This is a genomic window from Acinetobacter haemolyticus CIP 64.3 = MTCC 9819 (assembly GCF_000369065.1).
In the GTDB taxonomy this organism is placed as follows: Bacteria; Pseudomonadota; Gammaproteobacteria; order Pseudomonadales; family Moraxellaceae; genus Acinetobacter; species Acinetobacter haemolyticus.
The window spans coordinates 1-54,965 of sequence record NZ_KB849808.1 but is presented as its reverse complement, the minus strand read 5'-3'; the positions used below and the strand labels follow the sequence as shown (position 1 = coordinate 54,965).

Below are 54,965 nucleotides of genomic sequence, written 5' to 3'. Positions count from 1 at the left end.
CCGTAGGACGTATGCGGTATTAGCATTCCTTTCGGAATGTTGTCCCCCACTAATAGGCAGATTCCTAAGCATTACTCACCCGTCCGCCGCTAGGTTAGGTAGCAAGCTACCCTTCCCCGCTCGACTTGCATGTGTTAAGCCTGCCGCCAGCGTTCAATCTGAGCCATGATCAAACTCTTCAGTTTAAAATCATTAGTAGCTTATGGCTACAAATCTTGGCTCATCAATTTTCTGACATTAATTTCTCAAATAAACTTCGAGTAATTTCTACCATTCAATCAATGAAATATTTTCGATCGATTAACCAGTAAAAATCCACACAAGTTGTTCTTCTATTCTCTTAATGATTAATTTCTTACTTCGTCAGCAAGAAATTAACGCAAAACACTACCTACCACCTTAACCCTGTAAGCTAAGATATTTTCGTGTATCGCGTCGGGATGAGGTGCATTATAGGAGTTTTTTAAAGGCATGCAAGCTTTTTTAAACCCTTGTTTTATTGAGTGTTCTTTTTTTGTGCACAAAATCAATTCAAACTATTTAAAAACGATAGCAAGTACATGAAATAAAAGCAGAAATACTTTATTTATATTTCTGCTTCACTTTTCTATTTTTTGCTCTTTATTTGAACGCTAATGATTTTAACAGGTTGTTTAGGTACATTTTGATGCAATCCCTGATTACCCGTAGGCACACTCACGATTTTATCAACGACCTCCATACCTTTGGTCACTTTACCGAAAACAGCATAACCTGCATCCATTGCAGATCGGTTTAGAAAACTATTATCTACAACATTAATGAAAAATTGGCTTGTAGCAGAGTTTGGATCTCGCGTACGCGCCATTGCTAAAGTACCACGTGTATTTTTCAAACCATTGCTTGCTTCGTTTACGATTGGTGCTTTGGTTGTCTTTTCTACCATATTGGCATCTAAGCCACCGCCCTGAACCATAAAACCAGGAATCACACGATGGAAAATCGTCCCTGCGTAAAAATTGCTTTTTACATAACTTTCAAAGTTTTTTGCCGAAACTGGTGCTTTATCATCAAAAAGCTCAATTTCGATATTCCCCATACTCGTTTTCATTTCAACCATGGTATTTGCAAATAAATGGCTGCTTGCGAGTAATAAACTAGCCGTAATAAATAACTTTTTCATCTTTATATTCTCAGTCTAAGAATAGAATTAACCGTGAAGCCTAATTTTAGTTTTACATATCGGTCTTTACTATTTTTATTTGTTAAGTGCCATGTTCCACGTGAAACATAGCACTACAGTACGTGGCGGCTTAACTGTGTTTGTCCCAGAACTTTCTAAAGTTCCGTGCAATTTCGACGGTATTGCGTCTTGCTTTGGTTGAAATAGGCGTTAAGTTGATAAAGCCATGTGTTTGGTCTGGATAATCAATATATTTCACTTTAACGCCATTTTGTCTAAGTTTATGACTATAAATTTCACCTTCATCATGAAGTAAATCATGCCCTGCTGTGATCACATAAGCAGGTGCAAGTTTTCTTAAACCACCATAGGTTGGAGAAATTAATGGGTTATCCAAAGCAACATTATGTTGGGTGGCATAATACGCTGTCACATAATCCACATCTTTACTGGTCAAGACTAAACCTTCACCATAAGCATAAAATGATGGGTGTCTACTTTTAAAATCAACCACAGGATAGATTAGTAACTGTGCTTGAGGCGCATAGGCCTTACCCACTGAATGCTGTGCAACAACTGTACTAATATTTCCGCCAGCACTATCCCCCGCGACCGCAATACGATTTTTATAGATCTTTAACTGACGGCGATTTTGATATACCCATGCTAAAGCATCTTCACATGATTGAATAAGCAGTTTAGGTGAAACTTCTGGAGCAAGCGGATAATCAATACTCATGACCTGAACTTTCGCATATTTGGCAATGAGGCGACATGCTTCATCATGCGTATCCAAACCACCGACAACAAAACCACCACCATGATAGAACACGATCATCGGTAGTTTCTTATTGGGTGCTGGATGATAATGTCTTGCGAAAACTGTACCGCTTTGTAAAGGTAAACGAATATCTTCAACAGATTCAATAAATGTCGATTTATTAAGTATCGCGAGCATCTGCGCATCAAATTGGCGTCGAGATTCAATCGGATCATCACCAATAAAACCAATGCGCCCTTGTTTAATTTGAACAGCCATCAAACATTTGGTAAATGCATCCAAATCAGGATATTGGTGTGGGTAACCTAAAATTTTAGCTAAAGACTCTTGTACAAATGTAGGTAACTTATCGAGTGCTCGTGCAGCAGGACCTTGTCCATGATCTAAAATGGTTTGTATTTTTTGAGGTAATGCCGTCACTTTTTGTCCCCTTCTTACGCTATCCATCGTTCTTTTCCTCTCGACTATATGCTTATCCAAAGCGATAGATCAAGAATTTAAAAATATTTTGTACGCTATATTGTTGGTTTTCAAAAGTCATTAACCATTATGCTTATCCATGATCATTATTTAGGCCAATTGATTAATCTATGACATATTTGAAACAAAACTCAAAAGTGAATATTCAATACTTTTGAGTTTTTATAAACACAATTTTATTTTCGACCTGCTGCAGCTGAACCTGAAATATTAACACCAACTTGTCCAGGTTGAACCTGCGCTTTGACGCCCCCTCCTGTTTGAACACCATGAGAACCAACTCCAACATTGGTTGAACCTGTTGCTTCAACAGAAACACAGCCAATCATGCTGATGACCATTAGACTTAACACAGAGACTAGAGCAAATTGCTTCATATTTTTTCCTTTACTATTTTCTATGTGCACTTTTGTTGCACATCCTCATCATTACGATTTTAAGTATGAGTGTATAGACCGGATTGGATTTATTTATTGTCAGTTTGGCAAATTTCGCAGTTTGATAAAACGCTAAATCACCACAACAAAAAACTAGAATCAAGCCAATGATTCTAGTTTTTTCAATTTACTCAGCACCTCTAACACAGCATATATAGCAGTATATGATTCGATCGATCTATTGGCATCAATGTGATGATCTATTGTGTTTAAAGGTCATGATAAATTACTGCGCTGAAGCCTCAGCATCTACTGCACCAGATACATCCGCCGATGCACCGCTATGATCAACGCCCATAGATGTATCCGCTTGAATACCAACGCCACCTTGAACACCCGTTGGACTTGCACTTGTTTGCGCTGAACCTGATGCTTCTAGACCACCTTGAGTTGAGCAACCTACTGCCGTTAATGCAACACCAGATACCACCATAGAAATCAATGCTAACTTTTTCATTACGTATTTCCTTTCATTATGACAAAAAGCAAAGTTGTCTTTGCGTTGCCTATGATTCACAATTTTTTTCTCGAACGTGATGAGGATTAGTTGCAGTTTGTTATTTATGCAGGATGTTTTTGCAATTTTTATTAAATCAGTTCACTTTATTATTCACGCTCTAATACTTTTAAATGTTCACCACAAATCACCAATAATTTAATTACTTAATCAATTTGGGTGCATTTTGAATAACCCAATAATATGATCAGCTTCTTTGTACACGACAAAAAAAGATAACTCATTGAAATAATGGCATAATACTTGTTTTCTGACGACGAATATGATGACACATTTCAATGAGTTACATCTCATCTTAAACAAATATCTAAAGTGGAACAAGTCACATGCAAAATGTTTTACACTGATTATGCTTGCATTAATTGTAAAACAGACATGTAATCTTTCTTCTGCATCTAAAGCCTTACCCATCAAGTGCTTACCACAATCATTTTATCGACGTATACAACGCTTCTTTGCAGATCAGTATTTCGATTATCGTCAAATTTCTCAGTTAATTTTCAATATATTTTCATTCGATAAAGTCCAATTAACTTTGGATAGAACTAATTGGAAATGGGGAAAACGAGATATTAATATCTTGATGTTAGCCATCGTCTATCGTGGAATAGCGATACCTATTGTTTGGACATTGCTCAATAAACGTGGAAATTCAGATACAAAAGAGCGTATTGCTTTGATTCAACGCTTTATCTCCATTTTTGGTAAAGATCGTATTGTGAATGTGTTTGCAGACAGAGAATTTATCGGTGAGAAATGGTTTACATGGTTAATTGAAAATGACATTAACTTCTGTATACGTGTTAAAAAAACTTTATTGTGACCAATCACTTAGCCAAGAATCATAAAATTAGTGATTTATTTCGTCATCTTCAAGTTGGTCAAACTGAATGTCGTAAACGACGTATTTGGGTTGGTCGAGTGAAACTGTATATTAGTGCGCTACGATTAGAAGATGGAGAGCTTTTACTTGTTGTTTCTCCTATGTTTAATGCTTCTGCTATTCGTGATTATGCATTACGCTGGGAAATCGAAACGTTATTTAGTTGTCTCAAAGGACGTGGATTCAATCTTGAAAATACTCGTTTAACAGACCCTAGACGAGTCAAGAAATTGATAGCAGTGCTAGCTATCGGTTTCTGTTGGTGCTATTTAACAGGTGAATGGCAACATGATCGGAAAAAAGCGATAAAAATAAAGAAGCATGGACGACTTTCAGTAAGTTTATTTCGCTACGGTTTGGACTATGTTCAAATGGCTATTCTACGTTTGATTGGTTTTGGAAAAAAAGAAGAATTTAAGAAAGTGCTAGCAATTTTAAGAAAGAAAAAGCCTGATAGGACAAGGATCCTATGAAATTTGTCGTGTACAGAGGATCAGCTTATGTTTTTATAATTCATAGAAACACCGCACAATCCTCTCATAAGCTTACAATTGCGTAATTCTGATTAAAAATAAATGTAGCGCAAATAAAAAAAGCCGTGGAAAACCACGACTTTTTTGATCTTGAGCACTAGATTAAGGCCACTGCATTTCACCTTTAACTACTTTAGCTCCTAACTCAAGGCTACTTGACTCACCTAAAGCTGGATATTGTTTTTGCATCATTTGAATTAACTCAGCCGAATTTTTGCTGGCTTTCACTGCTTTTTCATATTGCTTTAGATAATCGATTGAAAAATTAACTGCGTCTAAACCTTCAGCAGCACCCGCTTTCATATGTGCAGGCACAACCACTTGAGGATTTAATGCCTTAATATTTTCTAAAGTTTGTACGACTTCATTACGATCTTTCGTATTGGGTGTATCCGCCATCCATAAATGAATACCTGACGAGACAGGAATCCCACCAACAACAGCTTTAGCACTTGGAATCCACAAATAAGTCAGTTCTTTTTTACCCTTAATTTCGATATTTTCATTTTCGAATTTTAAAGTTTTAGCCGTATAAGGCTGCGGAACAATAATTTTGCTCGGCGCATTGGCTCCCATCTTTGGTCCCCAATACGCTACTTTTAGTGCTTGTGTATCTTGAATATGCTTTACCGTTTCTGGTGTCGCAACAATCTGAACATTTGGAAAATATTGCTTAAAGACATCTAAACCAAAGTAAAAATCTGGATCACCATAACTCACGAAAATCGTTTTTAAGGTTTTACCGCTATCCAGAATGTCTGCAGCAATTCGTAAAGCTTCTGATTTAGAAAATTGCGCATTGACCAATAACACTTCTTTATCACCTTCGATCAAGGTTGAAGTCACGCCAAAGTGTTCAGGTTTTGCTAAGAAATTTTGGATTTTTAAGTCTTGCGCAAAGCTTGTTGAAGTTACAGCAAATGCTGTCAATGCCAATGCATAAGGTTTAAGGTTCATTTATATGTCTCCTATCTGATAAGACACACTTTACGTTGCAATTATTGCCAAATAAACACCCTAAATTAAGATAAAATGTTGCATATCTTGCAACAATGATCATTAATATGGATACATTAAAAGCCATCCAAGTGTTTGTCTGTATTGCTCATCAAGGTAATCTCAGCAAAGCGGCGCAACATTTAAATTATTCTAAAGCCATGGTGTCTCGCTATTTAGAGCATCTTGAAGCCACATTTTCAACGCGACTATTTCAACGCAATACGCGTAAAGTTTCACTGACCCCTGCGGGCGAAAAAGCGCTGCTTTATTGTGAAAATATCCTACAGCAACAACAGTTACTTGAAGGTTTGGCTGCACCCGAACAGCATAGTGGCACGATTCGTTTTACTTGTGGTCTATTTCTATTTCAGCTCGGTGTGAATGAATGCATTAAACAGTTTAAAAAACGCTACCCCCATATTCATTTTGATGTATATCTTACTGAAAATACAATTGATCTGATGGATGCTCAAGTTGACCTTGCTTTGCGAATTACCCAAAAAGTGGCAGAGGGTTTAATTGCTCGTCCCGTCTGTCAAATTGAGTCTATCTTTTGTGCGCACCCGCATTATTTACAAGATCACACTCCCCTGTCACACCCAAGCCAATTGATTCAACATGACTGTATTGCTCATCATACTCATAATCAATACTGGACTCTGTTTGATACAGATCAGCAACCGCAGAACTATCCTTTAAATGTTACGTTTAAAAGCAATGATGTGATTGCACTCTATCAAATGTGTCTCAAAGCAGAAGGAATTGCCATGCTTCCGACCTTGCTTGTACGCCAAGATATTGCTCAACAACGCTTGCAACAGGTATTTACAGATTTTTCTGCACCCGATCTCACCTTGTCGTTAGTCTATGCATCAAGACAACATTTGCCCAAAATCACCCAAGAATTTATTGCATTTGTGATCGAAAACTTAAATTTTTACTTAAATCAGCAAAATTAAAAGATTTAAATTCACCTGAACGCTTGAATTTTGTCGCCTTGCCCATACCTCATCCGTATCAATGAATGACCAAGATGTGGCAGTTCAGGTTTAACCCGATGAGCATTCACGCCAAAAGGACTGTACATGTTTGAGAACTTTTTTAAACGGAGATCATCAATGGCTAATGAGCACAATGAGCAAGCTCAAGACATTCAAAATGAGCAACAAGCTGAACAAACTCAAGCTGAAGGTGTAGAGCAAGCTAACGAGCTTAGCGTTGAAGATTTACAAGCGCACATCACCCAACTTGAAGAAAGCTTGAAACTCGAAAAAGCACGTACGGCCAATGCGGTTTACGAGGCACAAAAGAGTGTTGAACGTATTCAACGTGAATCTGAAAAGCACAAAGATACTGTGCTGGAAAAGTTCGCCAAAGAATTATTGGATTCTGTCGATAATCTCGAACGTGCAATTCAAGCCGCTGGCGCAGAAGAAACACCTGTGCTTGAAGGTGTCAAACTAACGTTGAAATCACTCCTCATTACACTTGAAAAATTTGGGGTAGTCGAAGCAGATACACAAAATGGTTTTAATGCGGATCTACACCAAGCTGTAGGTATCGATCCAAATGCCAAAGCAAATGAAATCGGTACAGTGTTACAGAAAGGTTATACCTTAAATGGTCGCCTACTTCGCCCAGCAATGGTGATGGTGGGTCAATAACCCTCTGGAGCAAAGCCTTTATTTGCTCAAAAATGCAAAAAATTGAGAGTTTTTTGATTTTTTTTCACAAAAATGCTTGAAAAAAACCGATTAACTCTCATATCGAATAACAAGAAAATCCCCTTTTGAATCTCCCCTTTATTACTGGAGAAATCGGGGATTCACAAAATTTTAGAGGAACATCCCAAATGGCAAAAATTATTGGTATTGACTTAGGTACTACCAACTCATGTGTTGCTGTACTCGAAGGCGATAAAGTAAAAGTAATCGAAAACGCTGAAGGTGCACGTACCACTCCATCGATCATTGCATATAAAGATGGTGAAATCTTAGTTGGTCAAAGTGCAAAACGTCAGGCTGTAACCAACCCGAAAAACACATTATTCGCAATCAAGCGTTTAATCGGTCGTCGTTACGAAGATCAAGCAGTACAAAAAGATATCGGTCTTGTACCTTACAAAATCATCAAAGCAGACAATGGCGATGCTTGGGTTGAAGTAAACGACAAAAAATTAGCGCCTCAACAGATCTCTGCGGAAATCTTGAAAAAGATGAAGAAAACTGCAGAAGACTATTTAGGTGAAACAGTTACTGAAGCAGTTATTACAGTTCCTGCTTACTTTAACGATGCTCAACGTCAAGCAACTAAAGATGCGGGTAAAATTGCAGGTCTTGATGTTAAACGTATCATTAACGAACCAACTGCTGCGGCACTTGCGTTCGGTATGGACAAAAAAGAAGGCGACCGTAAAGTTGCAGTTTACGACTTAGGTGGTGGTACATTCGACGTATCAATCATTGAAATCGCAGACCTTGATGGCGACCAACAAATCGAAGTGTTATCAACTAATGGTGATACTTTCCTTGGTGGTGAAGACTTTGATAACGCGTTAATTGAATTCTTGGTTGAAGAATTTAAGAAAGAACAAAGTGTGAACTTGAAAAATGATCCACTTGCGTTACAACGTTTGAAAGAAGCTGCTGAAAAAGCAAAAATCGAGCTTTCTTCATCAAATGCAACTGAAATCAACCTTCCATACATCACGGCTGATGCAACTGGTCCTAAACACTTAGTGATCAATGTAACGCGTGCAAAACTTGAAGGTTTAGTTGCTGATTTAGTTGCTCGTACAATCGAACCTTGTAAAATCGCGCTTAAAGATGCTGGTCTTTCGACTTCTGACATCTCTGACGTGATTTTGGTGGGCGGTCAGTCTCGTATGCCAATGGTTCAGCAAAAAGTACAAGAATTCTTCGGTAAAGAGCCACGTAAAGACGTGAACCCTGACGAAGCAGTTGCGATTGGTGCAGCGATTCAAGGTGCGGTATTGTCTGGTGACAAAACTGACGTACTTTTATTAGACGTAACACCGTTAACTTTAGGTATCGAAACAATGGGCGGCGTATTAACTCCGATCATTGAGAAGAACACCACGATTCCTGCGAAGAAATCACAAGTGTTCTCTACTGCTGCTGACAACCAGCCTGCTGTAGATATTTCTGTTTACCAAGGTGAACGTAAAATGGCTCAACAAAACAAATTGTTGGGTAACTTCCAATTAGGCGATATCCCACCTGCTCCACGTGGCGTACCGCAAATTGAAGTATCGTTCGACATCAACGCTGACGGTATCTTAAAAGTATCGGCTAAAGATAAGAGCACTGGTAAAGAGCAATCAATCCAGATCAAAGCAAACTCAGGTTTGTCTGATGCTGAAATCGAAGCAATGATTAAAGATGCTGAAGCGAATGCTGAAGAAGACCGTAAATTTGAAGAGTTAGCGAAAGCACGTAACGAAGCGGATGCTTTAGTATCTAGCTCTAACAAAGCAGTTAAAGATCTAGGTGACAAAGTGACTGAAGATGAAAAAACTGCAATCGCTACTGCGGTTTCTGAGCTTGAAGCAGCAACTAAAGAAAATGATGTTGAAGACATCAAAGCGAAAACTGAAGCTTTACAAAACATCTTGATGCCAATCACTCAACGTGCTTATGAACAAGCACAAGGTGCTGGCGGCGCAGAAGGTTTTGATCCAAATGCATTCCAAGGTGGTGATGCTGGTCAACAACAAAAAGCGGACGATGGCGTTGTAGATGCTGAGTTCACAGAAGTTAAAGATGACAAAAAATAATTTGTCAGATTGAAAAAAACCGCGCTTATGCGCGGTTTTTTATTGATATTTAAGACGAATTATTTAAAATCATATAAACAGTCTAAAAAAAGTAAAACAATGAATTATGAAGATATACTAAATCCAAATAATGATTCTGAATTATTTATTGCATTTGTTGGCGCAATTGGAATTGATTTAGATAATATATATAAAATCTTAGAAAGTCGTTTAAAAGCTTTTAGATACTCTACGGAGCATATTAAAGTATCTAAAGATATTATAGCTGACCTATTCGATCCGCCACCTGATTTTAATAATGAATATGATCGAATTTCATATCTAATGGATCGAGGTAATGATCTTAGAAAAGAATTCAACGGTGCTACTTCACTAGGTATCTCGGCTACAATTTCTAGAAAGAGAGCCTCTAGAGATAAACCAGAAAAAAGAATTGCATACATCATTAATTCATTAAAACATCCAGAAGAAGTACAGATGCTAAGAAAAATCTATTCTCATGGCTTTTTCTTAATTAGTGTATTTTCTAGCGAGGAACGAAGACTTTCATATCTAGAAGAAACCAAACTAATTCCTAATTCTGACGCAATAAAACTAATCCAAAGAGATGCAGATGAAACCATTAAAAATGGCCAACATACTGCTGATACCTTCCATTTATCTGATTTTTTTATAAATGTAGATGGTGATTCAGATAAATTAAATAATGATATTTGGAGAATATTGGACTTAATTTTTGGTAATCCCTACATAACTCCTACATTTGATGAATATGCAATGTATATGGCTTTTTCTGCATCTTTAAGATCAGCAGATTTATCTAGACAAGTAGGTGCCGTTGTTACACAGAACTCAAATATACTTTCTACGGGTGCCAATGATATTCCAAAAGCAGGAGGTGGTTTATATTGGCCCGTCTATAATAATGATAAGAAAAAAGTAGAAGATTTAGAAAATGGGAGAGACTATAAAATAGGGGTAGACTCTAATGTCAAAGAAAAGAAAGAAATTATTTCAGATATACTTACAAACCTACCTATATCCATCACTAACAAGCTAAATCCAGATGAGCTAAATGAGTTAAAAGATCATTTAGCTAAAAGCAAAATAAAAGATATTACCGAATATGGCCGAGTAGTCCATGCCGAAATGGAAGCTTTACTTGCTTGCGCTAGAAACAATATACCGACGCTTAATACAACACTATTCTGCACCACATTTCCTTGTCATAATTGTGCAAAACATATCATAGCTTCTGGTGTTCAAAAAGTTATATATATTGAACCTTATCCGAAAAGTAAGGCAATTAAATTTCATTGTGATTCAATTTCACTAGAAATAGTGCAACAAAATAAAGTGAACTTTGAGGCATTTGTCGGAGTAGGTCCTCGTAGTTTTTTTAATCTTTTTTCTACAAATCTCGGTAGCGGATATGCTATAACAAGAAAAGATAAGGAAGGAGATATTGTAACTTGGAGAATGCAGGATGCTTCTGTTAGAATGCCTCTCCTCGCTGTTTCTTATCTAGAAAGAGAAATCTCCATGGTAACTGATCTTAAAACTCTAATTACAAAAGCAAGAAAAGAAGGAAACTAACTATGTCAGTATTACTAGATTACCTAGATAAAGTAGAAGAAGAAGTAAAAAAATGGCCAGCATGGAAACATGAAAGTCTGAAAAATGCTTTTCAAATTCCAGCAGATAAATTAGCCACGCCGTCTATTCAATATACAAAAAATACCTACCCTTTGGTATGTATAAAATAAACAAAACCGCGCGCAAGCGCGGTTTTTTATGCCTTAAGTTTTTACATATTGATCAAAATACAGTTCACCCAAAATCGGTATAAACAAAGGTACTACTCCACAAGCCTTAATTTCGCCTAAAAACTCAGGGATATTCACATCAGGTAATAACTGGGGTGGTTGATCAATTGGCGTTACCATCGTATCCCAATGGCATGGAATAATATATTTTGGCTTGAGGAGTCTTACGACATCCTGAACATAGTTTGGACGATATTTACGCCCAATGGCACATAAGCAAACAATATCTGCCTGCCTACCCTGCAATTCTTGTTCAATAAAGTCAGCTGAATCAATGTGTACAACGCGAAGATGCCCCGTATTAATCCACCAATTAAATACCTGCCCATGCCGTAGGTGATGAAATTTCGGTGGATACGGTGGCGGTGTGGTCATATCACCTGGTAATGGCACCCGACCAAACAATGCTTTGCCATGAATCGAAGGCAACCCAACAACTTGCCATTTACCACATTCAACAATTTCCCGCCCTTTTGTTTCAAGCATTTGCTGTTCAGACAAACCTGCCGATCGCCCATACATTAAACTCGCTTGAGAACCAATTAATCGTGCCCCTGTTTGTTTACATACTTCAGGCGCATCCAAAATATGATCATAATGGGCATGTCCTATCAGTACATCATCTGCGTGAGGAATATATTGCTGAACCAATATTGGATCGCTGAGCAAAGGTTGAGTCAGTGTATGCCATAGAGTGGGACGACTAATAAAAGGATCAAGTACGACTGTACGATTTCGATCCGAAAGGATAAAACCCGCTGTACCTAAATATTTAATGGTTAAATTCTCAGTATTTGCTAAGGCCGGTGACGTCGCAGACCATGCTATGTCAGGAGTTTTGAGTAAATATTTCAGCATTTTTATTCCTTAATCTTTTTATTTATCTATCTTATATAAGGCATTAAAACAAAATCTGCCGTTTAATCATATCATTTCCCGATACTCGCTATTTTTGTTATAGTCTGATCTGCAAGCACGATTAATAAACTCAATTGAGCGCCGTATTTCAGAAGAAACTAAAATGATTCGTCTGTTGATTTTTTCAGGATTACTCTTCCTTATCTTATGGTCTGGTTATCAAAGCCATCAGCACCCGCAGCTTAAATTTAATTCTCTGCTTGATCGCATAACACATCCTTTTGATACGCGTCTTCGTTATCGTATCGCTGAAGTTGATCCTCGTTTTAAACTTAGCCTAGAACAAGTACAAGAAATCAGCCATCAAGCAGCTCAAATTTGGAAAGATGGAACAGGTAAAGATTACTTTGTATATGATCCAAATGCGCAACTGGCCATTCATTTAATTTATGATCAACGACAAATTGAAAGCGAACAACGACGTGCCCATTTAAGCCAATTAGAATTTAATCAACAACAGTGGCGTGATAAAAAACAGCAATTGGATCATATTGAACAAGAACTAGTTGAGACGAAACAATCTTTAAGCTTAAAACGTCAACAACTAGATCAGCAAATCCAACAATATAATCAAGAGAAAAAAAATGCACATCTCAACCCAATGACTGGTGCCTATCAACAACATCTACAGCAAAAACAACAAAACTTACAATACAACGTCGATGCATTAAAACAAGAAACCACCAACTTTAATCAAAAAATCAATAACTTAAATCAAAAAGTAGATGAACTAAATGCGCTTGACCAGCAATTACATGATGTTGTGAAAGAATATAAACAACGCTTTCAGCCTCATTTATTTCATAAAGGTTTATTTAATGGTAAGCAAATTATTATCTATGAATTTGAGTCCAAAGATGATTTACGTTTAACGCTAGCCCATGAATTCGGTCATGCTTTAGGATTACAGCATACTGATGATCCCAAAGCATTGATGCATCCGATTTTGAAAGAACAGAACTTTACTGACTTTCACCTAACCCAGACAGATCGTGATCTATTGATGGCTCGGTAGACAGCATAAAATCTCGGACTTAACACTGTCGTAAAACTTCAGCTGCTTTTGAAGCATTAATATAAGCAAATAAGTAACTCACAGCTAAAACAGCCAGCGACCTTTAATGTCATAAATCAACAATTTTGCAGTTAAAAGGCAAAATATTTTCAGTTTATAATTTTTTTTACAAAAGATAACAAATGAGCATTTTTTAGCTACTTTGCGCTTAAAATTCTGCTCTTTAACATTAATGGACTGATATTTATAAATTTATGTGCAAATAGAAAGCCAAATTCTTGATTTTATATTTTGCCTATTATTCGATCAATTATTATATTTACTCAAATAAAATCACATTTTTTGTTTTATTTATTAATTAGATAGCTTTTTGACCTATTTACAAAATTATCCAAAAATAAGTTTTATTTGGGGATAAAGGTCATGCGAAATTTAACTGCCGCATTGAATATCATTGCATGTTTATGCATGGGGATTCCGCACCTTAGCCATGCCCAAAATACGTCACATAGCACCCATAAACATGACCATAAAGCTATTCAAACGCCCATATTTTATCGTATCGCAGAGGTTGATCCCCGCTTTAATTTGAGCATGCAGCAAGTGATTCAACTTACCCAACAAGCTGCGGATATTTGGCACCAAGAAACAGGTAAACAGCATTTTATTTATGACCCTGAAGCGAGTTTCAGCATTCATTTGATTTATGATGAGCGACAACAACAAAGTAGTCATCGTCTGCAAAGCCTCGATCAAATTCATCAACAGCAGCAACGATGGGAGCATCAAAATCAACAGTTGCAACAAGCTAGAGCAGAGCTTGAAAAAAATAATGCATTGCTGGCCATCAAACAGAATCAACTACAAGCCCAATTTCAGCAATATAATGCAGATGTAAAACACTTCAACCAACAGCGCTCTTCATCTAAATCCTTAGCCGATCAATTGGCACAACGTCAGCAAGCATTACATCAACAGTCCAAAGCTTTACAACAAGAGGTGAATCTACACAATCTAAAAGCTCAACAACTCAACCAAGAAATCAAAAAATTAAATGATAATAATCAGCTACTTGTATCATCAGCACAGCGATTCAATCAGGTATTCAAACCGCGTCTATTCCATAAAGGAAATTTTAATGGCAAACAAATCACGATTTACGAGTTTAGTTCAACCGATGATCTCCGTTTAACATTGGCACATGAATTTGGGCATGCCTTAGGCTTGCCACATACCGATGATCCGACTTCACTCATGTATCCTGTCATTCAACAACAGAATTTACAACGCTTTGCACTAACACAAAGTGATAAAGCCCTAGTTAAAGCCATGTACTAATCTCAAATAAACCGTAAAGTTACAGTTGTTTTTGATTATTTTTTGAGCAAACAGTTTTTTATATTAAATGAAATAGGAAATAATTTTTAGAAATTGACTGGCATAGCACGATCTAAAATTTTAACGATTTTATCCCTATTTAAATCTCAGATCATAAAAAATAAATCTCTGTTATCGTGCTATTTTTGATTAATCTATCACCAAAATTGACTATAAATTATATTTAATAGATTAATTTTTATACATTTGTATCTTTATTTATTTTCAATGATTTTTTATTAAATCAATCAATTTAAATACCTTTCCCCAAATTGACTAATCATGAAAGCTGATTAAAATACATCCTTTTTCTTGTTTTATTTCTCCTGTTATGCGTTTGCTCCCTCTCCTATTGGCAACATGTATGTTCATGTTTGGCCATACAGCCTCTTTTGCTCAAATTTCCTCGGTACAGAATTCTACGCCCATAAAATATGGTACTGGTCATCCACTCCGTTATCGTATTGCTGATTTTGATCCTCGCTTGAATATCACGCAACAGCAAATGATTGAAATCAGCAAACAAGCAGCCGCGATTTGGGAAAAAGATACGGGTCAAAACTATTTCGTTTATGATCCAAATGCTGAATTTTCGATTCATTTGGTGATGGATCAACGCCAGATTCGCAGCATGAAACGTTCGGAAAATTTACATCAACTGGAACAGCAACAACAGATTTGGTTAAATGAAAACCAACAACTACAAGAACTTAAAAGACAAATTGCTATTTCGACGGCACATCTTGAATCACTAAAACATGAACATCAAATAGAAACGCCAATCTATCAACAAAGCGTAGAACAACATCAACGACTCACCCAACAGTTTGATCTGCAAACTCAAAAGTCGAAACAACTTTATCAGCAACTGACGCAAGCCATCGAGCAATTCAATCAAACGTTTGCCCCACAAGTTTTACACAAGGGACAGTTTCAAGGAAAACAAATCTTTATTTATGAGTTTTCTTCAATTGATGACCTACGCCTCACCTTGGCACATGAATTCGGACATGCTTTAGGTCTGAAACATACTCAAGATCCACAATCTTTGATGTATCCGAGAATCAAAGTACAAGATGCAAAAGACTTTAGGTTAACTGACACAGATTTAGCGCTATTAGGCTTGTCTCACTGAAGATAAATCGATTAAGCTGATGTTTTTATGAGATAACAAGAATGGGTCGATTGTTTTGATTTATTCATGTTATTGTGGTGTGAAAGCATCATTTTAATCTAAATGGAGATCAGCATGAGTTATTATCATATCCTCATTGAAGTGAACGACCACATCAGTACGATTGAGCAGACTCGTGATATCGAAATCCTAAATATTGAAGATATTAGCCCCTTTCTTCATTCGATTTTGATTCCTTATTTCAACGAACAAATTGTTGAATTAGAAGATGAAAATGTGCCTTATGACGAGATTTTACATTTGGAAGTGAAACAAACCTTGCTTCCAATTGAACATTTAATCGAAGAAGAACAAAAACAACTGCCAAGTGATACTGATGTCACAATTACGGCTTATGAAATTTTTAATGATCGGGATCTAAGCCAAGATGTTACGGCGGTTATTTTTGATATTTTAGAAGCCGTCAAATTAGACGCTGCGCCATAAAAAAAGGTCTGCACTTGGCAGACCTTTTCACATGATTAGCTTATTGCATCATTTTACGCGCTTGCTCTTGGCGGAAAGCACGTAAAATTTGCTGCCCTGCGCGTCCTGTTGGATTTAATCCCAAACGAGTTTGCTCTTGACGAATGGCTTGGCGACTTTTATCACCAATCAAACCATCCACTGCACCAATGTCATGACCACGCTGAATCAAAAATTGTTGAATTTCACGGCGTTCTGCTCTTGATGTTCCCGCATCATCTGTAGGCCATGCCGTTAAAAATGGTGTTCCACCACGCAGACGATCAGACAAATGTGCGATTGCCAAACCATAGCTTTCAGCAGCGTTATAGCTATATATCGCATCAAAATTTCTAAACACTAAAAATAAAGGACCATTCGCACCTGCAGGTGAAATCAAACCTGCTTGAGTACTGCCTGTCAAATTGCCTTGGATCAAAGCTGTTCCATCTGCACGTGTTACACCCTGTGCGATCCAATTATTAAGTGATTTTTTATTGCGGCGACTTTCGCCAGAAATTGACATACCTTGTGGAATTTTCACTTCAAAACCCCAAGGCATACCTGTTTGCCATCCAGCACGTTTTAAAAAGTTTGCTGTCGAAGCCAAAGCATCTGGGATACTCGATACGAGATCACGGCGACCATCACCGTCAAAATCTACGGCTAAACGTTCATAAGTAGATGGCATAAATTGCGTGTGACCAAATGCTCCTGCCCAAGAACCATAAAGTTGATCTTGAGTCACATCACCTCGTTGCAAAATACGCATAGTGGCAAAAAATTCACCACGGAAATAACTTTGACGACGACCTTCACAGCTCAATGTACCTAATGCCTGTAATAAAGGATATCGACCAGAAATATCACCATAATTACTTTCGACACCCCAAACTGCAACCACCGTTTCAGCAGGCACGCCGTAAGCTTGTTCTACACGTCTAAGCACATCACGATGTTGCGCAAGTTTTTGTTGTCCTGCTTGTACACGCTCATTATCAACCAAGCCTGATAAATAATCCCAAATCGGTGTAGAAAACTCTGGCTGATAATTCAGACGATCAATCACTGAATAATCCGCACTTAGATTTTGGGTATAACGATCAAAACTTGCAGCCGAAACACCAGATGCAATTGCTTGAGATCGTAAACCGGCTATACAGCTTTGAAAATCACGTGTTGGACTAAATGTACTGGTATTGCTTACTGCAGGCGTCGTCGTCGTGGTTGAAACTTTTGCGCCATTGATAATCAACTCAGCATGAGCGTTATAAGATAAGGTCAATAAGGCAGTGCCTAGAAAAAGAGGAAAACGGTGCATGATGTCTAAACCATATTTTTGAATTTAAATTTCAGGATTAACATAACACGATCATTGACGTTACAACGTTTGAAATCGTAATTTTTGAATTCAAAATTGAGTTTTAAATTTAAAACATAAGATTTAAATTCAAAAGCATCATTTCTTTTAAATTTAAAAATAGATAACTCCTATGTTTTGAATTCAAAAATAGCAATCACTTATAAATTCATTTCACACCATACATTTATAAAAAATAAAGAAATAAACTTAAACTCTATTGTTTCAGATCAAATAGATACCCACAAACCACAACTTTAAATGGCTTTGTTGCACAAACCTATCTGTAAAAGCTTTTTCAGCGATATAATTTTCAAATGAAGAAGCCTACACACAAAATCTACCGCACAACCAATTGGCCCGCATATAACCGAGCACTCATGAGTCGCGGAAATATTGCCATTTGGTTTGATCCTGCTACGCAATGGTATGCTCCATCAAAAGGCAAACAAGGGCGAAATCAAACCTACTCCGACGCAGCTATCCAATGCTGCTTAATGATTAAATCCTTATTCCGTCTATCTTTACGTATGGTCACTGGCTTTGTGCAAAGTCTGATTAAACTTTGTGGATTAAATTGGACCGCACCAGATTACAGTACGCTTTGTAGAAGACAAAAGCATATTGATATTGCAATCAGCTACCAAAAAAGTAGCGATGGGCTGCATCTACTCATAGACTCTACAGGCATGAAGTTTCTAGGTGAGGGCGAATGGAAACGCAAGAAACATGGACCTGAATATCGTCGCCAATGGCGTAAACTACATATTGGTATAGATGCTGAAACCCTTCAAATACGCGCTATTCAACTCACTACAAATAATGTCAGTGATTCACAAGTGCTTGGTGATTTACTCGATCAGATTCCACAAGATGAGCAGATTGACTCTGTTTATACCGATGGAGCTTATGACACCAAGCAATGCCGTCAGGTCATTGCAGATCGGCAAGCGCATGCGGTGATTCCACCTAGAAAAAATGCGAAACCATGGAAAGATACAAAGATCAGCTCGCTAGAACGAAATGAATTACTTCGAACAGTTAAACGTTTAGGCAGGAGACTATGGAAAAAATGGTCAGGCTATCATCGACGAAGTTTGGTGGAAACCAAGATGCATTGCATTAAATTATTAGGCGATAAATTAATGGCAAGAAGCTTTCCTAGTCAGGTGAATGAAATTCATGCACGTGTAGCAGTCCTCAACAGGTTTACGGAATTAGGTCGACCACTTACCCAAGTTACGCCTTAAATTTGGCTCAATTAGGGGCGCTTTGCATTTCAAATCTTTGTGCAACAAAACCACTTTAAATTCAAAACTCAACCTCCTTCAAACTTTTAAATTTAAAACGCTTTGATTTTTTGAATTTAAAATAACACACACCCAAATCAAAGTTTTAAATTCAAAATAAAGAGACAATATTTAAATTCAAAGTTTAAAGAAAAGTTATCCACAACCTCTTTTTACTATATCTTTTATTTTATGAATTTAAAGTGATAAAAAAAGCGATCCGAAGATCGCTTTTGATGTTCTGTGGATAAGTTAGATGGTCATCTCATCTGTTAATGCCAATGGCACAGGTAAAATTTGAGCAAGTTGACGACACAATGACGTTAACTCATCACGATTATTCGGCATCAATGTAATATGCCCTAACTTACGACCTTCACGTTCAGATTTATTATATAGATGCAAATGTGCACCTTTGAGTGCTAAAACATCCTCCGATTTTGGATGTTGCCCAATAATATTTACCATGACTGTCGGACGCACCACATCAGTTGCACCGAGTGGCAAGCCTGCAACTGCACGAATATGGTTTTCAAATTGCGAGCAAATTGCACCTTCAATCGACCAGTGACCAGAGTTGTGGACACGACATGCCATTTCATTGGCATATAAACCTTGTTCTGTCACAAACAATTCAAGCGTCAATACACCTACATAATTGAGATGATTCAACAAACGTGTGATGTAGTCTTGTGCAACAGGTTGTAAATCGGTGCTATTTGGCGCAGGAACAATCGAGTGCGACAAAATACCATTGTGATGGTGGTTTTCTGCCAATGCCCATGTTTTGACATCACCATCTTGACCACGTACCGCAATAATGGATACTTCACGACTGAATTTCACAAAACTTTCAGCGATTAAGCTTTTCGCAGGTCCAAGCTCAGCCCAAGCGGTATCAATCTGATCTTCTGAACGTAGAACAAATTGACCTTTACCATCGTAGCCACCAGTTACGGTTTTTAAAACGATTGGCAAACCTAGATCAGTTACTGCTTGTTTTAAGCTGTCTAAGCTATCTACTGCACGATACGGCGCAACAGGAATACCTAATTCATCAAATAAGGATTTTTCAGCCAAACGATTCTGCGCTGTTGCTAAAGCAAGGCGAGGAGGGTGTAAAGTTTTGGTTTGTGTCAAGACGTCCACATCCGCAACAGGCGTATTTTCAAATTCAAGGCTAAATACATCTGCACTGGCAATAAAATCCTGCAAGGCATGCTCATTTTTACTTGAAAAGACTGGACCTAAAATCGCCGCTGGGCAATCCGTTTCTGCTTCAAAAAAGCTACATTGAATATTCAGTGGCAGAGCTGCTTGCGCCATCATGCGTCCAAGTTGTCCGCCACCAAAAATACCGATGGTTTTATTCATTTATATGACTCTACTTGCTCAGACAAAGTCTTCGCCTTGCATTCGGGCAAAGCGTTGCTTTGCTTATCCTCATTCATGACCAGGGATATTTTTGCTCGACACTTTCTCAGTTTGCGCAGTACGGAAATCCGCAACATTTTTTGCGATCTCAGGACGTGTTAAACCCAGAATTTGCGCTGCCATGATGGCTGCATTGGTTGCACCCGCTTGACCAATCGCCAATGTACCTACTGCAATACCTGCAGGCATTTGTACAATCGAAAGTAATGAATCTACACCATTTAAAATCGAAGATTTAACAGGTACACCCAGCACAGGCAAATCAGTTTTTGCTGCACACATTCCTGGTAAATGTGCCGCACCACCAGCACCTGCAATAATCACTTGGATACCACGATCACGTGCTGTTTCAGCATATTCAAATAAACGATCTGGTGTACGGTGCGCAGAAACCACTTCAGCTTCAAAAGGCACACCCAATTGTTTGAGCATGTTAGCGGTATGTTCAAGTGTTGCCCAATCTGATTGAGAACCCATGATAATCCCGACTAAAGGTTGGCTATCTGTTGCGACCGCATTCATTGGCTTTTCCAAAACTTGATAAAAAAAGAGGGCAGTGTCTCGACTTACGCCAAACACAAAGGAATAAATTGGCAGATATTATAGCGGTTTTTTCAAGCATCCCCAACTACAGAACGCTTGAACTGATCGCAGAAAAATTAGCTGTGATTGCGGAAAACAAAATAGACGCAGCCCAATAAACAGAGCATCGCCCAAACATAATCTAACTTAAAAGGCTGTTTAAACATAAATAGTAAAAATGGGACAAACACCAGCAAGGTCACCACTTCCTGAGTAATTTTCATTTGCCCCAGACCCCAGCCATGTTGACTCAATAGTTTGGTCGCTGGAATCATAAAACTGTATTCGAGTAGGGCAATACACCAACTCAATAAAATTGCTTGCCAAATCGGAGCATCATGTAAATATTTCAAATGACCATACCATGCCAAGGTCATAAAACAATTGGAAATAACCAATAAACACAGCGCTAAAAGAGTAGGGCTCAATTGTATTTACTCTAAAAATTTTGCAATAATTTTATATTAAAATCAGTTTTTGGATAGAGTTTGAAAAAATTAAGAATGCTATGAAACAATTATTTTTAACGACTATTTTGTGCTTCTCAATCAGTATAAGTCATTCAGTAGAATTAGATCTCGACAATCAAAATGAGGCGCTATCAGATTTAGCAGACATGTTTTATAGTGAAAAAAATGACCCTGTATATCAGTTTGAGACTTTAAACCCTAAAAAACTAGACTATTCTATTGAAAGCTTAAAACTGATTGATACTTATTTATCTGATTTAAGAAAGACCAATTTAGATCAAACCTCAGATGATCAAAGATTTAAGACGATTTTACGCACAGGAGCTTATGTCGGGGAAGTAATAAGAAAAAATGATAAAAATAGAAAGTGGTATTGGGTCGACTATGAGACAGCAAAAGAAATAAATCCTGATTTTTTTTAAAGAAAAAGCCCATTCAATTGAACTTGCCGCTGTACTTACGGATGGTGAAAGTTTTATATTCCCATTGAATAAAGTTGTTAAATTTATGCAAAACGGTGAAGAGGATAGTGTCTATTTTTTTGCAACGGTAACGCTGAAATCTTAACATTTCTGGCTTTAATTTTAAGTAAACAACAACGAATTTTGACTATCTTTTCCATAACAGCCTTGCTATCTTTTCAAGCAAATTTTTAATTGCATTACACACGTTTATTACGTGATTGAATAAGAGAGAAGCACGATGCATCTGCATATTTTGGGTATTTGTGGCACTTTTATGGGGTCTTTGGCTCTATTAGCACGAGATTTAGGACATAAAGTCACAGGTTCAGATGCCAATGTTTATCCACCGATGTCGACGCAACTCGAAAATGCAGGTATTGAGTTGATGCAAGGCTATGACCGTAGCCATTTACAACCACATCCTGATCTTGTCATCGTTGGCAACGCCATGAAACGTGGCATTGATGCGATTGAATATATGCTGAATGAAGGTCTTCCTTATATTTCTGGTCCACAATTCTTAGCTGATCATGTATTACAAGGCAAACATGTATTAGGTGTTGCAGGTACACATGGTAAAACCACTACTACGACTATGCTGGCTTGGGTATTGGATCAAGCAGGTTTAAACCCTGGCTTCTTGATCGGTGGCGTACCACTTGGTTTTAGCGAAAGCGCACGTTTAGGTGGTGGCAAATATTTCTGTGTGGAAGCTGATGAATATGATTCTGCTTTCTTCGATAAGCGTTCTAAGTTCGTCCATTACCATCCAAAGACCGCGATTTTAAATAATCTTGAATTTGATCATGCCGACATTTTTGATGACCTTGCTGCGATTCAAAAACAGTTCCATCATTTAGTGCGTACCATTCCAAGTGAAGGTCGTATTATTGCTCCAATTACTGAGACCAATATTGATGAAGTCTTAGAACAAGGCTGCTGGACACCTGTGGTTCGTACCAGTCTTGAGCCAAATGACCAAGCCGCTTTATCTGCTGAACTGATCAGTGCCGATGGCAGCCATTTTAAAGTTCTTGAAAATGGCAAAGTGATCGGGGAAGTGAAATGGAGCATGACTGGACAGCATAGCGTTGCCAATGCTTTGGCAACCATTGCTGCTGCACAACATGTCGGTGTCAGCATTGAACAAGCCTGTGAAGCATTATCTAACTTCGGTGGTGTGAAACGCCGTATGGAGCTTTTAGGTACAGTCCGTGGCATCGAAGTCTATGATGACTTCGCCCATCATCCAACGGCGATTGAAACGACTTTGGATGGTGCACGTAAACGTTTAGGCGAACGTAAATTATGGGCAATCATTGAACCACGCTCAAATACCATGCGTATGGGCAGCCATAAAGATGGTTTGGCACATTCTGCGCGTTTGGCCGATGAAGTGATTTGGTATCAACCAGAAGGTTTAGATTGGGATTTACAACCTGTGATTGCAGCTTCATCAAACAAAGCTGAAGTGAGTCGTTCTTTGGATGAGATCATTGCCCGTGTGGTCAATGAAGCAGGTGAGGGCGATGCAGTGGTGATCATGTCCAATGGTGGTTTTGGTGGTTTACACCAAAAATTGATTACGGCTTTGTCGTAATTTAGCCAATAGCCTATTTTAATCATCTAATTTTGTCACGGTATTCACTATCGTGAAAGGCGGCATGGATGCCGCCCGTTGGACTGTGGTATAGGGATATACCATCAGTCCAACAAAGGATTTTTGTTACTTTTCATCCCTGAAAAGTAAGGAAACGCCTATATCCAAACAGGTCAATGATTCAGCCTATATGAGGCTATCAAACTTTCCAAATAGAGATATCTCCGATCTATTTTGAATAGTAATTAACTCAATTTATTCACCAATTTTAACGGCAAAATCTTCATTGCTATGCCCATTGGCAACCACGGCCACTGCGGTACATATGCCTTCACAGGCTCTTTCTCAATCGCTTTCACCAACGCTTGACTACCCGTTTTCTCATCCACTTCAAATGGCAACTTCTTCGCACCCTCATTCAATTCAGTGCGAATATAACCAGGGAAAATCGTCGAGACCTTAATTGGCGTATCCAACAACTCCGCTCGAATCCCCTCAGCCAAATGTGCCACTGCTGCTTTACTCGCTGCATAAGTTGATAAATGCTTCGGTAAGCCCCGCATCGCACTCATCGAAGAAATCACCACCAAATGCCCTTTATTTTGCGCCCTAAAAATTTCTACTGCTGCTTCACATTGCGCTAATGCTGAAATGAAATTGGTTTCTGCCGTGGCACGGTTCACCTCAAAATGCCCTTTTCCAATACGGCGACCTTCGCCCACACCTGCATTGACAATAATTCGATCAATACAGCCAAACTCTTGCTGAAAAGCTTTAAAAACCGTAAAGACATCATTGTAATGAGTCACATCAAGGGTTTTGATTTTGACCTGAATTGCAAACTGGCTTTGCAATTCTTGTTGTAAGGCTTCCAAACGTTCTAAACGACGTGCACACAGTGCTAGATTGTAGCCTTTCGCCGCAAATTCGCGTGCCATCCCAGCGCCTAAACCTGAACTTGCACCTGTAATTAAAATCGTCTTTGTCATTTCCTTCACCTATTCTTATTTAAATCCATGTTAAAAGTTCTGCATCGTGTGCTTTTAAATAATGATGCTCATTAAAACTCAGTAACTGTAAACGTCCATCAGTCCAACGTAGCGTGGTGATACTGGCATTGGCGATTGACCAATTCAGGGCAAAAATCTGTTTGGCATCCAAGCCTAATACCTTGCCAACCGCTACAGAAATCACACCACCCGAACTAAACACCACCGCCTGACGTTGTTGTGTAACATCAATGTGCTGACATAACGTCTGTAAGGCACCTTCAACACGTGATTGAAAGCCTAACCATGTTTCATGGTATTCGTGGTCATACTGTTCTCCAATCCAACGATCTATCGCACCATCAAAGATATTGGCCAGATAAGCGCGTGGATTCGCTACTTGAGCAATATCCTGCTTTAATAATTCAGGTTGTTTAAAGCGCGCATCGTATTTGGCAAACACTTGTTGATGGTCAAACTCATTCCAAGCTGACTCGGTTTGAATTGGTGCATCATCAAAACTTTGAGCCAAGGCCAATTGTGCTGTTTGTTGATGGCGTTGCATTGACCCAGCCACCACTAAGGGTGAAGTTTTCAAAGTTTTATTCAGAAATTCACCCGCCGCTTGTGCTTGTTGCTCACCTTTTGCAGAGAGTAGGTCATAACTGGCCGCCCCAAAAGACGCCTGCCCATGTCGCACCAAATAAATTGTGCTCATCCTTTTAAAATATCCTTTAGCTTTGCGCCATATTTGGGAATTAACTGCTGTGCTTCAGCATTGTTCAGTGCAATTAATTTGAGTGCCCGAATATGTAAGGCATGAATCATGATCCAAAAATCCTTAAAGGCTGGGTTATCCGTTTGTTGATGGTAATAGCGATAATAGATCTGCTGGGCAATCACGGCTAAACGGAACAAACCGAACACTTCATAAAAGGCCCAATTGTCAGGTTTCAGCCCAGTTTTCTCTAAGTAGTAGTCCACGACTTGTTGACGTGTCAGCATGCCTTTTAGATTGGTTGGTTGACGGCGGCTAGATTTCATCAAAGCATCGTCATCTTCTTGAATCCAATAGGCGAGGGCGCTACCCAAATCCATCAGTGGATCACCCAATGTCGCCATTTCCCAGTCAAGTACGCCAATCACTGTAGTTGGTTGTTGTGGATCTAAAATCACATTGTCAAAACGCCAATCATTGTGAATTACGCAGGTCTTCGTATCCGTTGGAATATGTTGCTTTAGCCATTCCCGCACAAAGCTAAAATCAGGTACATTCGGTGTAAGCGCCTTGCTATAACGGCCATCCCAACCTTCCACTTGACGACGACAATAGCCTTCACCTTTGCCCAGTTTTTCAAGTTCTGTGCCTTGATACGGCACTTGATGCAGTTCGATCAACTTATCGAGTACATTTAAACAAAGTTGCCGAACTTGTTGCTCATCGAGTTGTAATTCTTTGGGTAGATTAGCTCTTGGAATGATGCCCTCAATCCGCTGCATCACATAGAAATCACAGCCAATCACACTGTCATCCTGACACAATGCAACCATTTCAGGCAGGACAGGGTAGAACGGTGCAAGATGCTTCTGCACATTGTATTCACGCGCCATATCATGTGCTGACTTAGCTTTAGTTCCCTTTGGCGGACGACGTAAAATTAAATCGGTATTTTCATATTGAATACGATACGTCCAATTTGATGCTCCCCCTGAATATTGGGTCACTTGTGCTTGACCTTCGAGCACGATACCTTGTTTTTTTAACCATGTTTCAACAGCGGAAATATCGAGTTCTTCGCCATGACGAACCTGACCACCCACATCAATTACTGTCATTTTTATATCCTTATCCGCGACCATAACCACGTTTTTTCAATTCTAATTTAGCAATCATGCCCTTATGCACTTCATCAGGTCCATCGGCTAAACGTAAACTTCGTGCCTGATTGAAAAATGCAGTCAATGGCGTATCACGAGATACTCCTTCACCACCATGAATTTGAATCGCCATATCGACTACGTTCTGCAATACGGTTGGTGCGACGACCTTGATTGCAGAAATTTCAGTGAGGGCTGCCATATTGCCTAAGGTATCCATCTTATAAGCGGCATAAAGGGTTAATAAACGGGCTTGATCAATTTGCACACGTGCTTCAGCAACACGTTCTAAATTTCCACCGAGTTTAAGAATTTCTTTACCAAAGGCTTTACGCGACATGCCACGATCAATCATCAACTCTAGGGCTTTTTCCGCTGCGCCGATACAACGCATACAGTGGTGAATCCGCCCCGGCCCTAAACGTCCTTGAGCAATCTCAAAGCCTTGTCCAGCACCACCAATGAAGTTGCTGACAGGGACACGCACATTGTCAAAACTGACCTGCCCATGACCATGCGGCGCATCATAATCGCCAAAGACAGGCAACATCCGTTCAATAGTCACACCTTGGGTATCAATCGGCACCAGAACCATCGAATGCTGATGGTGACGGTCTTTGCTTGAATCAGGGGTATATGCCATAAAAATGATCACTTTAGCATTCGGATCACCCAAGCCAGATGACCACCATTTACGCCCATTCAGAACAATTTCATCGCCATCAATCACCGCCGTGGCTTGCATATTGGTCGCATCGCTCGACGCAACCGCAGGTTCAGTCATGCAGAATACAGAACGTATTTCCCCAGCAAGTAAGGGCTGCAACCATTGTTGCTTTTGTAGCTCACTACCATAGCGCCATAGCAGCTCCATATTGCCACTATCAGGTGCATTACAGTTAAATACCGTTGGTGCAAGGAGGCTACGTCCTGTCAACTCAGCAATATGCGCATATTCTTGAACCGATAAACCTGCACCGAGTTCCGCATCTGGCAAGAACATATTCCACAAGCCTGCTGCTTTGGCCTTGCTTTTTAATTGTTCGAGTTGGGCTGGCCATTGCCATTTGGTCCAGTCGCCATCGACATTGAGATGATGGACCTCATCCCAAAAGGCTTTTTCAATCGGTTCTATTTCTTGTTGAATAAAGGTTTGCGTTCGTGCAATAAAATCCTGTGCGCGTTCAGATAATGTAAACATCATCATTTCCCTCAAGGTAAATATTTAGCAAAATTGGATTCGCTGCTTTACATCACCTTAAGCGAAAACTTATTATGAATGAAATGATTTTATTTTATTTAAAACTATGAACCAGATTCATAATACAAATCCGCTCGAAGTCGGGCAATTCCACCGAATCGATATTAATTTATACCCACTTTTTATTGCGATCTTTGAACAAAAAAGCATTTCTAAAGCGGCTCAATTACTCTGTATTAGCCAATCTGCCGTTAGTCATGCCTTACAACGTTTACGTACACAGTTAAATGACGAATTATTTGTACGAAGTGGACAAAAGATGCTTCCAACGCCTTATGCAGAGCAAATTTATCATCCAATCCAAGAGGCGTTATTGACGATTCAACAGATTGCTGTGCCACAGCAAGAGTTTGTTCCGAGCATGTTGCAAAGCATTAAGATTGCGATTCACGATGAAATTGAGCCGATTATTTTTCCTCGACTGGTACATCACTTTGCACAGTTAAATCTCGATATTCAGTTTTTAAGTTCCAAATTGGACCGAAAAAAAATGCTGGCAGACTTATCTGCCCAACAGATCGATTTTGTGATTGATCTAGTACAACCTCATCAAGCACATCTACAGTTTGAACAACTCATCCAAGATCATTTTGTGGTGTGTACCCAACAAAGTAAAATGGATCTAGCAACCTACTTATCCTCTCCACATATTGGGGTATCTTCTCGTCGCACTGGGGTTTTATTGGAAGATATTTATTTGAATCGCCAACAATTATCTCGACAAGTTTTTCTGCGTTGCCAGCATTACGCAACAGCACTACAAGTCTTGGCACAATACCCCAATGCGATATTAACCATTCCACAAAGTATTCTGAATCATCTGCATTATGCGGAAACATTACAGATTCATGCCTTACCTATCGAATTACCAAAAATCACGATGGGGATGTATTGGCATGACCACGTCAAACAAAACCCTCGCCATCAATTTTTACGGCATGAAATTCTAAACATTTTTAATGCGAAACCATGAAGCATCCATTTGCAGATTTACTCAAATTATGTAATGCTACGCGCAGATTTGGATGGCATCATCCATACCGTATTTGTTGACAAGGGGAGTAGCCTCCTCCAAACCTGAGTGTTGAAATTAAAACTCAGGTGTCAGAGCTCCGTCATTACACTTTGCAAAAAGTCGGACTCTGAGCATCATCTCTCATGGTGATGTAGGCAAGACCTTGATCATGTTGAAACAGATGTTTTTTTTTAATTCATCTGGCAACTGGTCAAGGTTTTTTTATGTCCATTTGCCAGATAGGGAGTAGTGATGGAAACTATCGGCAATTTATGGCTATACCTTGCCTTTTTTGGCATTGTGTCGGTGATGTTAAGCATCGACTTTTTAGGTTTTAAACAGAAGCAAAACCAAAATGTTCCTTTTAAACAAGCTGCTTATTGGAGTATTGCTTGGGTCACTGCCGCCATACTGTTTGGTGGTGCATTGTGGCTGTATCTCCAGCAAACGGTTGGGGTGAACATTGCCAATCAAAAAACCATGGAATACTTCGCAGGCTATTTACTTGAGAAGTCCTTAGCAATCGATAATGTCTTCGTTTGGCTCATGATCTTTGCTGCTTTCACGATTCCACCTGCTTTACAACGCAAAATCTTGCTCTATGGAGTTCTCGGCGCAATTGTACTTAGAACCATCTTTATCTTTATTGGCGCTTGGTTCGTTCAAGAGTTTTCATGGATTCTTTATATCTTTGGTGCTTTCCTCGTTTACACCGGCTTTAAATTTCTTAAAGGGCAGGAGGAAGAAAGCAATATCGAAGACAATGCTTTACTCAAATGGTTACGTAAACACCTACGCATTACACCTCAACTAGAAGGCAATAAATTCTTCGTCCGCCGGAATGGACTTTTGTGGGCGACGCCGCTATTTTTAGTATTAGTACTGGTCGAAGCTTCTGATGTCATTTTTGCTGTGGACTCGATTCCTGCGATTTTTGCTGTAACGACTGATCCATTCATCGTTTTAACTGCAAACTTAATGGCAATTTTAGGCTTGCGTGCAATGTTCTTCTTACTCGCTGGCGCAGCAACCAAAATGCATTATTTACCTTATGGCTTAGGTATTATTTTATTGTTTATCGGTACGAAAATGTTGTTGTTGGATGTGTTCCACATGCCGATCTGGATCTCACTCGGCTTTATCATCTTGGTATTGAGTATTACGGCGTATCTATCGTTACGTCACAATAAACATCAAGCGGAATAATTAAAAAGCATATCAAATGGGTCTTCAATGAAGGCCCTTTTTTCTATTCAGGTATTGTGTAATTTGTTATTGGATCAACCCATTGTAATTTAGGCCATTGTTGCAACCATTTTTTAGAATTTACACGCTGCTTAAAAGTTTCATAACTTACTAATGCAGCATTCCAACGCAATCGTAATTCAAATAAATCTTCTAAACCAAAAGGTGCAACGAATTCCAGTTCTCCTATACAATCAAAACGAATAGCAATTGCCGTTGCTGTTTCAGGCCATAACGATAAAGCATGTTCAATCGATGATATTGGCTGAATTTGCTCACCATTTTCCTTACGATACCATGTATGTACCAACGCCTGATTCACCACATCCCATTGCTGCTGAGGGAAGAATTCTTCTAATTTTTGCTTTAATCGCTGCTGTATCTGGTTGTTTCGTTCTTGCTCATCGTAATAAATTACATCAATTTCGCTATTTTTTAAGTTAAAAGTCTGATCATGTAAACAAGCCCAAACTGTATTGCGAAGCACGCCTGCACTTATATAAGCTTGCGGCTCGATCCATGCAAGTTGTTTTAACATTTCACAAAGTTCAGGGGTATTTAAGATTATATTAGAGAAAAGTTTTCGATAGTGTATTTGATGCAGCGCCATTGTTGTTTAGATCCCTAAATTATCCATACAGTTCTTGATCTTGACCTTAAAGTAAAGTGAATTGACTCAAAAAATTTAATCACATTTATACACTTTTTAGTCGCTTAATTTAGGCGAATATTCCAGTAACTTGGACAAAATCAGGTACAATCAACCGAAAAAAGTAAAACTGTAGGTTGTTATGACGTTGGCTACTCCGATCACGGTTATTCGTGGTCGCTTCTTAGATATTCAAAAAACTGTTTCCCAAGCGACTGAAATCGCAGACCAAGTCCGTTATATCGAAGATGGTGTTCTGATCACTGAACAAGGCAAAATTCGTTGGTTTGGCACTTGGGATGCGGCTCAAGATCACCTGCCTACAGATGTTGAGATTCAACATTATCCAGATCAATTGATCATTCCTGGCATGATTGACACCCATATTCACTTTCCACAAACAGAAATGGTCGGTGCCTACGGTGAACAATTACTCAGTTGGCTCAATACCTATACGTTCCCAACTGAAATCCAGTTCAAAGACCAAGCCTATGCCGAAGAAATTGCAAAATTCTTTGTGCAGGAATTGCTTAAAAATGGCACCACTACGGCACTGGTGTTTTGTACTGTTCATCCTGAGTCTGTGAATGCTTTATTTGAAGCCGCAGAACAGTACCAAATGCGTTTAATCGCAGGTAAAGTCATGATGGATCGTCATGCACCTGAAGCACTGTGTGACACTGCAGAGAGCGCCTATGATGATTCTAAGGCCCTGATCGAAAAGTGGCATGGCCAAGGCCGCGCCTTATACGCGATTACACCACGATTTGCACCAACCTCTACACCAGAACAGCTAGAAAAAGCAGGGCAGCTTAAAGCAGAATATCCTGATGTTTATGTACATACCCATTTAAGTGAAAATAAAGATGAAATCGCATGGGTTAAAGATTTATTCCCAGCGCAAAAGGGCTATCTCGATGTCTATCATCATTATGGTTTAACGGGTCAGCGTTCGGTATTCGCGCATTGCGTACATTTAGAAGATGCAGAATGGCAATGCATGCATGAAACTGACTCTGCAATTGCCTTTTGTCCAACGTCAAACCTGTTCTTAGGTAGTGGCTTATTTCCATTAAAGAAAACTTGGGAACAACAAGTCAAAGTTGGTTTGGGTACAGATATTGGGGCAGGGACTTCATTTAGCTTATTACAAACCGTCAATGAAGCCTATAAAGTGCAGCAGTTACAAGGTGATAAACTCTCTGCTTTTGAGTCGCTGTATCATGCAACCTTAGGTGGTGCAAAAGCACTTGATCTCGATGATAAGCTCGGCAATTTCAATATCGGTAAAGAAGCGGATTTTGTCGTGCTAAATCTGCAAGCAACGGCTTTACAACAACTACGTCAATCTCGTTCTAAATCAATTGATGACAGCTTATTTGCGCTGTTTACTATGGGTGATGACCGTAATATCGAGGCAACCTATATCTATGGACAAAAAGCCTATAGCGCCAACTAGAGTATTCAATAAGCGTAGGATTGGATTGATCATCTTTGCCATGAGCTGCGCAGTTTTGTTGAAGCGAGACAGTGCTTCACGGCAAAATGATACATATTCTTCATCATCAAAAGATGCATGAAAACTCATTTTGTTTTAAAATTCTCACATTAACTCAAGATTTCGAGGTGTTGCAGGTCAACACCTTTTTTATTTTCCCATTTTTAAAGTTTTAGGAATCTATCGATGACTGTTGCGATGTGCGTAATGATTTCCAGTGAAGAGATCCAAGCCAAAGTGAAAGAGCTAGGTGAAAAAATCAATGCACACTATGCTCAAAGTGATAAAGAACTGGTATTGATTGGTTTACTGCGTGGCTCAGTCATCTTTATGGCAGATTTATGCCGTGCGATTGAAAAACCGCATGAACTCGATTTTATGACCGTTTCAAGCTATGGTGGTGGTACCACTTCTAGTCGTGACGTCAAAATTCTGAAGGACTTGGATGGTGAAATTCACGGTAAAGATGTATTGGTGGTCGAAGACATTATTGACTCAGGCAATACACTCAACAAAGTCATTCAAATGTTGCAAACGCGCAAGCCCAATTCAATTGAATTGTGTACGCTGGTGAGCAAACCATCACGCCGTGAAATTGATTTAGAAGTCAAATTCTTAGGTTTTGAAGTCGAAGATCGATTTATTGTGGGCTATGGTCTCGATTATGATCAAAAATATCGTCATCTTCCATTTATCGGTGAAATTGGTCTTTGATCAATAAAAAATCTGTATTATCGGTGCTTGAACTGCCCATGCAAAAGTAACTCAAGCACCTGTTTAGCGGCGATTTCGTCGCTTTTTTATTTTTAGATCCTAATTAAAAATATCTCAACACTGCACAAAAATACGACATAAATAAGCAATCCGCTACAGACAAAAGCTCTCCTCATCAAGCAGGATAACTACAAATACTATTGTTAAAACAAGGAGAAATAACAATGTGGTCTCTAATTGTAGCAATTGTCGTTGGTTTCTTTGCGGGTTTAATTGCACGAGCGCTCCATCCAGGTGATGACAAAGCTGGCTTTATTGTTACCACTTTACTCGGTATTTCGGGTTCTTTATTGGCAACCTATGGCGGCCGATTACTCGGCTTATATGGTGAAAATTCAGCGGCTGGATTTATTGCATCTGTGGTCGGTGCTGTGATTATTTTATTCATCTACAACCTCGTTACCAAGAAGAGCTAGAGGCATAGAAATCACTCCCAATTCATGATTGTTATGAATTGGGAGGTTTATATTTATAGTCCCAATTCCTTCCAAATCATTTGAATATCTTCAGCACTACGTCCCCCCACCATCTTTAAGCCATTTGAAAAAATCAAAGTCGGTGTGCCATTCACGCCTAATTTACGTCCTAAAGCTAGGTTTCTATCAATTGGATTGGCACAGGTTTTTGCTTTAGGTTGAACATTTTTTTGCAGTAAATTTTTCCATGTATAGGATGGATTTGCATCGCACCAAACTTGCTTAGAAACAGCGATAGATTGCGGTTTTAAGGCATAGATAAAGGTATAAATCGTTACATCATTGAGCTTATCCAGTTCTGCTTCTAATTGCTTACAGTACGGACAGTTTGGATCTGAAAAAATAGCGAGCTGACGTTTACCATTCCCTTTGACCGTTTTAATTGCATCTTGTAAAGGGAGTTTTTGCCAATCAATTGAATTTTGCTTAAGTACTAAATCTTTTGTGAGATTTTTTTGGTCTTTTAAACGCACCATTGAACCGATAAACATATGCTCGGCATTTTCATCGAGGTAGATGATTTGATTATCTAGATTTGCACTATATAAACCCGTCATTTCAGTGGCTTGAATATTGGTCACTTGGATATCGGGATAGTTTTTATTTAGATTACTTTTTAAGGTTTCCACATTGGCTAAACTCATCATAGAAACACAGCCCAATAATGAGAATATCCCAATTTTTTTTAACATGACTGACACTCGAATCAAAAATCAGCCGCTATTGTAATCCGTCTCACAAGGCTATACAGCACGACTTACTGAGTCACAACCAAAATCAAACCAATACCCGAGATGTTTCACGTGGAACACTTTTCTAATTGGAATCATTTCCCAATACAAAACGAACCAAAGATTTTTCCGAGCAGATCATCCGCACTAAAATCACCAGTGATTTCACCGAGGGCGTTTTGTGCCAAACGTAAAGACTCTGCAACAAGCTCACCTGCATTAAATACCACAAGCTGCTCACGAGCCTCTGCCAAATAGCGCTGAGTGCGCTTCATTGCGTCTAGATGACGCGTACGGGCAATAAAGGTATCTTCTTCGGGCTGGAAGCCTGCATGCGCTGTAATCGCATCTATGAGCACCTGAACCCCCATATCCTGTTTTGCTGAAACCCGAATGTGGCGGAAACCTTGATAATCCGTCATTTCTGCTGGTTGACCCGTTAAATCGCATTTATTTCCGATCAACAATAACCGTTTCGGCTCAAGATGATCTGCAAAATATTCATGTGCCAATTGCAACGGTTCATCACCTTGATTTAAGTCGTATACCAACAGTAACAAATCCGCTTGCTCAATCTCTTTGATCGCTCGGCGAATACCTTCGCGTTCAACAACATCACCTGTTTCGCGTAAACCAGCCGTATCCGTTAAAGTAATCGGCAGGCCATTCAAACTGATTTTTTCGTGTAAAACATCACGTGTGGTACCCGCAATATCGGTCACAATGGCACGCTCATGTCCAGCCAATGCGTTTAATAAGCTCGATTTTCCAGCATTCGGTTTACCTGCGATCACGACTTGCAAACCTTCACGTAACAATTGACCTTGACGCGCCGATTGTTGTACGGCCTTGACAGAATCTTGTACATCATCCAATAACGCTAGAATTTTACCATCCGCTAAAAAATCAATTTCTTCTTCTGGAAAATCAATCGCGGCTTCCACATGCAAACGCAAGTGAATCAATTTTTCTAAAACGGTATTAATTTTAGTTGAAAAAGCACCTTGTAAAGAACGTACCGCTGAACGTGCTGCTGCCTGTGAGGTTGCATCAATCAAATCTGCAATCGCTTCTGCTTGAACCAAATCCATTTTGCCATTTTCAAAGGCACGCATGGAAAATTCACCCGCCTTTGCAGCTGTCGCACCTAAATCAAGCAAGCGCGCCAACAATGCATTTTGAATCACAGGACCACCATGTCCTTGGATTTCCACCACATCCTCACCGGTAAATGAATGTGGATTTGGAAAACACAAGATAATGCCTTCATCCATCACTGAATTATCTACATCATAAAACTGGCGAAAAGCCGCCATTCTTGCAGTAGGTAGTTGTTTTTGTGTGAGTTGTTCGGCAATCATATAAGCCTTCGGTCCAGAGAGACGAATGACTCCCACACCTCCACGACCCAACGGTGTAGCAATCGCAGCAATTGTGGTTTGATGTTGCATATTTTTCACTTCACAACCCTAAAATTCAGCCAAATAAAAATCCGCTTAAGATTACCATCTTAAGCGGATTTATTCAGTAAAAGTTGGAGAATTAAGACGCTGACTCAACCTTGTTGAGACGATCTTTTTCTACACTCTTATTGATAAATGACTGTTGCAGAATCGTAATGGCGTTGTTGACAATCCAGTAAAGGACTAAACCTGCTGGGAAGAACAACATAAATACCGTAAAGATGATTGGCATCAAACGGAAAACCTTTGCCTGCATTGGATCAGTCGGTTGTGGATTGAGCATTTGCTGCACATACATGGTAACCCCCATGAGTAGCGGCAAAATAAACCAAGGATCCATCGCCGATAAATCTTGAATCCATAGCAACCAAGGTGCATGACGTAATTCCACACTTTCCATGAGTACCCAATACAGGGCAAGGAAAATTGGCATTTGCAGTAACAACGGCAAACAACCCGATAATGGATTTACTTGTTCACGCTTATACAATGCCATCATTTCTTGAGAGAAACGCATACGGTCATCGCCAAACTCTTCTTTCATGCGTTGCATTTCAGGTGCAATGACACGCATTTTTGCCATCGAACGATAGCTTTTCGATGAAAGTGGCCACAAAATCAGCTTCACTAAGATCGTCAAAAGAATAATTGACCAACCCCAGTTCCCCACGATGTTATGGAAAAATTGCAAGCCAAGGAACAATAGTTTTGCAATCGGCCATAACCAACCATAATCTACGGTTTGATTTAAACCTACAGCTAAATCTTTCAGCTCAGACTGGATCTTTGGACCTGAATAGAACTTTGCATCAACTTCCATCGACGTACCTGCAGGCACATTAATGGTCGGAGAAGTAAAGCCAATAATATTCATCTTGTCCGCAGACTGACGTGATTCTAATTTAGCAGTATATGGCTGACCATCCGCTTGCGTCAGTTTTAAATTACCTGGAATCCATGCACTCACGAAATAGTGCTGAACCATCGCAACCCAAGCATTTTTCGCATCAAGATTTAACTTCTCATCAGAGAAGTTTGAAAACTTGAGTTTATTGTAATGTGCATCAGGTGTACCCCATGCGCCACCCAAGAAGGTCCCTAAGGTAAAGATACCTTGGTCAGATTTACCTGGATCATCTGAGTTATCACGTTTTAACTGACCAAACATTTGACCTTGCCAGTTTTGCTGACTGCGGTTAACGACTTGGTGTTTAACGGTAATTGGATATTCACCTTGAGTGAAAGTGAAAGTTTTAATCACTTCAACGCCTTCAGGTGTTTTAAAGACCAATGGAACAGTCAAAACTTGACTGCTTGCACCATCTGTCGTCGCCACTTTTTTGGCATCTTCCATTGTATATGCTGTTTTTTCAACATCATACATTGGACGACCATTTCGGCTGCTATCTGGTCCATTTAATCCAATTAAGCCTGATTGAGCGACGTAAGTACGGTTCGCATCATTTTCCAGCATGACAAATGGTTGATCACCATTTTTGCTTTGATCATGGCTCAATAACTCAATACGAACAATGTCACCACCTTTTGGATTAATCCAAAGATGATAGAGATCGGTTTGTACTGAAATCAGTTGCTGATTCACAGAGGTAGTTTCTGTGGCTTGTTGTGATGCAGTCACATTTGCTTGTGGCAAGTCTGAAGCCGCTGTTGCATTTTGAGCATTTGGCAAATCTGCAGACACATCATGTGCACTGACCACTGCCGCTTGTTGTTGCGGAGCTGGTGCAGCATGACCATAATCTTTTTGCCAAGCCAAAATAAGCAAATATGCGGTAACAAACATGGCTCCAAGAATTGCAAATCTGGCCCATTGTTGCATAACTAATATCCCAAATGATTAGAGAAATTTTGCTTACATAAACGATCACGAAAGGGTACAGCAACGTGATGCATTTGAGAATCTATTTGATGAAACGAAATAAAACGAACTGCTTTAGGCGGCACTGGGTCATAACCCGACCCTCCCCAAGGATGACAACGACAAACGCGTTTAGTTGACAGCCAGACTCCTTTAACTGCCCCATGCGTTTGTAAAGCTTCTATAGCATATTGAGAACAAGTTGGAATATAGCGGCAACGTGGCCCCAATAATGGACTTATTGCGATTTGGTAGCATCTTATCAACCAATGCAGGATACGTACCATTGGAGATCTCTAATTTTGGAGGGCGGTGGTAGCGACTTTTGAATGCTTTTTTGCTAAACGTTGTAATTTTTGCCAAGCAAAATCTAATTGTTGATGTAATTCTTGATTTGAAATTGTGTCTATACCTACTTTAGGCATTACCACAATATCGATATCAGCATTAAATTGTGCTTGATGTAAACGAAAGCTCTCACGAGCAAGACGTTTTACCCGATTTCGTTCATGTGCACGACGCACCTTTTTTTTAGCAACGACAATACCCAAACGGCTATTTGGCTGTTCGGTTAATTTTGCTAAAAAAAGGAAATGGGGCTGATGCACTTTAAAAAGCGCACCATCAAATACACTTTTGTAATCTGCAGCACAACGAATACGAAATTCAGTGCCAAAACTGTAAAGTGTCATCACCCAAATCTGGTCAGCTTAACAGTATTAAACAGTTAAGCTATGACGACCTTTCGCACGACGACGAGCTAAAACCTGACGACCAGCTTTAGTTGCCATACGAGCACGGAAACCATGAACGCGTTTACGCTTTAATTCAGATGGTTGGAAAGTACGTTTCATATCGAAACTCCCAAAATGATCTTTCTATAAAGGTCCGCGATTTTATTGTGCAATGTTTACGCTGTCAATCAAAAATCAAAAACTTTACATTTTATCTTGTACTTTTTCTTTCATATTTTGGTCGTACACTTTCTTCTCTATTCTTGAAAACAAAAAACATACACAAGCTATCTATTTAAATTATATCAACAATAAGATATATTCACAGCCTATCCATAGACTTACCCACAATAAAGCAAATGTTTTAAATTTATTCTTTGGATTTTGAATTTAAATTTCGATATGCTCAGTTATCCACACTTCGGGTTCGATTTATAAATAAATTCAAATTTTAAAATTTAAATTTATTACTATTAGGGTGGATATTTTCTGTGGAGAACCACATATTTTCATCATTAAACATATGGTTACCTTGTGGGTAACTCTGTTTTTATTGATTTTATAGATTGTGGATAACTTAGTGGTTAAAACTATCCACAGGATGTGCTAAAAGTTATTCACAAGTGCTTTGAATTTAAATTTAATTCACGAATGCTTTCTTTTTCATCGAAAGTATCTGAAATTTTCCTGACAGATGTGGATAACTTGGTTAGAATGGCGACCCCTTCGGAATGCAAGGGTGGTGGTTTTTTGTTTTTTAAATTTAAAAATGGATAAATAGGGGATGCACATGCTCTGGACAGACTGCTTAACTCGCTTGCGACAAGAGCTATCTGATAACGTCTTTGCAATGTGGATTCGTCCTTTGGTTGCGGAAGAAGTTGATGATGTGATGCGGTTATACGCACCTAACCCCTATTGGACGCGTTATATCCAAGATAATCATCTTGAGTTGATTTCTATTTTGGCTGAGCAATTGTCGGAAGGTCGAGTACGCCAAGTCGAGATTTTGGTTGATTCGCGTCCTGGTACTATTCTAGCGAGTAGTGAACAACCTGCGACCACAACTGCTGCATTGAATACAAGTACTCCAATTCCGACAAAAATAAAGAAAGAGGCTGATTTGGTACAACCGAGCCAAAATGCCAACAAGATTCCTAAGAAAAGACAACTCAATCCATTATTTACTTTTTCACTATTTGTTGAAGGTCGCTCTAACCAAATGGCAGCAGAAACCTGCCGTAAGGTTTTAACCCAGTTGGGAGCTTCACAACATAATCCATTATTTTTATATGGACCGACAGGTCTTGGTAAAACGCATCTTATGCAAGCTGTAGGTAATGCTTTACTGCAAGCTAAACCCAACGCTCGTGTGATGTATATGACTTCTGAAAGTTTTGTGCAGGACTTTGTTAGTTCATTGCAAAAAGGAAAAGTTGAAGAGTTTAAAAAGAATTGCCGTTCTTTAGATTTATTATTGGTTGATGATATTCATTTATTAGCAGGTAAAGAAGCGAGCTTGGTTGAGTTCTTTTACACCTTCAATGCTTTACTGGATGAATCAAAGCAAATCATTTTGACTTCAGACCGTTATCCAAAAGAGTTGACTGAACTAGACCCGCGTTTAGTTTCCCGTTTTTCTTGGGGATTGTCAGTGGGAGTTGAACCACCAGACATCGAAACTCGTATCGAGATTTTGTTAAAAAAAGCTGAAAATAGTGGTGTAGATTTACCTCGAAATTGTGCTTTATTTATTGCCCAACAAGTGGTTGCCAATGTACGAGAGCTTGAAGGTGCACTGAATAAAGTCGTAGCGATCTCGCGTTTTAAAGGGACTGCAATCGATTTGGATGTGGTACGAGAATCGTTGAAAGATGTCTTGGCAATTCGTGCGAGAACCATTAGTGTGGAAAATATCCAACGTGTAGTAAGTGAGTATTTTCGTATTCCATTAAAAGAATTGATTGGACCTAAACGCACACGTATTTATGCTCGACCTCGTCAGTTGGCAATGGGGTTGGCACGTGAATTGACAGGGGATAGTTTTCCTGAAATCGGTATGGCTTTTGGTGGTCGTGACCACAGTACTGTAATGCATGCCTGTGAAAAAGTTGTCAGTTTGCGAGAAGAAGATCCAATTTTTAATGAAGACTATAAAAATTTACTACGTTTGTTGCAAAGTTAGTTTTGAGCATTATTGCAACTGACTCTATTTTCCTAGTTGCAAACTATTTTTAAGTGCAGCATAGTACACTGCTAATATTCGTAATCAGCTTCCGTTGTAAGAGGAATAAACCGTGCGTTTGAAAATCGCTAAAGAAAGTTTAGTCAATGTTTTATCTCATGTGGTGGGGGCTGTAGAACGTCGTCATACATTGAATATTCTTTCGAATGTCAAAATTCAAACTACACCGCATGCGTTAACCATTACAGGTTCTGATTTGGAAGTTGAGTTAGTGGCAAGCACAAATTTAGCCGAAGGTGCGTGTTTGGAGCCGGGTGAAACCACTGTTCCTGCGCGTAAATTGGTCGAAATTTGTAAATCTCTACCTACAGCAGCCTTGATTGATCTACAAATTACGGAAGATCAGCGCTGTATTTTAAAATCAGGTAATAGTCGTTTCGTTTTGGGCACCTTGCCTGCTGAAGATTATCCTTTGCTCACCACTGAAAATAGTCAGGGGACACAAGTTCAAGTGACCCAACGTGAGTTAAAACGCTTATTTGAAAAAACAGCGTTTGCTATGGCGGTTCAGGATGTACGTTTTTATCTCACAGGTACTTTGCTAGAAATTGATCAGAATCAATTGCGAACTGTAACAACAGATGGGCACCGTTTGGCATTGTGTGAAGTTTTAGCTTCTTCGACTGCATCCGCTCCAATGCAAGCAATTGTACCACGTAAAGCTGTTGGTGAATTACAACGTTTGCTGAGTATCGAAGATGAACAGTTGACCCTGTTGATTGGTCGTGAATTATTAAATGTGACCATCAACACGCCGAGCCGAGACAAAGAGCAGAGCGATATCACAGTACGTTTTACCACGAAGCTGATTGATGGTAAGTTCCCAGACTATCGTCGTGTGATTCCAAGAGGTGGCGATAAGCATGTTCTCATCGCACATGATGTTTTCAAACAATCCTTACAGCGTGTGGCGATTTTGAGTAATGAAAAACTGAGAGGGGTTTTCTTAAACTTCAATCAAGATTCATTACAGTTACGCGCCAATAACCCAGAACAAGATGAAGCTGTTGAAGATTTGGCTATCCAGTATCAAGATGCGCCTTTAGAGATGTCCTTTAATGCCCAATATATTTTGGATGTATTGAGTGTTCTTGATGGGGATGATGTAAGAATGAGCATGACCGAAGCAAATCAATCGGTGCTTGTACAAGATCCTGCTCATCCTGATCAAACTTATGTTGTGATGCCAATGCGTGTTTAATCAACATTGATCATTTGAGTTTAAGGCATGCAAATTACGCGTTTAAATATCGAGCGTGTACGAAATTTAAAAGCGGTTGCACTCACTGAGTTGCAACCGTTTAATATTTTTTATGGAGCCAATGGTTCTGGAAAGACCTCAATTTTGGAGTCGATCCATTTGTTGGCTACTGGTCGTTCATTTCGCACTCATATTCCAAAACATTACATTCAGTATGAGGCTGATGATGCGATTGTCTTTGCACAATCAGTTCATGAGCGGATGGGGATGCGAAAACTGGCTTCTGGTGAACAGTTGATTAAAATCAATGGTGATACCATTGCAACACAAGGACAATTAGCCAAGCGATTACCATTGCAACATTTAGATCCACAAAGTACCGATATTATTGATCAAGGTGCCAAGCCTAGGCGACAGTTGTTAGATTGGTTGATGTTCCACGTGGAACCTGAGTTTTACTTTGCTTGGCAATATTATTCTCGCGCACTTAAGCAGCGTAATAGCTTACTTAAAACACGGCGGAATTTGACCTTGGCTGATTTGGAGCCATGGAACAAAATGTTGAGCGATTATGGTGAAATTTTGCACTCGCAGCGAGTCGGTATTTTAGAGCAATGGAATTTATTTTTTAAGGAAGATTTAAAGCAACTTTTGCCTGATATCGAAATCGAATTGGAATACCATGCAGGGTTTCATACTGAGCAAGGGCTATTGCAAGATTTAGTACAGCAACATCAAAAAGATTTGGATCGACGCTATACTGAGTATGGGCCGCATCGTGCTGATTTACGCTTAAAAACCAAGGGCGATGCCATGCGCAGTGATGCTGCTCATGTGTTATCACGAGGACAAAAAAAGTTGTTAATCATGGCATTAAAACTGTCACAAATTGCAATGCTACATGCGAGTAATAAGGAAACTGTGGTATTATTAGATGATCTGACAGCAGAGTTAGATTTAGCTGCACAACAACGCTTAATGGAGCGATTGAGTCAATTAGGAAGTCAGGTTTTTATGACCACCTTAGACCATACGTCGGTATTAAAACACTTACATGATTTGTCGATTTCTTTTCAATTGTTCCATGTTGTTCACGGTCAAGTCAGTCCTGCTGCGCCATAATTTTATTTCCTCATTTTTGGATAGATTCGATATTTACTAGGGAGTAACCATGAGTTCAGAGTCTCAATCAGTCTCTCAAACAGAACAAACAAATGAAAAGGCTTATGATTCCTCTAGTATTAAAGTATTACGTGGATTAGACGCGGTTCGTAAACGTCCTGGCATGTACATTGGGGATACTGATGACGGTACAGGTTTACATCACATGGTATTCGAGGTGGTGGACAACGCCATCGATGAAGCATTGGCAGGACACTGTGATGAAATTTTAGTCACGATTCATGAAGATGAATCAGTGAGTGTTTCGGATAATGGTCGTGGTATCCCAACTGATATTCACCCTGAAGAAGGGGTTTCTGCTGCAGAGGTGATTCTTACGATTCTGCATGCAGGCGGTAAATTTGATGACAATAGTTATAAAGTTTCAGGCGGTTTGCATGGTGTTGGTGTTTCAGTCGTAAATGCCTTATCCAGTAAATTGCAACTGACGATCCATCGCGCTGGGCAGGAACACCAGCAAGAATATCATCATGGTGATCCACAATATCCATTACGCGTGATTGGTGAAACTGATCGTACGGGTACGATTGTGCGTTTTTGGCCAAGTGCTGAAACCTTTAGTCAAACCATTTTCAATGTCGATATTTTGGCGCGTCGTTTGCGTGAGTTATCATTTTTGAATGCGGGTGTCCGCATTGTATTGCGTGATGAACGTGTCAATCTTGAAAATGTCTATGACTACGAAGGTGGTCTATCTGAGTTTGTTCGATATATCAACGAAGGTAAAACGCATCTCAATGAAATCTTTCATTTCACTACCGATGCAGATAATGGCATCAGTGTGGAAGTGGCGTTGCAATGGAATGATAGCTATCAAGAAAATGTACGTTGTTTTACCAACAACATTCCACAAAAAGATGGTGGTACACATTTAGCTGGTTTCCGTGCAGCATTAACCCGTGGCTTAAATAGCTACATGGAAAATGAAAACCTGCTCAAAAAAGAAAAAGTTGTGGTGTCTGGGGATGATGCCCGTGAAGGCTTGACGGCAATTATCTCAGTTAAAGTGCCTGATCCTAAATTCTCTTCACAAACCAAAGAAAAGTTGGTGTCGAGTGAAGTGAAACCTGCGGTTGAGCAGGCGATGAACAAAGAGTTTTCTGCCTATTTGTTAGAAAACCCGCAAGCTGCGAAATCAATCGCTGGCAAGATTATCGATGCTGCTCGTGCTCGTGATGCGGCGCGTAAAGCACGTGAAATGACTCGTCGTAAGAGTGCTTTGGATATTGCAGGTTTACCAGGTAAGTTGGCAGATTGTCAGGAAAAAGATCCAGCTTTGTCTGAACTATATCTGGTCGAGGGTGACTCTGCGGGCGGGAGTGCTAAACAAGGTCGTAACCGTAAAATGCAGGCAATTTTACCGCTGAAAGGTAAAATTCTAAACGTTGAACGTGCGCGTTTTGACAAGATGATTTCAAGTCAAGAAGTGGGCACTTTAATCACGGCGTTAGGCTGTGGTATTGGTCGTGAAGAATACAATCCTGACAAATTACGTTATCACAAAATCATTATCATGACCGATGCGGACGTGGATGGTTCACATATTCGTACTCTGTTGTTGACCTTCTTCTTCCGCCAAATGCCTGAGTTGGTAGAACGCGGTTATATTTATATTGCTCAACCGCCATTGTATAAATTGAAAAAAGGCAAGCAAGAGCAATATCTTCAAGACAATGAAGCGCTTGAAACCTTCCTTATTTCAAATGCAATTGATGAGTTGGCGTTACATGTGAGTGCGGATGCACCTGCGATTAGTGGGGAAGCATTGGCGAGTGTGATCGCAGATTATCAAGTTTCACAAAAGAGCTTACAGCGTTTAACACAACGTTATCCAGCAAGTTTGTTAGATGGTCTGTTAGAACTAGATGCATTTAAAATCGATCATAACCACGAACGTGAGTATGTTGAAACTTGGGCAGAGCAATTGCGTTCAGCCATTGAAGCATTGCAGCCGAACCTTCGTCCTGAAATCAGTTTAGAAGCATTTGAGCGTGAAAATGCTCAAGGTGAGAAATCAGCACATTATTGGCCACGTGTCACGGTGTACGTCCATAACTTACCGCATGCTTATTTATTAGATGCTGGATTATTAAATTCAGCAGAATATGCGCGCTTACTTAAAAACTCAAAGAGCTGGTTTAAGTTACTTGAAGAAGGGGCTTACTTACAGAAAGGTGAGCGTCGTATCCAAGTGGCAAGTTTCCATCAGGTTTGGCAGCATATTTTACAAGACTCTCGCCGTGGCATGATGATTCAACGCTATAAAGGTTTGGGTGAAATGAATGCTGAGCAACTTTGGGAAACCACGATGGATCCTGAAAATCGCAATATGTTGCAAGTGACCATTGATGATGCGATTGAGGCGGATCGTATGTTCTCATGTCTCATGGGTGATGATGTTGAACCTCGTCGTGCCTTCATTGAAGAAAACGCACTCAATGCAGATATTGACGCTTAAATTCTGGATGTAAAAAAAGACGATGCCTTGGAGCATCGTCTTTTTTTTGAAAACTAGCAGGGAAGGTTTCACGTGGAACACTAAAGGATTAACTATCTACCAAATCACTCACTTGAATAATCGCGTGACCAAATAAATAACCTGCAGTAACTAGAACACTGATCCACAGCAACGCACCTAGGATATTGTAAACTACAAAGTGCGTATAATTCATATTGCTTGAACCTGCTGCTAGCGGTGCAAATGAGCGTGCAAAAGGAATGAAGCGGGCAAGAAGGATAGTTTTCCCACCATGCTTTAAGAAAAACACATTGGTTTTTTGTAGGTATTCTTGTTTGATGAAGCGAGATTCTGTATTGAAAATTCGATCACCAAAATGGCGACCAATATGGAAATTCACCATATAACCCAATGCAGCAGCGAAAAAAAGCAGTGTAATCATATAGCCAAGATGCATAATTTCGACTACTGAACACAAAGCGCCAACAGCAAGTAATAGGCTATCACCGGGTAAGAAGAACATGAAAACAAAAGCTGTTTCAGAAAAAATAATCAGAAAGAGAATAGCGTAAATCCATAAACCATATTCTTGAACTAGGATTGGCAGGAAGTGTTCGAAATTAAAAAGAAAGTCTAAAGAGTTCATTCAGTTTGTAGTGTCCCAAATAACGTACTCAGCAAATTGCAGTACAAAAAATATTAAACGAATCTAACCCTCAAGATTCATTCGTAGGTGATAACATTACAATAATGGGGCTTGAGTATATCTAGCCTGAAGCCAAAGCTCAATTTTTTGAGAAAATTCAAATTTTAATCGAGATTAAAAAGTGAGATAAAAGAATAACATTATTCAATACAGATTTATGTTACGGGCATGTTGATTTGAGCTTGGGAACAGGCTTAAAGGTTTTTAAATATCTACATGTATCTAAGATCCATATATTTCTATGCAGTAAATATATGGATCTATATTTTTAAATTAATGCGTAAATGACGCTTCTAATTCTTCTAACTCCATCATGAAGGTGAGCAATTGTTCTTCATATTGCTCTAGTTTGTTTTTTAATTCACTTTGTTCATTCATGAGCTTGATTAAATCATCTTTGCGATTAGCTTCGTACAATGCACTATCAGCCAATGCATGTTCAATATCGACTAAACGAGGCTGAATCTTTCCAATTTGAGCTTCGACTTTTTCAATATTTTTACGCAAAGGACGGGTGACTTCACGACGTCGAGCAGCTTCTTTACGTTGTGCTTCTTTATCAACTTTCACGCTGCTTGCTTGTTGATTGGTCGCTTGTTGTTGTAATGCATTTTGGGCATTGATTTGTTGTTGACGTGCTTCTCGTAACCATTTTGCATAGTCTTGTAGGTCACCATCAAACTCAGTACAACGCCCTGCATGTACTAACAATAATTCATCACAGACACTGGCAATGAGTTGGCGTTCATGTGAAACCAGTACCACAGCGCCTTCGAAATCTTGTAATGCCATACTGAGTGCATGACGCATATCTAAATCTAAATGGTTAGTGGGTTCATCCAAAATTAAAACATTTGGACGTTGCCAAACGATGAGTGCTAAAGCCAAGCGCGCACGTTCGCCACCAGAGAAGCTTTCACATGGTGTATCCATACGTTCGCCACTAAAACCAAACCCACCCAGAAAAGCCCGTAATGATGCTTCACTGATTTGTTTATCCGCAATCCGTGCAAGTTGCAACATCGGACTGGCATTGGCATCTAAAGCATCCATTTGATACTGCGCAAAGTAACCAATATTGAGTAGTTCAGATGCTTTACGTTCACCAGACAATAATGCTAAATCACCCACTAAAGTTTTGATCAGTGTTGATTTACCAGCACCGTTCATTCCTAATAAGCCAATACGTGAGCTTGGCGTGATTTGTAAGCGAATTTTTTCTGCAATGATTTTGTCGCTATAACCAATACTGGCTGCATCTAAACTTAATAGCGGAGAACTCATTTTGGTCGGTTCTCGGAAGCTAAATGTAAAGGGCGTATCTACATGGGCTGGAGCAAGTTGTTGCATTCGTTCTAGTTGTTTGATTCGGCTTTGCGCTTGACGTGCTTTGGTGGCTTTCGCTTTAAATCGATCAATAAATTTTTGTAAATGTGCACGAGTTTCTTGCTGTTTCTCAAAAGCTTGTTGTTGTTGTGCTAAACGTTCACTGCGGGTGGTTTCAAAAGTTGAATAATTACCTGTGTACAGGGTCAATTCTTGGTTTTCGATATGCAGGATATGATCAGTAATTGCGTCAAGAAAATCACGGTCATGAGAAATAAGAACCAGTGTCCCCTCATAAGCTTTGAGCCAGTCTTCTAACCACAAGATAGCATCTAAATCTAAATGGTTGGTCGGTTCATCTAGTAGTAAGAGATCTGAACGACTCATCAAAGTACGTGCTAAGTTTAAACGCATGCGCCAACCACCAGAGAAACTGGCGACATTTAAGCTTAATTGATGATCTAAAAAGCCTAAACCAGCCATCAATTGAGCCGCTTTTGCAGGAGCGACATAACCATGAATCTCATCAAAACGCCCATACAGTTGGGCTAGATCATCGTTACTCAATTGATCGGGGTGAGCTAATCTTTCTCTGATACTCCAGTATTCCTCATCGCCTGAAAGAACAAAGTCAAGCGCAGGCATTTCCAAGGCCTTAATTTCTTGTGCCATGTGCGCAACTGTCCATACCGCAGGACGGATTAAGTTACCTTCGTCAGCAACCAAATCACCCAAGAGCGCTGCGAATAAGGTCGATTTACCAGCACCGTTTACACCCGTTAAGCCAATTTTCCAACCTGGATGAAGTTGCATAGAGGCCTTTTGAAATAAAATTCGGCCACCACGGCGTAGTGAAACTTGGTCAAACTGGATCATAAGTATGCAGCATAGCGAATAGATAGCAGCATTTTAAGGGCTATCCCAATGAATGCAAACTTTTCTACAGCAATCGAAAAAGAGCTTTAAAAAAGTGTGATGAATATGATTAAAACTGATAATAATCCGATGTATGTATATAAAAATACTGTTAATTTGATCAAAATTTGACTATATTGATTTTGCATTGATGGAAAAACATGCAGAACAGTACAGAAGGGAAAACAAGATGAAAAAAGGACTTTGGTTATTGGGGGCTGCGGCTTTATTTGCGATGAGCTCACAAGTACAAGCAAAACAAAAAGTTTGTGTATTCGATTTATTAGGAAGAGCAGGTGAGTCTTATAAACTTCTTGAAGAATGGCGTCTTTCTGCACAAACATGGAAAGCAAATATTGAACTAATTCCTTATCAGGATGAGGAAAAAGCGGAACGCGATTTTGACCAAGGACGTTGTGATGCAGTGTATATGACCTCTATGCGTGCGCGAAAATACAATAAATTTGCGGGTTCGATTGATGCTGTGGGTGCAGTCACTAGTAATGCAATTGCACAAAAAGCGATTTCATTTGTGCTCGATAAACGTAATCAACACCGTTTAGTGGCGACTTTCAATGGTGAGAAATTTGAAGTTGCAGGGATTATTCAAGTTGGTTTAGCTTATATTTTTGTGCGTGATAAAAATATTAATACCATTGAAAAGGCCAAAGGCAAGAAATTCGCATATTTACATTATGATCAAGCGCAAAAAGCCATCGTGGAAAGTATTGATCTGGTTGCAGTACCCTCTAATATTTCAGACTTCGTGCAAAAATTTAACCGTGGCCAAGTGGATGTAATTGCTGCACCTGCTTATGCTTATAAACCTTTAGAGATTAACAAAGGTTTAGCAAATGGTGCTTTGTTTAATTTTCCAGTCGTAAATATCACAGGAGATTTGATTATTCGCCCAGAAAAATTTCCTAGTTCTTTTGGCGCGCAATCACGTCAGTGGTTTGTTGGAAAATTACCAAGTAACTTTGCGATGGTACAACGTTTAGAAGCGGGTATGGATGCAGCTCGTATCAATTTATCGAATGAAGATAAAGTTCGTTACCAAAAAATGTTACGTGATGGGCGAATGAATTTGACCAAAGAAGGTGTATACGATGCAACCATGATGAATGTGTTGAAACGTGCGCGGTGTACGGTTGAACGAACAAATTTTGAATGTTCTTTAAGCGGTGAATAAACCATAATCTGGTTAAAAAATGACAAAATGTAGCAATATTGACACAAAAAATAGAGTACTAACTCTATTTTTTTCCATAAAACATGATTAATATTTGCCTTGTACAAGGAGACAGACATAAGTTTGTAGAAGGAAGAAAAAATGAAAAAAATTGCGTTCGCTGCGATCACCGCATCCATCATGGGTTTTTCTGCGTCAGCTCAAGCAAACAAAGTAGACGTATGTGTATTTGACTTATTGGGTAGATCTGGTGAGTCATTCAAAATGATGCAGGATTGGGCATTGGCTGCTAAGGGTTGGGGCGCTGATGTAAATTTGGTTGCATTGACTGATGAAGCTGTTGCAGATAACAACTTCAAAGCTGGTAAGTGTGACGCTGTAGCAATGACTTCAATGCGTGCACGTCCATACAATAAATTTGCTGGTTCAATTGACTCATTAGGTGGTGTAACGAGCAATGAAATTGCGCAACGCGCAATTACGTTTGTATTAGATGCACGTAATGCTGCTAAAATGACCACCAACTTAGGAAACAATAAATACGAAATCGCTGGTATTGCACCTTTAGGTTCTGCGTATATCTTTGTGCGTGATAAGAGTATCAACTCAATTGAAAAAGCAGCAGGTAAGAAATTTGCTGTGCTTGGTTATGATGATGCACAAAAAATCATGGTACAACGCGTAGGTGCGCAAGCCGTACTTTCAGATATTTCTAACTTTGCTGCTAAGTTTAACAATGGTCAGGTAGATATGGTGGGTGCGCCTGCTTATGCTTATAAACCATTAGAATTAAGCAAAGGTCTAGGTACCAATGGTGCGATGTTTAACTTCCCTGTCTTGCACGTAACTGCAGATTTAGTGATTCGTCCTGAGAAATTCCCAGCAGGTTTTGGTCAAAAGTCACGTGATTGGCATGTAAAACAATTGCCGAAAGCATTTGCAATGATCAAGCGTTTAGAAGCGGAAATTCCTGCAAAATACAGAATGGATTTAAGTGCTGAAGACAAACTTAAATATCAAAAACTATTACGTGATGGTCGTATGGATTTAACCAAGCGTGGTATTTATGATGCCAGCATGATGTCTGTTTTAAAGAAAGCACGTTGTTCAGTTGATAAAGCGAACTTCGAATGTGCATTACCTGGTGAATAATCCAGAATTGCAAAAAAGCATACTTAAAGCCTAGATTTATCTAGGCTTTTTGTTTTTTTGATTATGTCATTAAGGTCATTGTCTTCATGACGAAACACCGTGATGATAGAAGCATAAAAATCAGATGAAATCGTGATGATTTAAAAATATGTTTGATCAGGATGATGAAACAATACCGAATTTAAACATATATTCATTTGAAAGCCTTTATCTGAGGGACTTCATTTGTTCTTCACAAGCTTAAGGTTATGCAACAACACTCAAACTAGATGCAAAGGAAAAAATAACATGCAATGGTTTAAAACAATTTTACTTGCGTCAAGCATCGCCACTGTTTCTGCCGCTACACAAGCAAAGCAAACCCTTTGTGTATTTGATTTAGTGGGTCGAAATGGTGATGTCTATGCTTTGATGAAAGACTATCAGATTGCTGCGAAATCGTGGGGTGCGGACATTGAGTTGCGTGTGGGACAAAATGAAGCTGTACTTGCAGAAGATTTTAAGGCTGGCAAATGTGATGCTGTCAGTATCACGGGCATGCGTGGTCGTCAGTTTAACCAATTTACAGGATCACTCGACGCGATTGGCGCGATTACAGACCTAAAATTTGCAGTCAAAGTTATGCAAGGCCTAGCCAGTCCAACCTTTGCTAAAGCAATGGTGAACGGTCAATATGAAGTGGTGGGCGTTATTCCTGTCGGGGATGCTTATTTGATGGTCAACGATCGTAATATTAATACGGTCGCGAAGGCTGCAGGCAAGAAAATTGCTGTACTAGATTATGATGATGCTCAAAAAATTATGGCAGCTCAAGTGGGTGCGCAAGCGGTAAGTTCAGATGTGACTAACTTCGGGGCAAAATTTAACAATGGTCAGGTTGATATCATTGGCGCACCAGCTGCTGCATTTAAACCACTAGAGTTACATAAAGGCTTAGGTACAAAAGGTGCGATTGTAAATTATCCAATTTTGCAAGTAACGGGAAATATTATTATTCGTTCCGATAAATTCCCAGAAGGTTTTGGGCAAAAATCCAGACAATGGGTGAGTTCTCAATTACCACGGGCCTTTGATATTTTAGGCAAAATGAAAGCTGACATTCCACAAAAGTATTGGATGGAAATACCAGCTTCTGACAAACCTGGATATCAGAAATTAATGCGTGAGGCACGTATTGATTTAACCAAACGCGGTATCTACGATAAGCGTATGATGAAGTTATTATGGCAATTCCGTTGCCGTGAAGATGCCAAGAATTTCGAGTGCGCTTTACAGGACGAAAATTACAAATAATCTTGTGAAAAAGTCTGTAACGACACTTTAAAAGTTCAAAGACCGACCCGATATTAGGTATGCTATACTAAATATTGGGTCTTTTATTTATGAAAGACATATTGAAGTCTGAGGAACATCCATGACCGCCCAAGCTCTCGAATTGTCAGATAATGCTGCTAAAAAAGTTCGCCAACTGCGCGAAAGTGAAGGTAATAATGACCTGATGTTACGTGTTTACGTCACGGGTGGAGGTTGTTCTGGTTTTTCGTATGGTTTTAACTTTGCTGAAACGGTCAACGAAGATGATGCGGAATTCAGCAATGGCGATGTCAAAGTTTTGGTTGATTCTTTAAGTTATCAATACTTAGTGGGTTCAGTGGTTGATTATTTAGAAGGTCTGGAAGGCTCGCGTTTTGTGGTGCAAAACCCGAATGCAACGACCACTTGTGGTTGCGGTTCGTCATTTTCAATCTAAGATAGATTTGTTTAAAAGCCTCTCGATGAGAAAGTCTGAGAGGCTTTTTTATGCTTAGACCGCCGTAATTGTTCCTAAAATACGATCACCAGATGCACCTGTAACCGTAGCTAAATTACCACTCAGTTGTTGAATAAAGCGCATTGCTAGCCAAGCAAATGCTGTTGCTTCTACCCATGTTGGGGCTAAACCTAAAGCATCCGTCGTTTGGACTGACCAATTATGCTTACGTAAACGCCAACGTAGTTGTTCTAGCAAATGCGAGTTATAAGCGCCACCACCACAGACATAAACTTCACCTGTTGGCATTAAATCTTTGCTTCTATAAATGGCTTTTTTAATGGCACGTGTGGTGAGTTTCATCAGCGTTGCTTGCACATTCTCTGGGGTATCTTCCAGTTCATCATAGTCGAGATCATTGCGCCAATCACTTATTTGGTCATCGAGCCATTCTAAATTAAAGTCCTCTCGGCCTGTGCTTTTAGGTGGTTCTTTAGCAAAAAATTCATGATTTTGTAAGCGATCTAAAAGTGAACGAATCGGTTGTCCGTAAGCTGCCCAATCGCCATTCTCATCATAAGCATTTCCAGTATGACGTTGGCACCATGCATCCATCAGAATATTGGCTGGGCCTGTATCGAAACCATAAACGGCATTTGGATTGTTTGCAGGCAGCATACTGACATTGGCAATACCACCTAGATTGAGAATGACACGGTGAATGCTGTCATGTTGGAATAATGCTTGGTGGAATGCTGGAACCAAAGGTGCACCTTGCCCACCTGCCGCCATATCGCGACGACGGAAATCTGAAATGACAGGAAGTTGAGTAATTTCAGTAATGATGTTGGGATCACCAATTTGTAAGGTAAAACCATATTCAGGACGATGGCGAATAGTTTGCCCATGTGAACCAATGGCTTTAATTCGTGATCGGTCTAAACCGTTCATTTCAATCAGTTGATTGACACCCTGTCCAATCATTTGTGCCAATGCAACATCTGCTTTTCCCATACGATCAATTTCGTTATCGTCTGGTAGCGTTAATGCCATCAACTCATCACGTAATTCTGGATCAAATGGGACGGTCAATGTGGCGTGCAAAGTTAAAGGTTCGAATGAAGTTGCAACAATATCAACACCATCCATGCTCGTGCCAGTCATTACACCAATATAGATTGCGCTCATAAACAACTTCCCCTGCAAGATGTTGAAAAAATGTTAGTATATCGCACAAATTGAATAACTGATGTGTTTAGGTTTTGTGATGTCAAATTTCTTGCCCGCCGAAGAACAGCTTGCTCTCATCCAACGAGGCACGCATGAGATTATTTCTGAAGAAGATTTACTGAAGAAACTCAAAGAGAATCGTCCACTGCGTGTAAAAGCAGGTTTTGACCCTACGGCACCTGATTTGCACTTAGGACATACGGTTCTCATCAATAAATTAAAAACCTTCCAAGATTTAGGGCATGAAGTCACTTTCTTGATTGGTGATTATACTGCGATGATTGGCGATCCATCTGGGAAAAGTGCAACGCGTCCGCCTTTGTCTAAAGAACAAGTTCTTGCTAACGCGAAAACCTATCAAGAACAGGTCTTTAAAATCTTAGATCCAAATAAAACCAAAGTTCGTTTTAACTCAGAATGGTTTAATCAAAGAACGGCAGCTGATTTGATTCAATTGGCGAGCCAACAAACCGTATCGCGTATGTTAGAGCGTGATGACTTCACCAAGCGTTATAACAATCATCAACCGATCGCAATTCATGAGTTTTTATATCCATTAGTACAAGGTTATGATTCAATTGCGCTTGAAGCAGACGTCGAGTTAGGCGGAACAGACCAAACTTTTAATTTGCTGATGGGCCGTACCTTACAAGGTCGTTATGGTCAAGAATCACAAGTGTGTATTACTGTGCCAATTCTTGAAGGTTTAGATGGCGTCAATAAGATGTCTAAATCTTTAGGCAACTATATTGGTGTATTTGACACACCAGGTGCGATGTACCAAAAAATCTTGTCGATGCCAGATAGCTTGATTGAACGTTACTTTGATCTACTCAGCTTTAAGTCACTCGATGAAATCAAAGTCTTGCTTGATGAAATGGCTGCTGGTCGTAACCCACAAGAAATTAAACGTATTTTGGCGCTTGAGCTGGTTGAGCGTTTCCATGATGCAGAAGCGGCTGAAAATGCACATAAGAGCGCAGGCAACCGTGTAACAGAAGGCGAAGTACCCGAAGACACACCAGAAGTAATCATTTCTCGTGGTGAGTTTGGTGGTGAGTTATTTATTGCAACCATTCTTCGTGTTACAGGTTTAAACCCAAATGCAGCATCAGCTAAAGATGCGGTGGGTCGTGGTGCTGTTAAAGTCGATTGGAATGTGGTCGATATGAGCTATTCTGTAAAAGAGAATGTCACTTTAATCATCCAATCTGGTAAAAAAGCCATTGCACGTGTGACTTTCACCGATTAAACCATAAAGAAAAAAATAAAAAGCAGGCCATGAGCCTGCTTTTTATACATAAATAGATGATAAAAACAACGAAAACACTAGTTTTGTAGAAAAAAGAAACATGCAAAAGGAAATAATAAGAAAAGGGGTTGTGTTGGGTTGTGAATGCTGTAGAATGCACATCCATCGGCGGTGATGCAGATAAAAACTTGTTGATAAACAA

At 39.4% G+C, this 54,965-nt stretch carries 51 protein-coding genes and 1 rRNA gene; 27 read left to right on the top strand and 25 right to left on the bottom strand.

What is annotated here, in order from left to right:
* The 5 genes from F927_RS13890 to F927_RS13870 all read right to left on the bottom strand — a co-directional run.
* A 16S ribosomal RNA gene (locus tag F927_RS13890) occupies nt 1-185 on the bottom strand; the annotation flags it as partial.
* Between the two features lie 422 nt (nt 186-607).
* A complete protein-coding gene (locus tag F927_RS13885) occupies nt 608-1,162 on the bottom strand; it encodes a peptidylprolyl isomerase (protein WP_004637358.1) in 555 nt (184 codons plus the stop codon).
* Nucleotides 1,163-1,292: 130 nt separating this feature from the next.
* Nucleotides 1,293-2,363 carry an alpha/beta hydrolase gene (locus F927_RS13880; RefSeq protein WP_174703631.1) on the bottom strand — a complete coding sequence of 357 codons (1,071 nt, stop codon included), beginning with the start codon at nt 2,361-2,363 and terminating at the stop codon, nt 1,293-1,295.
* Nucleotides 2,364-2,599: 236 nt separating this feature from the next.
* Nucleotides 2,600-2,800 (bottom strand): hypothetical protein, encoded by a 201-nt coding sequence (locus F927_RS13875; protein WP_005086118.1) that lies wholly within the window; start codon nt 2,798-2,800, stop codon nt 2,600-2,602.
* Nucleotides 2,801-3,086: 286 nt separating this feature from the next.
* Nucleotides 3,087-3,317 carry a hypothetical protein gene (locus tag F927_RS13870; protein WP_005086115.1) on the bottom strand — a complete coding sequence of 77 codons (231 nt, stop codon included), beginning with the start codon at nt 3,315-3,317 and terminating at the stop codon, nt 3,087-3,089.
* Between the two features lie 325 nt (nt 3,318-3,642).
* On the opposite strand from F927_RS13870, the gene F927_RS17120 reads away from it, so the two are divergent.
* Nucleotides 3,643-4,733, top strand: a protein-coding gene (locus tag F927_RS17120; RefSeq protein ID WP_107010211.1) for an IS4-like element ISAba33 family transposase whose coding sequence is annotated in 2 segments (ribosomal slippage) — nt 3,643-4,183 and nt 4,183-4,733 — 1,092 coding nt in all. Because the reading frame shifts where the segments join, the coding sequence is not laid out codon by codon here.
* 162 nt (nt 4,734-4,895) lie between these two features.
* Here F927_RS17120 and F927_RS13855 read toward each other — a convergent pair.
* Nucleotides 4,896-5,750: an MBL fold metallo-hydrolase gene (locus F927_RS13855; RefSeq protein WP_004637354.1), complete on the bottom strand. Its 855-nt coding sequence runs from the start codon at nt 5,748-5,750 to the stop codon at nt 4,896-4,898.
* A 107-nt stretch (nt 5,751-5,857) separates the two neighbouring features.
* Here F927_RS13855 and F927_RS13850 point away from each other — a divergent pair, with 107 nt between their 5' ends.
* From F927_RS13850 to F927_RS17250, 5 genes are all read left to right on the top strand, one after another.
* The gene (locus F927_RS13850) at nt 5,858-6,751 is read left to right on the top strand and encodes a LysR family transcriptional regulator (protein WP_017394688.1); all 894 of its coding nucleotides are present in this window, start codon (nt 5,858-5,860) and stop codon (nt 6,749-6,751) included.
* Between the two features lie 159 nt (nt 6,752-6,910).
* Nucleotides 6,911-7,456: a nucleotide exchange factor GrpE gene (gene grpE / locus F927_RS13845; protein WP_005086109.1), complete on the top strand. Its 546-nt coding sequence runs from the start codon at nt 6,911-6,913 to the stop codon at nt 7,454-7,456.
* Between the two features lie 188 nt (nt 7,457-7,644).
* Nucleotides 7,645-9,588, top strand: a complete 1,944-nt coding sequence (dnaK, locus tag F927_RS13840) for a molecular chaperone DnaK (RefSeq protein ID WP_005086107.1) — start codon at nt 7,645-7,647, stop codon at nt 9,586-9,588.
* A 99-nt stretch (nt 9,589-9,687) separates the two neighbouring features.
* Nucleotides 9,688-11,184, top strand: a complete 1,497-nt coding sequence (locus tag F927_RS13835) for an anti-phage dCTP deaminase (RefSeq protein ID WP_026057311.1) — start codon at nt 9,688-9,690, stop codon at nt 11,182-11,184.
* Between the two features lie 2 nt (nt 11,185-11,186).
* A complete protein-coding gene (locus F927_RS17250; protein ID WP_005086103.1) occupies nt 11,187-11,354 on the top strand; it encodes a hypothetical protein in 168 nt (55 codons plus the stop codon).
* Between the two features lie 33 nt (nt 11,355-11,387).
* On the opposite strand, the gene F927_RS13830 is transcribed toward F927_RS17250, so the two are convergent.
* Nucleotides 11,388-12,272: an MBL fold metallo-hydrolase gene (locus tag F927_RS13830; protein ID WP_005086102.1), complete on the bottom strand. Its 885-nt coding sequence runs from the start codon at nt 12,270-12,272 to the stop codon at nt 11,388-11,390.
* Between the two features lie 163 nt (nt 12,273-12,435).
* On the opposite strand from F927_RS13830, the gene F927_RS13825 reads away from it, so the two are divergent.
* The 4 genes from F927_RS13825 to F927_RS13810 all read left to right on the top strand — a co-directional run bounded on the left by F927_RS13825 (nt 12,436) and on the right by F927_RS13810 (nt 16,345).
* On the top strand, nt 12,436-13,347 hold the full coding sequence (locus tag F927_RS13825) for a matrixin family metalloprotease (protein ID WP_005086101.1): 912 nt from the start codon (nt 12,436-12,438) through the stop codon (nt 13,345-13,347).
* 423 nt (nt 13,348-13,770) lie between these two features.
* Nucleotides 13,771-14,685: a matrixin family metalloprotease gene (locus tag F927_RS13820; RefSeq protein WP_005086100.1), complete on the top strand. Its 915-nt coding sequence runs from the start codon at nt 13,771-13,773 to the stop codon at nt 14,683-14,685.
* Nucleotides 14,686-15,055: 370 nt separating this feature from the next.
* A complete protein-coding gene (locus tag F927_RS13815; protein ID WP_005086099.1) occupies nt 15,056-15,859 on the top strand; it encodes a matrixin family metalloprotease in 804 nt (267 codons plus the stop codon).
* Nucleotides 15,860-15,961: 102 nt separating this feature from the next.
* Nucleotides 15,962-16,345: a hypothetical protein gene (locus tag F927_RS13810; protein WP_004637339.1), complete on the top strand. Its 384-nt coding sequence runs from the start codon at nt 15,962-15,964 to the stop codon at nt 16,343-16,345.
* Nucleotides 16,346-16,385: 40 nt separating this feature from the next.
* On the opposite strand, the gene F927_RS13805 is transcribed toward F927_RS13810, so the two are convergent.
* Nucleotides 16,386-17,684: a lytic murein transglycosylase gene (locus F927_RS13805; RefSeq protein ID WP_005086097.1), complete on the bottom strand. Its 1,299-nt coding sequence runs from the start codon at nt 17,682-17,684 to the stop codon at nt 16,386-16,388.
* Between the two features lie 356 nt (nt 17,685-18,040).
* Between F927_RS13805 and F927_RS13800 the strand changes: the two genes are divergently transcribed.
* Complete coding sequence (locus F927_RS13800) at nt 18,041-18,973, top strand: IS5-like element IS17 family transposase (protein ID WP_020846310.1); 933 nt, start codon at nt 18,041-18,043, stop codon at nt 18,971-18,973.
* Between the two features lie 291 nt (nt 18,974-19,264).
* Here F927_RS13800 and F927_RS13795 read toward each other — a convergent pair whose 3' ends face one another.
* From F927_RS13795 to F927_RS13785, 3 genes are all read right to left on the bottom strand, one after another.
* Nucleotides 19,265-20,386, bottom strand: a complete 1,122-nt coding sequence (locus F927_RS13795) for a 5-(carboxyamino)imidazole ribonucleotide synthase (RefSeq protein WP_005086096.1) — start codon at nt 20,384-20,386, stop codon at nt 19,265-19,267.
* 69 nt (nt 20,387-20,455) lie between these two features.
* Complete coding sequence (gene purE / locus F927_RS13790) at nt 20,456-20,968, bottom strand: 5-(carboxyamino)imidazole ribonucleotide mutase (protein ID WP_005086095.1); 513 nt, start codon at nt 20,966-20,968, stop codon at nt 20,456-20,458.
* A gap of 137 nt (nt 20,969-21,105) precedes the next feature.
* Complete coding sequence (locus F927_RS13785; protein WP_257787235.1) at nt 21,106-21,462, bottom strand: DMT family protein; 357 nt, start codon at nt 21,460-21,462, stop codon at nt 21,106-21,108.
* 74 nt (nt 21,463-21,536) lie between these two features.
* On the opposite strand from F927_RS13785, the gene F927_RS13780 reads away from it, so the two are divergent.
* Together F927_RS13780 and mpl are read left to right on the top strand one after the other, a co-directional pair.
* The gene (locus F927_RS13780) at nt 21,537-21,920 is read left to right on the top strand and encodes a hypothetical protein (protein ID WP_005086093.1); all 384 of its coding nucleotides are present in this window, start codon (nt 21,537-21,539) and stop codon (nt 21,918-21,920) included.
* Nucleotides 21,921-22,200: 280 nt separating this feature from the next.
* Entirely contained in the window at nt 22,201-23,562 is a 1,362-nt protein-coding gene (gene mpl, locus F927_RS13775; protein WP_005086091.1) for a UDP-N-acetylmuramate:L-alanyl-gamma-D-glutamyl-meso-diaminopimelate ligase, read from the top strand.
* A 245-nt stretch (nt 23,563-23,807) separates the two neighbouring features.
* On the opposite strand, the gene F927_RS13770 is transcribed toward mpl, so the two are convergent.
* Genes F927_RS13770 through F927_RS13755 form a run of 4 tightly spaced genes read right to left on the bottom strand, consistent with a single transcriptional unit; the run spans nt 23,808 to nt 27,630 of the window.
* The gene (locus F927_RS13770; RefSeq protein WP_005086090.1) at nt 23,808-24,551 is read right to left on the bottom strand and encodes an SDR family oxidoreductase; all 744 of its coding nucleotides are present in this window, start codon (nt 24,549-24,551) and stop codon (nt 23,808-23,810) included.
* A 19-nt stretch (nt 24,552-24,570) separates the two neighbouring features.
* Nucleotides 24,571-25,269: a histidine phosphatase family protein gene (locus F927_RS13765; protein WP_005086089.1), complete on the bottom strand. Its 699-nt coding sequence runs from the start codon at nt 25,267-25,269 to the stop codon at nt 24,571-24,573.
* Nucleotides 25,266-26,387 (bottom strand): phosphotransferase family protein, encoded by a 1,122-nt coding sequence (locus tag F927_RS13760; protein ID WP_005086088.1) that lies wholly within the window; start codon nt 26,385-26,387, stop codon nt 25,266-25,268. The genes F927_RS13765 and F927_RS13760 overlap by 4 nt, the downstream gene beginning before the upstream one ends.
* A gap of 10 nt (nt 26,388-26,397) precedes the next feature.
* Nucleotides 26,398-27,630 carry an acyl-CoA dehydrogenase family protein gene (locus F927_RS13755; RefSeq protein ID WP_020846348.1) on the bottom strand — a complete coding sequence of 411 codons (1,233 nt, stop codon included), beginning with the start codon at nt 27,628-27,630 and terminating at the stop codon, nt 26,398-26,400.
* Nucleotides 27,631-27,736: 106 nt separating this feature from the next.
* On the opposite strand from F927_RS13755, the gene F927_RS13750 reads away from it, so the two are divergent.
* Nucleotides 27,737-28,663: a LysR family transcriptional regulator gene (locus F927_RS13750; protein WP_005086085.1), complete on the top strand. Its 927-nt coding sequence runs from the start codon at nt 27,737-27,739 to the stop codon at nt 28,661-28,663.
* Nucleotides 28,664-28,957: 294 nt separating this feature from the next.
* Nucleotides 28,958-29,911: a TerC family protein gene (locus F927_RS13745; protein WP_005086084.1), complete on the top strand. Its 954-nt coding sequence runs from the start codon at nt 28,958-28,960 to the stop codon at nt 29,909-29,911.
* Nucleotides 29,912-29,954: 43 nt separating this feature from the next.
* On the opposite strand, the gene F927_RS13740 is transcribed toward F927_RS13745, so the two are convergent.
* The gene (locus F927_RS13740; protein ID WP_005086083.1) at nt 29,955-30,560 is read right to left on the bottom strand and encodes a nucleotidyltransferase family protein; all 606 of its coding nucleotides are present in this window, start codon (nt 30,558-30,560) and stop codon (nt 29,955-29,957) included.
* A gap of 181 nt (nt 30,561-30,741) precedes the next feature.
* On the opposite strand from F927_RS13740, the gene guaD reads away from it, so the two are divergent.
* The 3 genes from guaD to F927_RS13725 all read left to right on the top strand — a co-directional run bounded on the left by guaD (nt 30,742) and on the right by F927_RS13725 (nt 33,287).
* Nucleotides 30,742-32,058 carry a guanine deaminase gene (gene guaD, locus F927_RS13735; protein WP_004637324.1) on the top strand — a complete coding sequence of 439 codons (1,317 nt, stop codon included), beginning with the start codon at nt 30,742-30,744 and terminating at the stop codon, nt 32,056-32,058.
* 225 nt (nt 32,059-32,283) lie between these two features.
* Entirely contained in the window at nt 32,284-32,811 is a 528-nt protein-coding gene (gene hpt, locus F927_RS13730; protein ID WP_005086082.1) for a hypoxanthine phosphoribosyltransferase, read from the top strand.
* Nucleotides 32,812-33,035: 224 nt separating this feature from the next.
* Complete coding sequence (locus F927_RS13725; RefSeq protein ID WP_004637321.1) at nt 33,036-33,287, top strand: GlsB/YeaQ/YmgE family stress response membrane protein; 252 nt, start codon at nt 33,036-33,038, stop codon at nt 33,285-33,287.
* 53 nt (nt 33,288-33,340) lie between these two features.
* Here F927_RS13725 and F927_RS13720 read toward each other — a convergent pair whose 3' ends face one another.
* The 6 genes from F927_RS13720 to rpmH all read right to left on the bottom strand — a co-directional run bounded on the left by F927_RS13720 (nt 33,341) and on the right by rpmH (nt 38,274).
* Entirely contained in the window at nt 33,341-34,039 is a 699-nt protein-coding gene (locus F927_RS13720) for a DsbC family protein (RefSeq protein WP_005086081.1), read from the bottom strand.
* A 134-nt stretch (nt 34,040-34,173) separates the two neighbouring features.
* The gene (gene mnmE, locus F927_RS13715; protein WP_005086080.1) at nt 34,174-35,529 is read right to left on the bottom strand and encodes a tRNA uridine-5-carboxymethylaminomethyl(34) synthesis GTPase MnmE; all 1,356 of its coding nucleotides are present in this window, start codon (nt 35,527-35,529) and stop codon (nt 34,174-34,176) included.
* Nucleotides 35,530-35,620: 91 nt separating this feature from the next.
* Nucleotides 35,621-37,381, bottom strand: coding sequence for a membrane protein insertase YidC (yidC, locus tag F927_RS13710; protein ID WP_005086079.1), 1,761 nt, complete (start codon nt 37,379-37,381; stop codon nt 35,621-35,623).
* Nucleotides 37,382-37,383: 2 nt separating this feature from the next.
* Nucleotides 37,384-37,707 (bottom strand): membrane protein insertion efficiency factor YidD, encoded by a 324-nt coding sequence (yidD, locus tag F927_RS13705; RefSeq protein WP_005086077.1) that lies wholly within the window; start codon nt 37,705-37,707, stop codon nt 37,384-37,386.
* A 9-nt stretch (nt 37,708-37,716) separates the two neighbouring features.
* On the bottom strand, nt 37,717-38,112 hold the full coding sequence (gene rnpA / locus F927_RS13700) for a ribonuclease P protein component (RefSeq protein ID WP_004637316.1): 396 nt from the start codon (nt 38,110-38,112) through the stop codon (nt 37,717-37,719).
* 27 nt (nt 38,113-38,139) lie between these two features.
* Nucleotides 38,140-38,274, bottom strand: coding sequence for a 50S ribosomal protein L34 (gene rpmH / locus F927_RS13695; protein WP_000831329.1), 135 nt, complete (start codon nt 38,272-38,274; stop codon nt 38,140-38,142).
* 670 nt (nt 38,275-38,944) lie between these two features.
* Here rpmH and dnaA point away from each other — a divergent pair.
* The 4 genes from dnaA (at nt 38,945) to gyrB (ending at nt 45,240) form a co-directional block, all read left to right on the top strand.
* Nucleotides 38,945-40,339 carry a chromosomal replication initiator protein DnaA gene (dnaA, locus tag F927_RS13690; RefSeq protein WP_005086074.1) on the top strand — a complete coding sequence of 465 codons (1,395 nt, stop codon included), beginning with the start codon at nt 38,945-38,947 and terminating at the stop codon, nt 40,337-40,339.
* A gap of 112 nt (nt 40,340-40,451) precedes the next feature.
* The gene (gene dnaN, locus F927_RS13685) at nt 40,452-41,600 is read left to right on the top strand and encodes a DNA polymerase III subunit beta (protein ID WP_004637312.1); all 1,149 of its coding nucleotides are present in this window, start codon (nt 40,452-40,454) and stop codon (nt 41,598-41,600) included.
* A gap of 27 nt (nt 41,601-41,627) precedes the next feature.
* Nucleotides 41,628-42,722 (top strand): DNA replication/repair protein RecF, encoded by a 1,095-nt coding sequence (recF, locus tag F927_RS13680; protein ID WP_005086072.1) that lies wholly within the window; start codon nt 41,628-41,630, stop codon nt 42,720-42,722.
* 49 nt (nt 42,723-42,771) lie between these two features.
* Nucleotides 42,772-45,240 (top strand): DNA topoisomerase (ATP-hydrolyzing) subunit B, encoded by a 2,469-nt coding sequence (gene gyrB / locus F927_RS13675; RefSeq protein ID WP_004637310.1) that lies wholly within the window; start codon nt 42,772-42,774, stop codon nt 45,238-45,240.
* 88 nt (nt 45,241-45,328) lie between these two features.
* Here the strand turns inward: gyrB and F927_RS13670 are convergent, their stop codons facing one another.
* Together F927_RS13670 and F927_RS13665 are read right to left on the bottom strand one after the other, a co-directional pair.
* Nucleotides 45,329-45,886, bottom strand: coding sequence for a VTT domain-containing protein (locus F927_RS13670; RefSeq protein ID WP_004637309.1), 558 nt, complete (start codon nt 45,884-45,886; stop codon nt 45,329-45,331).
* 333 nt (nt 45,887-46,219) lie between these two features.
* Nucleotides 46,220-48,148 (bottom strand): ATP-binding cassette domain-containing protein, encoded by a 1,929-nt coding sequence (locus F927_RS13665; RefSeq protein ID WP_005086070.1) that lies wholly within the window; start codon nt 48,146-48,148, stop codon nt 46,220-46,222.
* 229 nt (nt 48,149-48,377) lie between these two features.
* Here F927_RS13665 and F927_RS13660 point away from each other — a divergent pair, with 229 nt between their 5' ends.
* The 4 genes from F927_RS13660 (at nt 48,378) to erpA (ending at nt 52,281) form a co-directional block, all read left to right on the top strand.
* A complete protein-coding gene (locus tag F927_RS13660) occupies nt 48,378-49,379 on the top strand; it encodes a putative solute-binding protein (protein WP_005086068.1) in 1,002 nt (333 codons plus the stop codon).
* A 141-nt stretch (nt 49,380-49,520) separates the two neighbouring features.
* On the top strand, nt 49,521-50,531 hold the full coding sequence (locus F927_RS13655) for a putative solute-binding protein (protein WP_005086066.1): 1,011 nt from the start codon (nt 49,521-49,523) through the stop codon (nt 50,529-50,531).
* A gap of 288 nt (nt 50,532-50,819) precedes the next feature.
* Nucleotides 50,820-51,824, top strand: coding sequence for a putative solute-binding protein (locus F927_RS13650; RefSeq protein WP_005086064.1), 1,005 nt, complete (start codon nt 50,820-50,822; stop codon nt 51,822-51,824).
* 121 nt (nt 51,825-51,945) lie between these two features.
* Nucleotides 51,946-52,281 carry an iron-sulfur cluster insertion protein ErpA gene (gene erpA, locus F927_RS13645; protein WP_005086061.1) on the top strand — a complete coding sequence of 112 codons (336 nt, stop codon included), beginning with the start codon at nt 51,946-51,948 and terminating at the stop codon, nt 52,279-52,281.
* A gap of 54 nt (nt 52,282-52,335) precedes the next feature.
* On the opposite strand, the gene F927_RS13640 is transcribed toward erpA, so the two are convergent.
* Complete coding sequence (locus tag F927_RS13640; RefSeq protein WP_004637302.1) at nt 52,336-53,469, bottom strand: anhydro-N-acetylmuramic acid kinase; 1,134 nt, start codon at nt 53,467-53,469, stop codon at nt 52,336-52,338.
* Between the two features lie 61 nt (nt 53,470-53,530).
* Between F927_RS13640 and tyrS the strand changes: the two genes are divergently transcribed.
* Entirely contained in the window at nt 53,531-54,763 is a 1,233-nt protein-coding gene (gene tyrS / locus F927_RS13635; RefSeq protein WP_017394710.1) for a tyrosine--tRNA ligase, read from the top strand.
* Nucleotides 54,764-54,965: the final 202 nt, after the last annotated feature.

Excerpts from the sequence above, each read along its gene's own strand:
- F927_RS13725 (WP_004637321.1), top strand. The coding sequence starts at position 33,036 with ATGTGGTCTCTAATTGTAGCAATTGTCGTTGGTTTCTTTGCGGGTTTA.
- F927_RS13760 (WP_005086088.1), bottom strand. The coding sequence starts at position 26,387 with ATGACAGTAATTGATGTGGGTGGTCAGGTTCGTCATGGCGAAGAACTC.
- dnaA (WP_005086074.1), top strand. The coding sequence starts at position 38,945 with ATGCTCTGGACAGACTGCTTAACTCGCTTGCGACAAGAGCTATCTGAT.
- recF (WP_005086072.1), top strand. The coding sequence starts at position 41,628 with ATGCAAATTACGCGTTTAAATATCGAGCGTGTACGAAATTTAAAAGCG.
- F927_RS13740 (WP_005086083.1), bottom strand. The coding sequence starts at position 30,560 with ATGGCGCTGCATCAAATACACTATCGAAAACTTTTCTCTAATATAATC.
- mnmE (WP_005086080.1), bottom strand. The coding sequence starts at position 35,529 with ATGCAACATCAAACCACAATTGCTGCGATTGCTACACCGTTGGGTCGT.
- F927_RS13750 (WP_005086085.1), top strand. The coding sequence starts at position 27,737 with ATGAACCAGATTCATAATACAAATCCGCTCGAAGTCGGGCAATTCCAC.
- F927_RS13765 (WP_005086089.1), bottom strand. The coding sequence starts at position 25,269 with ATGAGCACAATTTATTTGGTGCGACATGGGCAGGCGTCTTTTGGGGCG.
- F927_RS13810 (WP_004637339.1), top strand. The coding sequence starts at position 15,962 with ATGGAGATCAGCATGAGTTATTATCATATCCTCATTGAAGTGAACGAC.
- rpmH (WP_000831329.1), bottom strand. The coding sequence starts at position 38,274 with ATGAAACGTACTTTCCAACCATCTGAATTAAAGCGTAAACGCGTTCAT.
- F927_RS13780 (WP_005086093.1), top strand. The coding sequence starts at position 21,537 with ATGAAACAATTATTTTTAACGACTATTTTGTGCTTCTCAATCAGTATA.
- F927_RS13720 (WP_005086081.1), bottom strand. The coding sequence starts at position 34,039 with ATGTTAAAAAAAATTGGGATATTCTCATTATTGGGCTGTGTTTCTATG.
- F927_RS13745 (WP_005086084.1), top strand. The coding sequence starts at position 28,958 with ATGGAAACTATCGGCAATTTATGGCTATACCTTGCCTTTTTTGGCATT.
- F927_RS13875 (WP_005086118.1), bottom strand. The coding sequence starts at position 2,800 with ATGAAGCAATTTGCTCTAGTCTCTGTGTTAAGTCTAATGGTCATCAGC.
- guaD (WP_004637324.1), top strand. The coding sequence starts at position 30,742 with ATGACGTTGGCTACTCCGATCACGGTTATTCGTGGTCGCTTCTTAGAT.
- F927_RS13770 (WP_005086090.1), bottom strand. The coding sequence starts at position 24,551 with ATGACAAAGACGATTTTAATTACAGGTGCAAGTTCAGGTTTAGGCGCT.
- F927_RS13795 (WP_005086096.1), bottom strand. The coding sequence starts at position 20,386 with ATGAATAAAACCATCGGTATTTTTGGTGGCGGACAACTTGGACGCATG.
- F927_RS13755 (WP_020846348.1), bottom strand. The coding sequence starts at position 27,630 with ATGTTTACATTATCTGAACGCGCACAGGATTTTATTGCACGAACGCAA.
- F927_RS13640 (WP_004637302.1), bottom strand. The coding sequence starts at position 53,469 with ATGAGCGCAATCTATATTGGTGTAATGACTGGCACGAGCATGGATGGT.
- F927_RS13800 (WP_020846310.1), top strand. The coding sequence starts at position 18,041 with ATGAAGAAGCCTACACACAAAATCTACCGCACAACCAATTGGCCCGCA.
- F927_RS13870 (WP_005086115.1), bottom strand. The coding sequence starts at position 3,317 with ATGAAAAAGTTAGCATTGATTTCTATGGTGGTATCTGGTGTTGCATTA.
- rnpA (WP_004637316.1), bottom strand. The coding sequence starts at position 38,112 with ATGACACTTTACAGTTTTGGCACTGAATTTCGTATTCGTTGTGCTGCA.
- grpE (WP_005086109.1), top strand. The coding sequence starts at position 6,911 with ATGGCTAATGAGCACAATGAGCAAGCTCAAGACATTCAAAATGAGCAA.
- F927_RS13665 (WP_005086070.1), bottom strand. The coding sequence starts at position 48,148 with ATGATCCAGTTTGACCAAGTTTCACTACGCCGTGGTGGCCGAATTTTA.
- hpt (WP_005086082.1), top strand. The coding sequence starts at position 32,284 with ATGACTGTTGCGATGTGCGTAATGATTTCCAGTGAAGAGATCCAAGCC.
- F927_RS13660 (WP_005086068.1), top strand. The coding sequence starts at position 48,378 with ATGAAAAAAGGACTTTGGTTATTGGGGGCTGCGGCTTTATTTGCGATG.
- yidC (WP_005086079.1), bottom strand. The coding sequence starts at position 37,381 with ATGCAACAATGGGCCAGATTTGCAATTCTTGGAGCCATGTTTGTTACC.
- F927_RS17250 (WP_005086103.1), top strand. The coding sequence starts at position 11,187 with ATGTCAGTATTACTAGATTACCTAGATAAAGTAGAAGAAGAAGTAAAA.
- F927_RS13830 (WP_005086102.1), bottom strand. The coding sequence starts at position 12,272 with ATGCTGAAATATTTACTCAAAACTCCTGACATAGCATGGTCTGCGACG.
- dnaK (WP_005086107.1), top strand. The coding sequence starts at position 7,645 with ATGGCAAAAATTATTGGTATTGACTTAGGTACTACCAACTCATGTGTT.
- mpl (WP_005086091.1), top strand. The coding sequence starts at position 22,201 with ATGCATCTGCATATTTTGGGTATTTGTGGCACTTTTATGGGGTCTTTG.
- erpA (WP_005086061.1), top strand. The coding sequence starts at position 51,946 with ATGACCGCCCAAGCTCTCGAATTGTCAGATAATGCTGCTAAAAAAGTT.
- F927_RS13650 (WP_005086064.1), top strand. The coding sequence starts at position 50,820 with ATGCAATGGTTTAAAACAATTTTACTTGCGTCAAGCATCGCCACTGTT.
- F927_RS13805 (WP_005086097.1), bottom strand. The coding sequence starts at position 17,684 with ATGCACCGTTTTCCTCTTTTTCTAGGCACTGCCTTATTGACCTTATCT.
- F927_RS13850 (WP_017394688.1), top strand. The coding sequence starts at position 5,858 with ATGGATACATTAAAAGCCATCCAAGTGTTTGTCTGTATTGCTCATCAA.
- F927_RS13885 (WP_004637358.1), bottom strand. The coding sequence starts at position 1,162 with ATGAAAAAGTTATTTATTACGGCTAGTTTATTACTCGCAAGCAGCCAT.
- F927_RS13815 (WP_005086099.1), top strand. The coding sequence starts at position 15,056 with ATGCGTTTGCTCCCTCTCCTATTGGCAACATGTATGTTCATGTTTGGC.
- F927_RS13825 (WP_005086101.1), top strand. The coding sequence starts at position 12,436 with ATGATTCGTCTGTTGATTTTTTCAGGATTACTCTTCCTTATCTTATGG.
- tyrS (WP_017394710.1), top strand. The coding sequence starts at position 53,531 with ATGTGTTTAGGTTTTGTGATGTCAAATTTCTTGCCCGCCGAAGAACAG.
- yidD (WP_005086077.1), bottom strand. The coding sequence starts at position 37,707 with ATGGTACGTATCCTGCATTGGTTGATAAGATGCTACCAAATCGCAATA.
- gyrB (WP_004637310.1), top strand. The coding sequence starts at position 42,772 with ATGAGTTCAGAGTCTCAATCAGTCTCTCAAACAGAACAAACAAATGAA.
- purE (WP_005086095.1), bottom strand. The coding sequence starts at position 20,968 with ATGAATGCGGTCGCAACAGATAGCCAACCTTTAGTCGGGATTATCATG.
- F927_RS13670 (WP_004637309.1), bottom strand. The coding sequence starts at position 45,886 with ATGAACTCTTTAGACTTTCTTTTTAATTTCGAACACTTCCTGCCAATC.
- F927_RS13820 (WP_005086100.1), top strand. The coding sequence starts at position 13,771 with ATGCGAAATTTAACTGCCGCATTGAATATCATTGCATGTTTATGCATG.
- F927_RS13835 (WP_026057311.1), top strand. The coding sequence starts at position 9,688 with ATGAATTATGAAGATATACTAAATCCAAATAATGATTCTGAATTATTT.
- F927_RS13855 (WP_004637354.1), bottom strand. The coding sequence starts at position 5,750 with ATGAACCTTAAACCTTATGCATTGGCATTGACAGCATTTGCTGTAACT.
- F927_RS13655 (WP_005086066.1), top strand. The coding sequence starts at position 49,521 with ATGAAAAAAATTGCGTTCGCTGCGATCACCGCATCCATCATGGGTTTT.